Raw genomic sequence first — 56,462 nt, forward strand, 5'->3', positions numbered from 1 at the left:
CGTATTTTCGGCTCAGGCAAGTTCAGGTAAGAAAAGTCGATCATGCGCTCGTTTTCCTTCTCTCAAGCCGAATCAGACACGGTTGCTTTTGGGTAGTCCGTATTACAAGCTTTGATAAATGTTTCAAACCGTCTTAGAATAAAAGTTTGAAGGAATGATCTGGACGATTGGGCTCTTATTTTCTCTCTTATAGGAAGCTCTTCAAGCGACTTGTCTAGCTGTGCACCGTCTACCTCGCATAGTACTGAAATCGTAGGTATAGTGCCTTCGCGTTCAAAGACGGCTTTGATTACTGCAGGATCTTTGGCTCTCTCAGAGAGCCGTTCTATTAATAATTTCAGCTGTACATCTTTTGATTGGTTGATGTCTGCAAGGTGCTTTTTTTCAGCTTCTACTTTGTATTCAACCTGCCTGCACTCTTCCCTTAATCCAAAAATCTCATCATCTAGCTCACGCTTTTTTTGCTCCCGTACCTCAATATCCCATTCACGGTTGATTTTCCGCTCTTCAAGGTCCTTAATTTGGCTTGTCAATGACTTCAACTCTGCTTCAGCTGACACAATCTTTCTCTGTATGGCTTGGAGTTTTTCATCCGTATAGTTGGTCGGATCGATGTTTTCGACTGACTTGAAATAGGTAGTAGGGGTGAGTTTCTTCGCTTTCATTATATTATGAATTTCTAGCAACGATTCAATCTCCTCGGGCTCACGCTCATAGATTTTGGCCAAATCCTGCCTTTTTTGAATATTTAGATAATCTCTTTTAAGACCGCCAACTTCGTCTGCTGACAGACCCAGCTCCCTTGCCGCATCCATGTCAGAGAGGCCTTGATCAAATAATTTGTAGGCGGCAGAGCGCAGTTTCCTGTACTCAGAGTCTCCAGGGCTATTGGGAATTGGCTTTTCGATTTTCTTTACCTGTGCATTGTCGAGCGATTTGTTGCTATTTGCTTGATTGTCCTTGGAAATATTCTCAAGTTGTGGCGCCGATGATTCCGACCGGCTCTTGCGGGGCACGCTGTCAGCTTGCTTCTCGTTAAGCCTTTTGTATTCTGTATGGGCATTGTATACTGTCGATCGGGGAACGTTCAATTCCTTAATCACGTCTCCAGATTTAGCCCCCTTACGAAAGAGTGCGAAGATCTGATCCTTCATGCTATTTGCTTGTGGCATACCGGATTCGTTTCATGACCCGAGAATACTCATTAATATATTCATCGCAAACTGCTGTCCTGCGAGTTTGCAGGTCGTCTATACAGCTGACTTTCAGGATTATAGCCTGCCGAGCGCGGATGATTTGTAAGATCTTAAGGCCCCTAGTTTCCCGGAGCACAGAAGGTATGACTAGAGGGCCTTCTTGGCATTATCAAGCTGGCAGGTAAGTAGGTAGGTAAGTAGATTCGTGGCTCGAAAACAGGATCTACCCAAAGTAGGCTCTACCTACACACGGTATACCATCTTGTTGATAGGCCTTGCTTCATGGTCATAAAATTTGACTGCGCCTATGCCAAGGTCTCAGATTGCCCATTCAGGCATTGCATAGCCATGCAATTCTGATGCTATTAAGGCATCCGACCGCCTAGTGCCCCAGGCCTAGGCCTATATCTCTGTCAGAGGCCTTGACTGAATTAGCCGCTATGACCCACCATACTTGCCAGGCCAGTTTTGCACACAGTTTTGCGGCCTTGACAGCCTGCCATGCGCCAAGCCCATAGCAGTATTACCCGTGGTCCTATCGAAAATACAGCGTGTTCTCTAGCAGAAGAGGGGGTCTGCTACCCTGCTGTATGAGCACGGGGCGGAGGGTAATACGCCGCAAAGCCGCAGTTTGTGTGGAAAACCCTCGGTCTTGGGTGATAGCATCACCCTTTCAATCTCATTGTATCTATACTAGCCATGAAAATCAGGCGAGTCTTTGACCGCTAGGGCCTGTCTGTGGACAAGACTGTAGGGTTGGGTGATACAATCACCCTTTCATTCTTGTATACAATAGCCATGCTAGCAGCTGAAAGTCTAAGGGAGGCCTAGGGCGACGGCAGACTGCAAAGTGCCAGCAAAGTGTCACTTGGCACTTTGGAAGGCCTAGGGCCTCAGGCATAGGGCCATAGCCAGCTCTTCAAGGCCTAGGCCTTATGGTACACTAGCAGGCCTGCCGGCTAAAAGGCAAAGTGGGATCTGATAACCTTCTTCGGGTAAGTAGATTAGGTAAGTAGGTAGATTAGGTAAGTAGGTAGATCTACTCGATCTACAAGGTAAGTAGATTACTTACCTACTTGAAGGTGGTAGAGGACCCTGCAAGCCGCTCTTGCATGTTGCGACGCTGGAAGGTCATCAGTCTTGAAGATTGGAATAATTCCGCAGTGTCAGGTTGTCTGGCCTTCGCCTTCCGCCCACCTCCTATCGTGGGCGGTGATTGTCAAAGGATGCACTAACACTTTAGGCAAATGTGCTGCAGCAATCAATGCATGTTGGGTGGTTCAATGCTGGCCCTAGCATCATATGTTCACGGTGTTACTTCTTTAACTGATTCGCATACTGCTTTGTCAGCTTGCGTATCTTTGGGTCGATTACAAACGCGCAGTACGGCGCTTCTCTGTTCTGGTCGTAATAGTTCTTGTGATAGTCCTCTGCAACGTAGAATTTCTTGAACGGCACTATCTCAGTCACAACCGGATCACTGTACGCGCCGGTTTTCTCAAGCTCCATTTTTGACTTCTCTGCAATTTCTCTCTGCCTTTCGTCGTGGTAAAATATAGCAGACCTGTACTGGGTGCCAACGTCGTTTCCCTGCCGGTTAAGGGTAGTCGGGTCGTGGGTATGCCAGAATACGTCCAGCAGCTTCTCATACGATATCACGTCAGGGTCAAATTCAATCTGCGCTGCCTCGGCGTGCCCTGTGCGCCCGGAGCAAACCTGCTCGTAGGTCGGGTTTTCAACTCGGCCGCCGGAATATCCCGGCAGCACGGACTTGACGCCTTGCAGCCTGCCAAACACTGCCTCTGTGCACCAGAAGCAGCCGCTCGCAAACGTCGCTGTTTCCGTTGTCATGGCTTGTCAGGCACGAACCTTATTGAAAGCGAGTTCACGCACTCGCGGGTGTTCTTGGCTGTGAGCATCTCTCCGACAAACTCGTGGCCGAGGTGGGCGCCGCATTTTGCACACTCGATTTCCGTCCTCTCGCCGTCCGGGTCCGGAAGACGCCTGACTGCGCCGGGAAAGCTGTCATCAAATGCAGGCCAGCCGCAGCCGGCGTCAAACTTGGCCTTTGAGGAAAATAGTGGAGTGTTGCATCTTCTGCAGACGTAGGTCCCCTTTTTATAGAAATTATCGTACTCGCCGGTAAAAGGAGGCTCGGTCCCCTTGTGGACAATGACTCGCTCTTCTTCTGGAGTCAGCTTGTTGTAGCTCATGTGCCTATTTGAGACCATTAGCGCTATATCTATTGCTCTCAGACGGCAAAACCCAATTTCTTTTAATCAACTAAATAACTCGGCAATGATACTGTGAAAAAATGGCGGGTAGCGCCTTTGAGCGCAGAGCGCGCTACGTCTCGTCCAAAGTCTTGGCCCCACTTGGCATGAGCTGGTATCTCCGAATAGGCTTTTTTTCTCCGCTGCCTTGAGGGTGGCTAGTTTGCGCCTGCGTTTTTGCAAAGGCAGCAAGGCGAGCATGAACGCGTGACGGCCTGTCGTCTGGCCTTGTGAGTTCAATCTTTATCCTAGAAGCTGTCTTGCAGACAAAGACCAACCCCTGCGGCGGGTCTACCATAACTCTTGCTGGCGACATTTGATTGGCAGCGCATTCAACGTTTACAGCCGGGGCGCCTCTCTGTGCCTTGCCAGCCTCGGGGTAGTTTACTATGAGTTCTGACCGAGTGTTAACAATTGCATTAAGGATAGAATAGCTCCCTGGGCGAATCACCGTTGCCGAGAAATAATCCCCGCTCTTGAGCTCCTTGCTGTCAAATTCTTTCACAAAACCTTCGCTTTCAAGCCTGCTTACTTCGACTGAATAGTTGCCGGGCCCGGCTGACACGTAAAAGGTGCAGTAGCCACCGGCTTTAACGCTGAATCGCTCCTGCTGCGTGCTCTTTAGATCTATTTTAACGCGGCCGGGCACCTGTGGATTTGCTTGGCTCTCGACCACGGTCAGCGAAAACCGCCCGGTTACATTCTGCCCGCTTGAAATTATCCCGCTGTATTCTCCTGGCTGCGAAAACCTGTGCACGGCTGAAGACAGCAAGTTCAATGCTGCGCTGTCTACATTTATTTGAGCAAACAGATGGCGGTTGATGTTGAACTTCATTTCTAATCTCCAATGTCTCCCTGAATTACCAGCTCGCTACCATTAGAATCAACGTGAATGTCCAGAAACTCGATTGGGAGTCTTACAGGAATCAGCGGTACTGCAGGGTCGCCTGGAAGAATTTCCTTGGGATCCTCCAGCTCAAAAAGCGTGATGGCGATGTACTGGCTTATTGCGTCAATTAGCGCCTGAAATATTCCCAGATTCCCTATCAGGTCAAGGATAAACCCGGCGACGTCGTCTGGAATGTCAAGAACTGTTCGGATTATCCCCTCAACGCCGCCAAGCACGCTGTCGATAAAGTCTACTGCCCAGCCAGGCAGCCCAAGCGCATTTAACAGATTGTCTATTGCGTTTGTTATCAGGTTATGGAACAGATCTCCTACCGTGTCTGCAATGTCTATTATGTCAAGCAGGATAGGCAGCGTCGGCACCAGGGTTATCTGCCATCTGTTTGGCACACCCGAACCCACGCCGTAAAACACCTTGGGGATTGCGCTGAAAGTGACTTCAGACGTTATCAGGCCGCTAAGGTCAAGCGGTACCGAGATGTCCGGGCTTGCACTAAACAGGTCTATAGAGGGCGCCTCGATGATGCAGCCTTCTACGGGAACCCACAGAATGCAGAATCCTCCAATTGTTATTGTCGGGATGTCAATTCCAAGGTCAAGATAGAGTGTGTCCCACTTGACCTCAAGATCGCTTACCCGTATTGAGCCGTTGGTCTCCAGGTCAATGGTTCCTCCCTGCAGGTGAGCAGCCACAGAGTAGCTGGCACTAAAGATGCTGTAGGATCCGCTGTCAGAAGAGCTGAACCTAAAGCCGTCAATCACAGCTCCATAGACCTTCTTGAAAGCTTTTTCTGACATGGCTGCCGTAAGGTCAAAAACTCCTGTCCTTGTGCGCGGGCGAATAGTCCTTGTCACAGTGCCACCACTTCCTCCGCTGCCACCGCCCCCTCCGCCACCAGAACCTGTTGTCACCAAAATGTTCAGGTTCAGCGTGTCAATGTTGACAAAGACCTTCAGCTGATCGTCCTCTATTGCGGGATTGTTGGCAACGGCGGTAGCCGCTGAAAGCTGGATGTTGCCAGAAATCTGAAAGTCGCCTGTTGTGCTTGGGATCTGGAACAACCCAAACGCCAGGCTTGAAATAAATTCGCTGACAGGCGGAAGGATCCCGCTGTCAAGAACCAGCTTTGCATAGCATTCTATTGCATTTTCCAAGCCAACTGGTTTGAGGTCGACTATTTCTATGCCGTCGACGTGCGGTGAAATTTTCTGGTTACCGACTGGGCCGGTAATGCTGCAGCCTGCAGTTGCATACAGGTCGAGGCAAAAGCATTCAAGCCCCGAAGTAGGAAGCGTAATTTCCTGCACCTGAATGGGGTCTCTAATTTTGTCAGGCGGAACCCTTAATCCCGCCACTTGCTCTCGTTGAAACCTCTGTGTCGCTATTGGCGGCCTAATAATGTGCCCGGGGCGTACAATTTCCTTGGGACACCCTATCCCTGCACAAACTTGAAAGTGGACTGCCATGCGCTGGTTTGCAAGTGTCCCAAGTTCTGGAGGCAAGGTAAAGACATTGCCTCTAAAGAAATCGATCTCTCCCTTTGAAAGTTGAGCGCCAAAGTTTAGCGCCAGTCCTGTGGGCCCTATCGACCCTCCCGGAAAGACGTTCATTCCAATCACTGGAAGCGGACCGAGAGTAGTCGCAAGGGGATTAGCGTTTTGTATCACCTCCGGATCTGCGTTGATATGTTTACAAAACAGATCAGGGTTTGAAACAAGAAGCGACGTGCCATAGTTGAAAAGTGACGGCCGCTTTCGCATCAGGTGCTTTATCACTCTGTTAATACCGTTGTCGTGGACTGCAGCGTAAATATCGCAATTGCTGGTAAAAGTCATGCTCCTTTCCTAAAGTGCTTGGTTTTAACCATTATGGGGAGACGTTCTATTCGTTCGGCCAGAGGTAACGTCATCCTAATGAAAGCTTGAACCGGGATTTCCAAAAATCAACAAACGCTGCGAGGCTTTGTGTGGGACCTCATTCTAGCGACACAACAATTCATTAGAATTACACATAGTCGATGTCTAATGCTAGCTGCAATTTTAGTTCGCATTTTTGGGTGTGAACCAAAACTGAAGCCATGAGACGGAGAGAAGGGGAATGTTTAATTTATCCGGAAGAATAGATTGAAAGCGGGGGATTTGGTGGATTTTGTCAACAATAAGTTTCAACGACCATGAAAAGATTTGCAGCAAGATTCTTGACTCGGACAGCCAGGTCAGGTTTGCCGGCATCATGAACGACCGCGGAATACTTGTGTACTATGACTACAATCGCGACATTACTCCATTGATAAACAGCGAAGAACTGAAGTTGTGCGCAATGCAAGCGCTAATCAGATTAGGCACTCGCCAGACATTTGCACACAAGACCGGCAACGTGCAGTACTCTGTCACTGTTTATGAGCGCGTCAAAAGGGCAACGATTCCGCTGAATGACTACTTTACCCTGCTGGTGTCATTTGACATTGATGCAAATCACGAAAGCATCATAGTCGACAAGATACTGCCTGCAATCGACAGGTCCCAGATAGGTTAGCTAGGACAGTTCGCGGATGCCGATTTGACGGCTGACGTGCTCCAGAATTGGCGCGGCTCCGTCGACTCCAAAAAGCATCCTTAATTTTTTTTCAACTTGCTCCCTTGTCATTTGACTGACCGGGCGCGCTGAAACTGCTTTGTTTGAACCGTCAGGCAGGTTTACAACATTAAAGAAATCGTTTTCAACTGCAAGAAACCGCATCACGGCGTTTTTCGTACCGCTTCCTAGCAAATCGTCAAGCGCGCTTTCCAAAGAGTCTGCAAACTCCGCATCGTTAGTTGTCGGGGGAGCCGGTTCTGAGTTTATCGAGCCACTCATGGAAAGCTACAGCTCCGTAAAATGGCATTGAAGCTGCGCATTATCCATAATTTAAGAAATTGAAGACATATTATTAAAGATTCCTCTAGAACAATATACGGTATAATGATTTTCGCATTTTGGCCATCTGGAGACCAGCTAGGAAGCCGATTGTCGTCTGATGTTTGATGCGAAATTCCTTTGCAAGTCTAGGTGCAGCACGGATAGAGCTTTCTCCAGAGCATAAGGAGGAGTGAGGCGCCAAATTGACAGCCGACTCAATCTCTGGCCTCGGTGCTGACCCTGAGCTATGGGCCAGATATGGAGTTGAGCTGTAAATGTCCGACGAGCAGGATTTCATTTGCAGGACTTGCGGAAAAGGTGCGAAGGTGGCGGAAGCGGCCTGCTAGAGTGCACCGATGTTATGCTGGAATGAGGCTGCCAGAGCACCATGGGCATTTGGTCTGTATGGCAGTCGCAAACACGCCATTTGGCTCAGATGTGTTGGTCAAAACGACCGACCTAGTTTCATGCTCGGGCCGTCTATACCATGACTGAGATTAGTATTGGACGGAATAAAGGGGAATAACCCGCAGCCTCTGAGGAAATTGTCGGAAGTTGACAAGAAGCTTTTGAAGGTTCTACTTAGTCCCGGTGCTAGAATGTCATCGCATGCCTTGGCAAAAATCATAGGTCTTCCTAGAACAACTGTACAACGGCGGCGAGTTTATTTGGAAAAACATTTCTTAGAATATAGATATTCACTCAGGTTGAACGATTTGGGTTACAGACGTGTGGATTTGCTAATCTATACTGGGGGTGGAGAGACTGTCGCCATCGCAGAAAAATTGCTGGAGCGCGATGAAGTAGTCTACGTTGGGAGAAGCATCGGAGAACGATAGACCTGCGCGCCGAGGTGATCATTAAGGATAATTCACAGCTCCTGGATTTACTTGAAGAAGTAAAAGCCATGCATAGTGTAAAGGACGTGATATGGAGCGAAATTGTAAAGATTCTAGGAAACAAAAGGTCCGTACCGGCTTCAATTATTGACATGCTGTAGTGGTTAGATTTTCAGCTATATCAGCTACGTTGGTGCATTCTAGAGCACCTGAAAAGCGCTTGATTTTATGCTGCGAATAGCTAGGGGTGGCCTGTGCGTCCAAGCCAACATTACTTGCAAGATCCCATTTCGTAAAACAAGAGACATTTGTCAGACTTCGTAGGCTTGTGGATGCGCAAAAAAGATAGTGATATCTATTTGGCATTCGTGGACACAAGGGGTGCACTGCCTTGCGACCTTCAGATGCTCAGGAACGCAAGGCCAAGGCAGGCTACAGAATCTGCCAAAAACTTACTGCCGAGGATAAAAGGGAGTAGCACCGTAGTAATACACGCGCACGTACATCATGGCGCGACTTAAAGACTCTGTTCACAAAGGCGGGTGACGGTTGTTTGTCTTGGTAACTTGCCATAAGAAGTCCGACTTCTGTAATTCAGGACCACGTGCCCGCCTTTTCTATTAAAAGCAGGGGTACAGTCCAAAGGTTTGAGCTCAATTGAACCAGTACCCCTGCCTGCACGAATTGACGCGCGAATTAGTTACTCTCGGCTCTCCTGGTCTTTTGCAGATTGGAATGATCAATCACTTTTTGACGGTTTGGTTCAAACTTGCCTGAAGAACAGCGTGGCATTTGAGTGAGGCATCATTCACATACCTGCTCAAACGCTTAAGCCAAATACCGTATATAGTAAAGCATGCTAAGGGCGAAATTCTTTGCTTCCGACACAGCCGAGGCAGGTTCATTTGAAGCGCAAATCAACGATTTTCTGGAGAAGCATCCAAACATCGACATTGTAGAGCTCAACTACAACAGCAATCTTGTCAGTACCGATAGAGGTGATGGCTATAGAGGCAAATACTCTGCTCTGCTAATTTACCGGATACATCCAAGCGAGCCAAAACCTCCAGCTACTCAGTAGTCAAGGGCACTATTAATGCGGGATTTTCATGCAGCCAAGCTTGTGGCAACATAAGCGCGTCTATCGCACTTTAGCATAGTGCTGGTTGCATCAGGAAACCCAGAAGCCCTATCACGGATGATAAGTAGAATCTCGATTGAGGCTTTTCCGACAATCACTCATTCTTATCGAGTAGATAATCATGACTTTAAGCAATAGATACTATTTCCAAGTGTGCCCAAACGCAGGACGACGCAACCAAAAAAGTCGGCTGATCACTTGATGGACAAAGCCCGAGCAGAAACCAGTACCAAGCCGGTCATACTCATTGCAGATACGTCGCCTTACATCCTTGACTTGCTCGCAGGCACGTTTCAGCTCAATAACTTTACTGTCTATACCGCAACGTCAGCCGAAGAATGCCTGTCACTCTACAGTGGCCTTAAGGACGCAATTGACGTTGTTTTAATGGATGGGGCAATAGCTGGAGACCAAGGAGTGGACGTGATTCTGAATATCAGGAGGCTCAAGCGCGACCAAAAGATAATGGTAGTTGTGGAAGAAGAGAATATCAAAGCAATGGCAATGAGAGTTGGCGCAGACGTTGCTGTAATGAAGCCAATTTCAGCGGACGTTGTATTGCACCATGTCAATGATATGCTGCTCAAGACTGAATCATTCATGGACAGAAAGAAGGCAAAGTTTCATCGCCGCAATCACTGACCTCAAACAAGACTGTCAAGCCACAGCAATCCTTTGGCAGTAGTCTTGTAGATTGCTCCACCTCTCCTGCATTCCAAAAGGCCGTCTAGTACAAGTGACTGGATGTATTCTGCCGTGCGAGCATATGAAAGAGTAACTGCGTGCATAAGCTCGAGCCTGCCCACCTCTTTGACAGCGGCATTTAGAATGTCCTTGATTATTTTATTGCTGTCTCTTTCCTCAGGCGTTGACAAATCTTGACCAAGCACGCAGCTATTGAATAAAACACTTCTGGACGCAGTTTTCAATTATGGACAGCTTTCACGGCAGGAAAAAAGCCGACGATTACCCCGCAATACTTGGCAAGAGTTGATACCATGGCATCAATCTCTTGATCCGAGAGCTCCACAGTGGGCGCTCTAGAGAGTAATCTTTAGGCATTGCGCATTGGCCAGTGACGAGACATCATCCTAACAAATAATCAGGGGAAAGTACAACAAGCTAGGATATATTCGTCTTAAAGCAAATGATTTTTCTAACTCGTGTGAAGAGCAGGCACTTAATGCTATCACGCGAAAATTAAGTCAAGTCTGAATCATCCTGTGGAATCGACGCACAAACTTAGACAAACAGCACATTAGTATCTGCGAATGAACCACTATCCATACTTTAGTGCAATGTCTTCAAAAATGTCTGCGACGTCCGCACATCTGTCATGTGCGCCCTCAAGAATTTCATAAATCTCCTTCAGCTTTATTATTTGAATTGCATCATTTGTGCGAAAGAGATAGCCAATCGCAGTTCTGTAAATCACGTCTGCCTGGTGTTCATAATCGCTGATGTTGCGGCAATGAATAAGGATGTCGTCTGCCTTTTTGAAGCCATGCAGCTTCTTTGTAAGGTAGAATATTTCTTGTGACGACGACAATAGCATTTTGGCAAGTTCTGTCATGTACTCGGTTGGCCTGTTGATATCAAAAAGAACGATGCTACCAGTAAGCCTATCAACATAATCTATGACTTGGTCTATCTGGCCGGTGAGCGCAGAGATGTCTTCCTTGTCGAGTGGCGTCACAAAGCTCTTGTTCATTATGGTGTGAAGGTTGTGAGTTATTCTGTCACCCTCATGTTCCAGGTTTTCGATTTCAGCTCGGTATTGGTCGATTTTGTTAAAATCCGTCATTATCTCAACTAGAGCGTTTACAGACTTTATCAGAATCTCGCCTTGCCTTTCGATAGAGGCGATTATTTCATTGTCGTTGGAGCGAAGCCATGAGAGAAAGCCGCCTTGCTTCATGAACTATAGCAATTGCACTAGAAATTACCAGATATATGAAGCCGCGCTGCAATTGCCTTCTGGCAAGTATATAGACTATAGGGACTATATACTAATCCTTTGTATCCCCTAGCAGCTGATGGGTATTATGGCAGCAGAATCCATGCAAGCTTCTGACTTTGTACATTCGCTTACTCCTTCTGAAGTAAAGAAGATTCCCGATATTATTCGAAGTCTTGCAATAGTAATATGTGATAACTGCAAGAAGGAAAAAGCATCTTTCGATGCTTATATCGACAGCGACATGGATAACGTCAAATTCCTCAAACGGTTATGCAATAATTGCTTGAAATTAACTAGCGTGAGTGACTCGGAGCACCTGCAATAAGATTTACCAGTAAGGAAATGCCTGCTGCTATTGCAGCGCTTGCAGGTATAGTAATAATCCAAGCATAAATGATCCTTCTTCCCAGACCCCACCTTACAGCAGACAATCTCTTTGTGGATCCTACGCCCATAATGGCGCCAGAAATAGCATGAGTCGTGCTTACGGGGATGCCAAGCCACGCCATAGATGTTAGTATGGCACCTCCGCCAGTCTCGGCACAAAATCCCTGAAAGGGCTGCAGGTTAGTGAGACGAAATGCCATGGTCTTTACAATCCGCCACCCTCCAAAGAAAGTCCCAAATGCCATGGCGACCGCAGAACCGATTATGACAAGTATTGGTACATGAAATGACTTGCCATCCAGCATGCCTCCTGCTATGAGGAGAGCAGTAATCACGCCCATAGTTTTCTGACCATCATTTGCCCCATGTGTCAGTGAGAAAAACGAGGATGAGAAGACTTGAAGCCTGCCAAAGATTCTGTTAACCTTTGAAGAGCTTGACCGTTTGAAGGCAAGCATGACAACGATGCCAAATGCCGCGGCAATTGCAAACCCCATTGCGGGGGATATAACCATGAATGTTAGTGTCTTTTGAATGCCATCACTTACGATTGCATGGATGCCACCCGCAAGTAAGGCCGAGCCAACAAGACCTCCAATTAGAGCATGGCTGCTAGAGGCAGGCAATCCCACCCACCAGGTTATCAGGTCCCATGCTATTGCACCCGATAAACCTGTTACGATTACCTCAACTGTTGAAAACTCGGGCTGGATTATTCCCTTTCCGACAGTTGCAGCCACTGCGGTACCGAAGACAAATGGGCCTGCAAAGTTTGCAACTGCTGCAATTGAAACGGCATGCAACGGCCTCAAAACACGTGTGCCAACGACGGTGGCAATTGAATTAGCTGCATCATGGAAGCCATTCACAAAGTCGAAAAACAGAGCTGCCGCAATAGCGCCAAAAACCACAAGCGAGCCTGCATCACCGGCACCTATCAATTGCCGCTGATAAACTTCTAAATAGCTTGAATAAAGGCGTTGTGAATAAATAACATTAGCGTGAATTATGTGCTATCTCAGAGGCCATAGAATAGCATCTTGGAAACAAACATCGATTTTTTGACAAGGCACACAAAAAGTATGATTGAACTTTACTTAAAAGGCGAACGTGACTTGATACAGACAGTCGCCGAGCTTCAGGACAACCATGAGCTTGGAATGTCTGATAAGACTTTACATTCTATACTAAATGAGGCAATACGTGCATGCATAAAAAGTAACGATAGAAATGGTCATGAAAGACTTGTGCGTTTGCAGTCACTTGTCAAGCTAAAGACCACTAGTTAGTTTCAAGACGCAGATTGCCCGATCCGACCATACCTACCCAACTGAGGAGTTTTGAAATTTGCGAACGAACGCAATTCTTATGAAACAGGCTGATTAGTAACCATTGGCCGTCATTTCGGCTCCGGCGCGGACTTAGGAAGGTGGTACTCCCTAACCGCACTGGCGCTTTTCGTCCGCATGCGGCAAAATCTTTGGTAAATCTAGTTGCACGAGAATTGAAACTGACGTAATTTTCTGTAGTAAAGCGCGCGGCATAAACCCCTCGGCTACTTCCTCATTTTCTCCGGCTTTGGACTCCGCTGAGCTCTACCCGAGTAACCCTTCAGCGTTTACGGCCTCTTGCGGACCTTTATTCCGAGCCATTGACATGCGCTGCCAGAAAGGCGGACAGTGATAGGCTTTCACTATCTCCCAGGCGGGCAAGCCATTGCAATACACTCTGCCGGTGGCTCCCCTCATACTAGGACGATCTGCGTTGCTCGAATGAAGGTCGTGACGGCTTGAGCATTATTCCGGTCTGACATGCTTGGGCTGATAGAGGCCGATCTCGATTCCGCTTGGCAGCTGAATCTTTGCAACGGTTCCCCATCGTGCGTTTATTGGCTTGCTGCATTTAGTGCCCTTGCTTCGTAGGTTTGCCATTTCTTTCTTAAGGTCATTACACATTAGGAAAATCCCGTTTCGTGATTTGTCATCGCTGCTGCTATCAACTGGATGGAATGCTGCTTCAGCAGGAGGCAGTCTGAAGATAAGAAATCCATTTCCCGCGTCAACGTGCTTTAAGGCCATTGTATCTCGGAAAAAGGCTGCGTCCGCATCTGGATTCTCGCTCTCAATGATCAAATGCACGCCACTTATGGTTGACACAGAAATTACACCTCAGCGGATAGCTCATAAACTTTGCATGGCCTCAAAAGCCATCTGGAAACAACAGAAAAAGAAGATTCAGTTCACTCCTAACTTTGATTTAACCGTCAGCACCAAGTCTTTCATGGACACCGGCTTTTGCAAGAAGCATTTTGAGTCATGATGAATGGATTTTTTTGCAAAATCCGGATCGTGCAAGGCATCAAACCCAGTCAAAAAACATGCCTTTGGCTTGTTATCGATTTGGTAAATCCGATCATACAGTGTAAGACCGTCCATTTGCGGCATCTTTACGTCCAACAATAGAAAATCGTATACCCCTTGCCTGAAATTGGCAAGCGCTTGAAGCGGATCGGTAAATGAAGTTACATCAAATCCTGCTTTGGTCAATCCCCTCTTCATTATCATAGCAATGTCAGGCTCATCGTCAACAAGCAATATGTGTGCCAAGTCTATCGCAGAATCCTGCTTCATGGCTGAAATGCAGATCTTGTTTTAATGTGTTTTCCAATCAATGCTAAGGGTTGAATGGTTAGCTTTTTGCAAAGTCAGTTTAACTGCCAAAATCAAAAAGCAACCAATGCCTTTTATCTCTCTCAATGACAAAGCTGGGTCGCTTTCTCAATGTCTCGCAGAGAGCCGCAAACACTCTTGCTTGAATCTTCCCTAGACAGCCCTATTTCAATGCCTTCAATTGGTATGACTCAGATTGCCACCATTAACCTAGGTTCAACTTTAAGCAGACTATTGCTAGCAGTTGGAGGTATTAAACGCGACAATTATACCGCAAATCGCTCAGAGAATTCGAGACCGCGCATAATGATAGTAGACGACGAAAAAGACATTGCCTGGCTATTTGCCCGAGGACTACAAAAGCGCGGCTTTGAAGTCGAACTTTACAATGACCCAGCTATTGCCCTTTCCAAGTTCAAGCCAAACCACTATGCCATGCTCGTGCTTGACGTAAAGATGCCAGGGATGTCCGGCTTTGAACTGCTCTCAAAGATAAAAGAAAAAGACCCCCAGCAAAAGGCATGCTTTGCTTCTGGCTATGAAGTTCATGACGAGGTCCAAATGGATCTATTGCCTGACCTTGACCCAGACTCGATAATGAAAAAGCCGGTGACAATTGCAGAGCTCGAACAGCGGATTAGACAAGAATTAGAATAATGCCCTAGACAAGATGGTCAAAGTTTGATGCATCGATATCTCTGTAGCTGTACGCGGTCTTGTAGTCCTGATAATACGTCTCCTTGACATTTTCCGTCAGGGCTTCTAATTCCTGTGAGTCATTAAGCTCGTTCGTACGCTTTGGAGATATTCCTAACGACTCGAGCTCGCCTCGAAGGTTTTGAATGTACTCTTTTCTGTTCATAAAACCGCCTTTCCAGTCCTCATCACATTAAGCCATTTAACGCTGTCAGAAGTTATCTCGGCTCTACATCATGAGCTAACTGCTTTATGAAAAATTTACAAACTATCTTTGAGGCTATTCTAAGACCTATAGCAAACGTGCCGGGCTTGACTGGCTCAAGATTACGGTATACTATAAGGCTTCCAGAACTGACGTTCTAGCATTTTGCGACACATGTTAAGTCGACTCCGGATTATTGCGTATTTCAAATCAGCAAGAATATCCTGCTGCAGCCGCGGGGTTCCTTGGTGGCAAAAGCCTTCGCGGCTTTACAGCAGGGCAGCTTGGAACTCTACCTTACAGCGCTGCAAGGTTTCAAATCATGCTATTTACGGACTGCTTCACATTTCTCGGATGTTAAACTACCATTGCTATATGCAACCTCACTCTGTAGCCGCTTGCGCTTTAGAGTGCACAAGGCAGGGCTTGCCGGAATCGGTAGCCATACTCTTGCCTGCAGGCCCATTCAGAATAAGCCTGACGCCGACTCGATAAGTGATTATTCTGCCTTTTCCATTTCTTCAGGATTGTCTATCTTGACACCGGTATTGGTCCTTGGAACCTCTTCAACTGGCGTGTCATTTTCGCTTTTGGCTATACGGTCTGCGTCGTGAGTCTTGCGATTTAATTCCATATTCCGTTAGTGAACATTATAGATAATAACGGATAAACAACGACGTAGTTTTTGCCGAACTCAATGCAACTGAAGCATGGAAAGCATAGATTGTCAATACAAGCAGCCGCATGTCGGACTCCAACACCTACGGAGCTGAAACGAATACTGCAAAATTTGTAGGATGGGCGTTACTCTTCAAAATCAGACTGAACCACTTTTCATTTTCTCTTCCTCAATTGCCAATATGCAATCAGACTAGCCAATGCTGCGCCTATGCCGATGTATGGTACAAACGCCGACGGCGACCTTGACCACACTTCTGGTCTTACTAGTGGCATAATTGAACCGTAGATTCTATCACTTGTACAATCTGATTGCTTTACTCCCTGTATGTCGCATATCTGCAGTTGATCTGCTGTCAGGCCCACATTGAAGACGTAGGGACCCTGAGTTCGAATTTGAGCAACAGTACTCCCATTGGGGAGGCTGACACTATACTGAATTCCAGGCAGTAGCGTGTAATTGCCTGGCCTGAGCGGCTGCATCTTAATTGAAAGTGTACTATTTCCACCGTCGGATATTGTGGTCTGGTTTTTTGCCCCGCCTGAAAAAGATGTGTTTGTAACCTGCCAGTCAGTCGTATTGGCTTGAATTTGAGACAGCATTTTTGGGGTGATATCAATGCAGTCAAGTTCTTTGCCGGGGTTTTGTTTTCGCACTTTCTCAACATCTATTGGCGGTTCTATGACCTTGACTGACATTTGCCCTTTTGCAAGGCTTTGTACTGTTCCCGTCTCATTGATTATTTGCCCCACTGTAGCATTAAACGAGGAAAAACTGACATCGTCCAGCCTGGCGAATCGAGACGAAAGCATTCCGCATCTGGAAACATGCAGTGTTGCAGATTCGCTATCTGAAACTGGACTTATGGTCAAGGGTGTCTTGCTATCCATTACGGTGCCATTGAACCCCGCAGAAGTCTCAATTGTATAGTTGCCGGCAGATACTTTCGGCCTGACGATGTCTGGATAAAATTGGTTGATGTCGCTGGCTAGTTCCTGATTCCAATAAAACGGCCGGGCCAGCAAGATGCTCGAGTGCGCAGGTACCTTTATTCGGTAATCCGGTAAAGACATCACATCGATGTTTACAAGATTGTGAAGTTCGGTGGTGCTTTCCAGAGAGTTGTGAAGCACAGTTGCATTTCCTATTTCGATTATCATTCTTGGATTTTGCAAGACAACACTGTCATTGCCATTGTTTTGTACAAGCAACCTTATGCCAATGGTTTCTCCAATGTTGTAGACTGGCTTTTCTATTACTGTTTTCAAATCAAGCACGTCAGGCGACTTGTCTCCTCCCATGCCAGCAAAACCTGAAAACATCCGTATTTCCCAGCTGGAGTTTCCAATCTGAATTCCCGGACAGACATAGCCGGTATAGTCGCCACACGATCGCACCCAAGAGTGAGCGTTGTCGTATCCCCCTATGAATAGCCCATAGATGCCATCGTTGGCGTTTTTCGTGGCCGTCACCAATACCGTGCCGTTTGCAGTACTTCTTTCAGGAATCAGAAAGTGGTCTGACGGCAGTATTTTAAAGTCAATGCCAGAGTCCGGCGCATTGGCAGTGGTATAAACGGAAACATTGGTCGGCCTTCCATAAGTGGCAAAAGTTCTGATTGTAAACGGCAGCGTGATCGATTGACCCTCTGTCAAATGTATGGGGCCAGTGTTTCTGTAGCTGAACAGAGTAGTGTTTGCAAACTCGAACCTGGCCTGTACTGGCTGTTCTGAGTCAGATGAATGCAGCTCAAAAAGATAGTACTTTCCGTCAATGTTCAGTACAGAGCTCCCATTGTCAAGCGGAAAATGGGTTTCCACATCCAGAGCCTCCGTTTTTGAAATGCTCTCGGAGTAAAGTCTATCGTCGCCGGGCGAAGAAAATCCAGAGGATAAGCCGCAGGTTTCGAGGCCGCGCTTGCAGCTATCACTACCGTTTATCGCACTTTGTATAAAGTCAAATCTGGTAAGATTTTCCTTTGACAATTCAAGACATGGATATGAAGGAAGAGGGTTGATTCCAGATGTATTTTCTCCAAGCTCAACTAGTCTTTTGAGCATGTAGTCAAGGCTTGTGACTGAAATCCATGTGTAATTTTCCAAGTTTAGTGCGTGAGTGGGATGCGGGTACAACCTTAGTGGACTGCAACCATCATAGCCTGAACTAACGCTCGATTGTGCAAAAGTATTATCAAGGCCACACGTTGGGATTACAAGTACTAGCGCAGCTACCGAAATGGTAAGCCGGGTTTTGTGCAATCCGATGAGAGATAATGATTTTGCTTGTTTATTAGCATAAAGAGTGCGTAAATAATCTCTGAACTTGTACAGGAGCCGCAGTACGATCTGACAAGGAGACGGCGAGTTGAGATAAAGAAAAAAGGAGCGAGGAGGCGCCCGCGCTAGGGCGATTGTACGCATGTCCCATTACGCTTGTACCTGCGCTCCCTGTGATGTCTACTGAGTACATCCAGTCGATATTGCCATTCTCCCAGTGGTTGAGTGACACGCTGCCATAGTCTGCAGCGGCTACTTGGTACTGCTGGTTGTTGTTTAAGGTGAACGCTGTTGGTGAGAAACCGCTTGCAATGCTGTCGCAGGTAGGTGCTGTCAAATCTGCGGCGGATTACATTATTGGGATTCGCGCTGTCTGCCGCTTGTTTGACAGCTCCGAAATCCCACTTTCAATCAGCGAATATTCAGTCTGGCACTAAGGAGCTGCAAACTTTTGAAGATAAATCGCGCCGCCGTTTCCTTCCCAAACCAAGAACAGTGATGCGTATGTGCTTCCTTGTGGATAGAATACTGCTGTGGAGACCAACTGCGAATCTAGCGGCTGAATTATTGAACTTGGCCCCTCAAATGAATGCCCTCCGTCAGTGCTTGACCAAACAAGGGTCTTTGATTCACGGTTGTTGAAGCTGGATCCACCGCTTCCATTATAGTAGGACGTTTCTTTTACTATAAAGGCACCCTGGCTTCCAGCATGAAGTAATTGAAAAGTGCCACCACCAAAGTCCCAGGATAATGAAAGTGAAGGGTTCTTGCTATCCTTTAGTCGAATTTGGCCCTGAAGTGTTGTGCCATTATTAGATACGGTACTTACCAAGATGGATCCTGCAGTACTATTGGCACTACTTGTTGTTCCTCCTGAAAACGGCGTAAGGAATGGATAGCCTTGCAATGCGGAGCTCACATTTCCTGTGTCAATTCTGGCAATATACACGTGCGAGCCATCAGATGACAAATCGATAATAGGGAATCCCTGCCCAAGGGTCCCGTTTGAAACTTCCAATGGCTTTGAAAAAGTCGTGCCTCCATCGGGGCTATGTAAAAGTATACTGTGGAGTTGCAGCTGCGAATTAAGTGGTGATGGGAAGGCAAGGATTGGAAGATTGTTTGAGGTAGACGGGCCTTTGCTAGTATTTTCAGAAATCATTGCATCGATGTAAAGTGATTTGCTTTCATTGCCTCTTGCGCCTGCGGCAGCGTAAGGAATAGCTACAGTCGTGCCTTCATTTGTATTATTGTAACCAGGAATAACTATAAGTGATTTTTCAAATGTCTTTCCGCCATCCTCGCTCCTTGTGAGAACAATCTTAGAATCGTGCAGCTTTGCGCCAAATTGAGTTGAAACGATGTATACATTGCTTCCCGATGCGGCCAGTCTTGGAGGATTCGGGGTCAGAAATGATGTTCCATTTGAACTTGAAGATTGGTTCAAAATACTCACTTTGGGAGAAAATGTCTTGCCTGCGTCAGAACTTGAAATAAAATAAGTTTGGATTAAAGTTTGGTAAGACGGTGGCGCATTTTGAATCTGCGGGTTCACAGAACTTTGTAGCTGCTGCATAGATCCATTGCGAATGACTGTGCCGGAAAAACTGGGAGGTGAAACTGGGTTGGCTGCAGGAATTGTTTCGTTTGAATAAGCGATTTTTGTGGTTTCATCACTCCATAAGAGAAACACATGGTTGTGAGAAGTCGCAATTATCTGTGGCTCAACTATCCCTGATTCGACAGACGAATTATTTCCAATATGAGTGGCCATGGTAAAGTGGTCGGTGGCCAAGATGATCGGACGCTCAAACTTTGAGCCATCGGCTGGCGTCCGGGCAAAATATAGATTATAATCATTGTCAGTGGAATTAGCGGCCCACACAGCATATGCATTGGTGCCATTTTCTTCAGATGCAGTGATTGGACCCATAACCTGCGATTGAGAGAAATTACCAAGCGAAACTGTTCTGCCAAACATCTTGCCATTATCTTCAGTCACACGGTAGTAAATGTTAGACGTATGGTTTTCCTTAGCAGAGCCCTGAGCGTTTGGACTGCTCAGGATTTGCGTTGTCGACTTGATTTCGTTCCAAATTACAAATGCATGATTTGTATTGTCAGAGAATGCGAGCTGAGGACTTGTATAGACGCCAACAGATACCGAGGAATTTTTTGAATCAATATTAGAAGCGGCAATCCGAGTCTGCCCTGACATTTGAGCAGAGGCCGATTCAAAATCGGAAATAGAACAGGCGGCCAGGATAATTGCAAATGCGACAACTGTTGGTATGAGAGATGCCTTTAATTTATCAAGATTCTTGATTTTATCCAACAGGTGTCTGAAATGTACGCCCCATTATCGCATATAGACAAGATATAAGATTATTCAGTCAAGACTGCTAATTCATCCGGTAATTGAGCTAGACCAGAGAGTAGGTCTCATCTTGGCCACGACTGATTTTACGTCGATAAGGTTCTAACACCAGCTTGGCGCTTTCCATTAATGGGATCTGGAAATCCTAGGTTCTTCCTGCCAGACTATCCTTCAATCCGCGCGTCCATTATATGTGAAAGATTGATGCGATATGGTAGTAGAAATGACTCTTTAGACGCTACCGCTCCACCTTGCGCCCAAATTCAAAATGTGAGCACCCCTTATGTAACACCGCCAAAAGAACAGAAATGACCACTTTCAGGTCCCCGCATGCCTTACTGCATATCTGCTAATTGGCATGGCATGGTAGGAATTGTTGCAGGTTAGAATGACCAATTCAGCGGTCTGGTTTTGCCCGGGGTTCGTGGAATGTCGTATGCTCCACAGGTCGCACCAAAGCAGCCTACGCCCTGGCTAGGGCTGTCTGAGCGCATCGCCCAGTACGTTGATTCGCTATGGATAGCAGTATTTGCCGTCGTGCTCCTGCGCCGAGAAAACGCGCCGGTTCAAAAACCCGAACGAATTGACTCCGCCGCGCGCAAAGTCGCGGGGGAAAGAGAGAATGAGAAAGTCGGTCCAAGGGACTCTATCTAGATAAGAGCTGCTTCAGCTCCTGAGATTAAAGCCACGTCCGAGCATCAGGGCTGCTTACAGTAATGTTTTCTGTAACTCCTGCGCAATAACCTTATTTACTTTATCGCAAGGATCGTGCCGAAAGACTTTTTGTCGCAGCTAAAGGCAATCGCGCGGGGGAGCCACATACTTGGCATTTATTCCAGCCCCACAGACCGCATAGAGGAGTGCTTTTCGTTCCTCAAGGCAGGCTTTGACAATGGCGAAGCCGTTTGGGTTATGTTTGACGAGCGCCAAATATCCAGAGAAGAAATCCGGTCCAGGATAAAGAGCGAATGGAAGGTGGGCGACCTTGCCAGGCGTGAGGCAAACGGCGAAATCATTATCACCACCTCACAGGACTGGTTCAGCCCTGGCGGGAAATTTGATTCGGAGCGCATTCGCTCAAAGTGGCAGCAGGCAACCAATAGGGCCCTGGCTTTGGGAAAGACGGGCTTTAGGGCATTTGGCGCGCCCGACGAACTGGTCAACAGCGCGACGGCAGATTTTATCGATTACGAGCACTCTGTCGGCACGAGTTTTGACATCCCGTTTACCGGCTTTTGCGCCTACATGGCATCCGACATTGCAAGCGCAATGACTTCCGAGCAGCTGTCCCGCCTTTATGTTTCTCACGGCTGGCACCGCATTTCCGGCTATGACGTGCTAGAACACCCGATGGCAGGCCAGCACGTTGCAATGACCTATGAAAACACGGCCCAGCGGGAGGCGGCGATTACAAAATACATCAACGCCGGCCTGAAGAAGAACCAGCTGTGCGTCTATGCGTCAATTTATTTGCGCAACAGCTCGCACAGGGAGAGAATGATGGGGCTTTTCGACAATTCCCAGGAGAACATGGACAGGGGCAACCTGGTATTCATTGACCTTGCGCCCCACTATATTGCCAGCCTGACAAGTGATATAAGGCCGTTTGAGTCAGATATGGCGCGCTTGAGGGACAGGGTTTCAGGCAGGCAGGACAAGCATATCAGGTTTGTAGGCGACTGCGATTCGTTCCTGTTCCAGAACAGGCACTTTGACGAATGCATGGCCATTGAAAACTGGTTGTCTGACAGGCCGCTTGAAGATTCTTCATGCCTTTGCCCGTATCCGCTTCAGCTGCTCAACAAGTTTCCCTATGACATTCACAAGGTCAGGATGTTTGTCAGTCATGACGTTATAGCCGACCACACCGGCAGGATAACCACTGCGTATCTCAGGAGCGACGGGAGGCATCAACATTGACCCACCAGCACGGAAGCAGGCCGCGCATACTGGTCGCGGAGCCGGAGCCAGACATACAGTTCCTTTACAAGTCATTCCTGCACGACTGGGATCTGGAAATCGTGGAAAGCGGGGCAAGGTGCATCCAGGCCGCAACCAAGGAGGGCAGGGCCTCCGACGAGTATCATGATTTGATAGTCATCGACAGCCACGTCAAGGACGGAATGATTGAAACGCTGCGCAGGCTGAGAGAACTGCTGCCGTACCAGCACATTGTCGTGACGAGCACGACGGACCCGGACGTGCTCAGGCGGCAGTTAACCGGGGCAGGCATGTCGAACCAGGCAAACCTTGGCTTTATCCAAAAGCCCTTCATGTTCTCGGACCTTCTATCCCTGTTGAGAGTCAGAAAGCCGCGGGTCAGCAGCGCGCAGTTGACCGACCACATCCTGGCAATCTACGAGGACCAGGAACAGGAGCTGGCCGAGGCGATCTCGTTTGTAAAGCGCGCTGTTCCGAACAACGAGGCGGCGCTGTTTATCCTCAGAGAGGACATCAACCTCGAAGCTGTCAAGGAAAGAATAGCCAGGTGCGGGCTGGACGTCGATTCTCTTGTCCGCGATGGCTCACTGATGTTCACGAAAAACGTGGACTGGTACCTGCCCGACGGGCGCATTGACAAGCAAAGGCTCCTTGTGCAGTGGAATCGCCTCGTCGAAACCTGCGTGAGGTCGGGCAAGAAGGGAGTGCGCGCGTTCTGCATGATGGACTGCATGTTTGAGCACAATTTCCAGAACGAGAGCGTCGACTATGAGGTTGACTATCCTCCGAAACTGGACATCGCCCTTGTGCCGATATGCGCGTACAGAAAACAGGACATTGACAGGCTGAGCGACGACCAGAAGAGAAGGCTGCTGACCTGCCACAGCAAGGTCTGGACGTAGCCGAAGATTAATTTGCTTTACATTATGAAATAGTCCCGATTGCTGCGGTCGGCAAAACTCAGCGCCCAGGAAATTGAAAGACTCAGGGAAACACTTGAGGAACGCGGCATAGCGGCTTCTGCCCCAACCAACAAGTACGAAACGCTGAGAGTGCAGTTTGAAAATATTTTTCTGATTGCATACAGTTCGGGCAAGCTGGTTTACGAGGACAACCCGCAGACCCTCAAAATCATAAGCGGGGTGATGCAGAGTGCCCGGTCAGAATACGAATACGAGCTCGGTTCCGACGAGGCAGGCAAGGGCGAATGGTACGGTCCCCTGGTCGTCGCCTGCGTGGCAGTCAGGCCATTCGACATTGGCGAGCTGCGAAGGGCAGGTGTCAAGGACAGCAAGACGCTTTCCGCCGGCACCATCAAGATAATTGCAAATGAAATCAGGCAGAACAAAAAGCTGGCATGGAGCCATGTCGTGCTGTCGCCGCCGGATTACAATGAGCAATTTGCCAGACTGAAAAAAGAGGGCAAGAACCTGAATGACATGCTGGCTCGTGCACATGCTCGAGTTATAGGAGAGACGCTTGAAAAGCTAGGAAATCTGGATGACGCAAAGATACTCGTAACGATTGACGAATTTGACAAAAAGAAAATGGGTGACGGTCTCAAGGGCCTTGAGAAAGCAAAGGGAGTTGCAATCGTGCAAAAGACAGGGGGCGAAGAGGAGATGCCTGTCGCGGCTGCAAGCATTCTTGCCAAGAGCTTTTTCGAGCAGGAGGTCGACAGACTATCAAGCGAATTTAAAGTCGAGCTGAAAACTGCATCTCCCCAAGACATCCCGAAGAAAGATCTGCACCGCGTTGCAAAGACGCACTTTCGGAACGTTTCGGGACTGCTTTGAGCTTCCAGTCCCCCACTGGTCGAGGAGCAGGGCGCCATGAAAGGCTAGGATTGCGGAATTTTCTTCAGCGCGCTTGAGGCGCCCAGCAGCACCAGGATTGGGCCGACAATGGCGACATAGGGAATTATCATGAGAATCCCGCCGACTTTTATCAGGGTCTCGTCATAGCGGTTTCCTGCGCGCCAAAGGCCAATGATTATGCCAATGATTCCAACGAGAAGTGCAACCGCAGCCAGGCCGAATACGGCAAAGGCGGCGCCAAATGCTGGAGAGAATCTCGGGGCGCTTCCGTTCGGCATGAAAGGGTTTGTACCTGCCGAGAATGTCGCGGCTGCAATAAGCCCAATTGCCACAATGTAAAGGATAAGCCCGGCGAGCAGGCCCCAGAGCATTTTGAGTGGCAGGCTGAATTCGCGCCTGTCTTCGCGCAAAAGTATGCGAAACGCCGTGATGACCATAAATAGCGCGATAATGCCGATCACAATTCCGGCGATTCCGACGGCTGCGAATGTCGCGACCGCGCCCGCGGCTATTTCCGGCCTCGCCATCATACCGCCCGGTGTGAACACTGAGCCCAGCGTCATAAAAGGGACTATCATGCCCATCGCTTCCGCTATTACCCCGAGAATGCCGAACCACTTTAACTTCTCAAGCACCTGCCTGTCGAGCTGCGTAAGAGCAACCCGCGACCCACCATACGGCGACCCCATTCCCGGAGGAGGCGTCGATGGGCTGTTGGTGTGCGGCGCACCACATTTTGAGCAAAAAGCGGCACTGTCATCGTCGCCGTTGCCGCACTGTATACAGTATTTTGTCATTGGTATGTTGTCGCTTGCGGCTGCAAGGGCAATTATTTAAGCAATCTGAAATTCATCTAGATAGAGTGCTTCTCTCCCGACCGCCTGCGCTGTACAATTGCAAAGACCCCTATCGCCCCGGCAAAAATAATCCCAACCGCTGCTAATGGGAACTCGGGCACCGTTGGCGCCTGGATAGTGTTGGCGATTTTCAGCGTATTTACCGAGCCATCAAAAGCGGGCATGTACTTGGCAGAGCCGTCCGAAGACGACGACATGAACGAGATAGAGTAGAGCTTGTCCTGGGTCTGGAACGCGTATGTCTTTGTAGAGAATGAAAAGTTTGGCGAAGTGCACTGGTTAGTGGTCATGATGCCATTCATACCGTTTATTGTTGCCGGCTCAGGGCTGCCAGGAGTGCATGTGAGGTTGCCGCGGTTCTGGAAGGTCCCGCCCTGTCCAAACTGGAAGGGACGAGATGAGTTGGATCCGCCCGACAGCATGCTCTTTGGAACTATGCGGATTGTCATGGAATCTGCGGCGCGAAAGCCCTGACCTGCCTGCTGCTGGAGCTCGTTTGGCACCGCCCTTATCGTCGTGACGGTGGCGTTCTGGTTCTGAAACACCGAGCCCGTCCAGTTTGAGGGAAGCACTATCTGCAGGCTGGAGTCAGGGCTCGTGTAGTTGCCGGTCACAGTCGCAATTGGCTGGCCCCCAAAGCCGCGCCCGCCCCCGAACTGAGCGTTAACCTGGGGTGCCAGAGAAGAATACGATGCAAATGCAAGCGTGACGCCAAGTGCCACCAGCGCTACTATTCCGCAAAACCTTGTTGTCTTGTTTTCATTATTTTCTGGCTTCATCAAGTCCTCCTCCCGGAAAACAAATCCGACACTGACTGCCGGCGCTCGTTAGAGCCAACGCACTTCAATTTGGTTTTCTCAGATTATAAAGCATTGATTACCAAAGTTATCCAACGGCAGGACGCGCAGCACAGTATTTCGGAATGGTTAATAACAAGAGTGCGAACTTTTGCAGTGAAACTTTCCGGTAAATAGCGCGTGGCAACACCCAACAAGAGGTTTTCTTCTGAATATACGATGCTCTCCATACTTGAATACCTCTTTATCCACACCAGGGCCACCCCGGTAAGCAAGTATCACATCTCAGTCAAGATTCCCGGCATCAAGCTCCAGCGCCGCGACAGGATTTCGGCCATGATGGACACGCTTGAGAAAAAGAGGCTCGTAAGGTCCATCCATACTACAAGCACGGTCTTTTACCAGATAACCGATGAGGGCGTTGAAGCGTACCTAAAGTGGGTCAAGCCGTTCCTGGATTTTGCCCGGGAGCAGGAAAAGGGGCTTTCCTGATTGAGCCTAGTGCACAGGGCTTACGGAAGGTTTTTCAATTAAGAGAATAATGGCATCGCCCATTGACTTTTTCCCGGCAAACGTTTGCGCATTATTGCCGATGTCGTCCGCAATGAAGATGGCAAGCCCTATTCTGTGGCCAGTGTCTGCCGAGTATCTTGCAAGCGAGGCAAGAAACGAGTCGACGCTTTTCTCGTCGCCGGAGGACGCTGTCTTTATTATTATTGACCCGTAGCTGGAAATCTCGTCTCTCAGTTTCTGCCCCTGCTGGCCGACCGATTCCTGGTCAATTACCGCGTCAAAGGCATAGTCGCGCGTCGCCTCGTTATCGAGCAGGTTTGAAATTCCCGCCGCAGAGATGTATTCCTGCAGGTCCTCTCCCACTTCTTCAACGCACTCCCCAAGTGCACGCACCGCGTGATCTGCAGAGGCTCCGGTAAGGCAGAGCTCAAAGCTTGAGCGCAGCGAGTTTTCCTCAAACAACCTCTCCCACTTTTGCAGAAGCCTCCGTGATTTCAGGACGGAAAAAAACAGCGGTATGGTGATAATAACGGCAGCGGCCGCAAGTATCGCTATTATCGAGTCAACCAGGTTGTCCATTTGCAGGTGCAGCGCCTTTAGCACGCCCAGGGAGTCAAGGAGCGAAAGGGCGGTAAGGCATCCAACAACAACAAGTATCAAGACAAGATTCTTTTCGATGCCGCGGAGCATCCTTGCAGAATTCCTGCCATACTTTGTCGTCGAAATTATCGACGACGATAACTCGCTGTTCTGGGGGGAATCTGCCAAAGTCAGTGCTTAGCTTGCGGCACGGCTATTTAATAGCCCTGTTAACAGAGTTGACAGCCCCGGCACAATAGTTGCTCGGCAGTTAAAATACTGCCAGTCCAACAGCGCAACTGTGAAAAAGTCAGTAAAAATCGGACTGGTTTCTGTTGCTGCCATTGTCGCGGTGGTCTCTTCGCTGGCATTGTTTACGCATGCGAGGGAATCTGCCGCCGACTCGAGGCTTGGAAATGTGAAGGAAAACGAATCAGCAATGCAGGCGTTCAGCGAGAACTTTCAGCAATCCGGCGCCGCGAATTCGGCCGGAAAAGGCGAATCAGCCGCATCGGAGGCAGGCGAGGCGCCAGGCAGATAGCCGGGCTGCTCAGGAGTCGATCTAGACAGCAGAATACAATGGAGCACCTGATTGGTCCAAATGCCTAGGTTAGCCTTTGCACTATTTTTGACACTTGCCCTTGCGCTGGGGTGTGGCTTTGCAGCAACCATACATCCAGCAGCGGCGCAGCTGGGCGAGGAGGGCAGCCGCGGCTTTGGCGGCGAAGGCAGCCTCTACTTTGGGGGCGTCAGCCTTCCGGCAATCATACTGTACAGCGTAATAGCAGCAATGGTCGCTGCGGTGATCTACACCGTGGCTGTTATCGGAAGAAATGAGGTTAAAAGACGCGCTGGTACGGCCAGGCGTGCGGGTAACAGGGCGCAGCCGGGCAAAAGATAGAGGAGGGCGGGAGCAAATTTTTAGCAATTCTAGCCTGATAATGACAGTAGGGCTGGTTCTTGCAGGTGCTTTTGTCGCCGCCGTCTTGCTCGTGCCGGTAGCCGCGCACGCACAGGAGCGCGGAGGCTTTAACAGGCTTTCAAGTCCGCGAGGCGCGGAGAGGATGCTGGGCTGGGTAGCTATAGGCGCAGGAACCGTGGGGACAGGCTCGTTCATGGTATACTCGATGGCCCTGCGCAGGCGCGTCATGCCGCCCCTGACAACAGACGGCAAGCTCTCTTCGACGGCAGCAAACGGGTCGGCGTCAAGATGGATTGCCACTATCAGAAAGCCGCTTCTCAACTTTCACGTATCTATCAACCTGATTGGGTTTTTTGCAGGCATGGCCCATGGCTTTTTCTTTGTCCGCGGGCTTGACATCATTTCGCTCACCCTTGCAATTTCAATGGCTGTTGCGGTCGGAAGCGGGCTTTTGCTAAAGTTCGGGTCGCGTCGGATAAAGTTTTACAACTTTCAGCTGCACGGCAACATCTCACTTGTCCTGCTTGTCGTCCTGCTGACCGGCATGCACGTTCTTTCGGTTCGAGGCGGCGACTAGAATTGGCCGGCGCAGAAGCAGTCCAGAGTGAAAAGCAACGTCCTGCCCTGCAGAGCGCCCACTTTCTTTTGTGCAGTAACTGCCTCTGGGTCGCTACAATCCGCTCCGAGCGGCGTCAACAGATCACAACCTGTCCCTGCTGCGGGGAAGTGCTTGCCTGCCTTCCGGTCGAGCGCGAGATTACCCGTCATGCAACGGACGGATTGTCTCGCAGGCTTGTGTCTGCTCCGGCTAGTTAGGTGGATGCTCCCGGCAAAAACTCAACCCATAAACTCTGTCAGGCTCGACTGCTCCTTCTTTGGTTCGCGGAAGAGGAGCTTGAGCTCCATTGACAGCGTCTGCACCCTGCAGCGCAAATAGTCATTTATCGCATACTGCTGGCACATGTCGGTGGCTATCCCGAGATATTTTTCCACCGCGCCCCTTGTCACCGTCTGCAAAAGTTCGTGGCTGCACTCGATGCACTTGCCCATCAGCGGCATCCTTCGATATTTCTTGCCGCAGTTTGTGCATCGAAAAGTCTGCGAGCTGTACGAGCGCATGTTTCCCATTATGTCAGGCAGTATGTGCGTGGTAAGCACCATCGCGGCGACCTCGTTTGCGTCAACCGCGTTTATCAGTTTCGCGGTGTCAAACTGCATTTTGAGCTTCTCGTCCATGGTGTTGAGAGTCGAGTACGCGCTCCTCTGCTCCTTGGTAGTAAGCGAGCTTGTCAGATGCGTAAAGCCGTAGCCGAAGAACTGCGAGTCCTGGCCTATGCGGGCCTTGAGCGTCTCTATGTCGCTTGCATGGTCGGCCGCCTTGGCGTTCTTTTTCCACGTTCCCTCATAGAATGAGAGCGGATAGGAGGACGCGACGTCGACATTGTGGGCCTGCCTCTGGACCTCGTGGGGAAGCACTATCGGCTGAATCAGCAACGGCGCGTCCATCAGCCCGCCTATCTTGTCCGGCAGGAAGTCAAAAGAGAAATTCAAAAATGCGTCCATCAGAAGCATCACCGAGTCGGCGTCGCCGTCGCAGTCGCGCCTCTTTGCCGAGTGCCACACCGGCGACGCGAGGCAGACTTGCGAGTCGGTAAAGCCGATTATCCTGCCCATTATTCCGACTGAAGTGTGGGGCGCAAGCCCGACTACCAGGTGGCCGACAAGGTCGTCGACGGAATTGACCCTGTAGAACGGCTCGAGCTCGTAAATTCTTTCAAGCTCGTCGTCGACAAACTTGGCCGTGTTGACAAGGTGCACTGCAGAGTCTCGGGGGATAAGCACGTCCTGCATGAGAAGCTCCACCGTCTGGTCCGTCGCGACCAGCTCGTTTCCCGCGTAGTCACTGGTATAGCCAAGCTCTTTCAGTTGATCTATCGAGACGCCAATCCACTCGGGCTTGAAGTGCGTCAGCGGCTCGTTTGTCGCGTCAAACCTGATGGTGCCGTCCTTGAACGCATGAAGGCCGTGCTTTTGGCGCAGTATGCCTTTCTCAAGGGGTTCTGCAGAGCGGTGCCTGCTCATGAGCGACTTGACGCCCTTCAGCGGCTCTTCTGCCCTCTTGCCGACGCGCTTTTGGGCGGTCTCTAGCGCCTGCTTGAGCGGGTAGCTCACCGGCGCAAAAGTCCTGCCGTCCCTGTCGCAGCGCGGGCACTTTTCTCCCTCCTCTATCTCGTCATGGCACACAAAGCATGTGCAGCGAAGCGGCGTCGCGGAGCCGCAGGCCCGGCAGTGGGTGCCGGTCGAGGGCATCTTGCATGCGCTGCAGAATCTGTCTGCAATCTCGGCAAAGAAGGGCTCTTCCTTGCAGGCCTTTAGGATGTCACGCGTCGCGCCTCCCTTGGCGCCAATCGGAAACAGCACGTGCACAGGGGGCTTCATCTTGCGCTCCGCTGCCTTTTCCGGCCTGCCAACTCTGACGCCGATGGACGACGCGAACTTGGGCATCACTTCGATGCTGGACATTTGCTTTACAAGCTCGTTTGCATCGCGGGGCTGCGGCAGCGCGGCGCTTGCAAAGGAGGAGAACGGCGAGTTTAGCAGCCTGTTTATCGTGAACAGTTGATCAGAGTCGTCAATGACAATGTGCGCGGGCATGCCGGAGGCATCGTGCTCCACATGATGAGCCACGCCAAGCCGCTCAAGGATTTCCTTCAGCCGCTCGTCTGCCGGCAGTCGCCCCAGCTCTGCAAAGCACTCCACCAGGATCTTGCTCCTTACGTACTGCACGTCTTCGAGCGAAAGGCTGTCCCAGTACAGCAGGTAACGGGGATGCAGCGGGAGGCCGAGTTTTTCGCTAATTAGAAATGCCTCATCGCGCGTCGGCGCGTTTGAGAGCCAGTCTCGCGCAAGCTCGGCGAGCCGGAGCCTTTCTATGGCAACAGGGAGAACGTCAGCCGAGGCGACAAGTTTTTCGCGCAGCTGGAGCGCCCAGATCTCCTCCACATAGCTGGCAGGAGGAAGCTGGGCGTTGTTCTCAAGAAAGTCGCCGTAGCTTATCAGCATGTCACCAAGGTACAGTATCTTGCTCACCTTGCGCCGGATTTTTTCTGCGAGCTCGACCGTCGGCACGGGCATGACCCTGCCGTCTTCCAGCCGAACCACTGGCGGCTCGATGGTGTCGACAAGCGCAAGCGTCGATGCCTTGCCCGGAATGTCCATCTTGATCTGGGTGCCTGCGACGATCGCATAGTTCAGGAGCACCGGCACTGCAGGGTGCACGCCCACCGTTGCAAAGCCAGTGTTAACAGACCGGCCATAGCGCAGCCTAAAGCCCCCAATCCTTTTTGTCATTGAAAGGACCGGCCTGCCCGTAATTACCTCCGTCATCCTGTGGTGGGCCGCATCGTCGTCATTTCCCGTCTGAATCGCGCCCTTTAGTTCCTTGAGCCATTCCCAGCCCTCGAGTTTCAGAGTCTCGACGAGCTTTAGCAGCTTTCTGCTCCTCCCGATGAGCCCGTCGTTCATTACCCTGAGCGCGCCTCCCCTCACCCTGTCGGTTGCAATCCTGCGCATCCCCTTGTGCCCCACCACCTCGACGGGGTCTGTGTCAACGCCGTCAAGCTCGACCGGGAGGCTGGCGATGCACTTGACCACGTCGTCGTCAAGCACCTTGAACTGAAAGCCCATCACCTCGCGCTCGTAGATGCGCAGTTCCTCGACGAACCTTCCGGTCTCGTCGTCATGAAACGAGTTTGCGACGTATTTCTTCAGGCCGGCCACCCGGCGCGCATGATCGGCTATCAGCATGGTAAGTGCCGCCTCTGTTCCTCCGGCTGACCTTATTGGCCCGGCAAATGAAACGGAAAGGTACTCGCTCCCGTCGCTGTTCTTTTTTATCAGGACGTCCGCAATGCCCTGGAGAGGCGCAACTGTGACGCCTTCGGTGACTACTGCAAGCGAGACCCTCACCGCGCTGTCAAGCCGGCTTCGCATGTCGCCTCCGCCGTAATCGCCCCTTGCTATCTCTTCGGCTATCTTGAGCGCAGCCTTTTCCTTTGTCGTCGCTGCAAGAAGAGTTCTCAGCCTGTCGCTGATGTCGATGTCGTGCATCTTGGCTACGCGGTCTGAAAGGTCGTATGCTATCTTGGGCTCGACAATATCGGCCGCATCGTAGCCCTTCCTGCGGGCCTTTGCAGCATGCTGGTAATTCTGAAAAACGCTCTCGAGAATCTTTCTGTGGTACTCCCGGTAGTAGGCAGGCATTGCCACGTCCTTTAGGCGTGAGTCGGCCTCTTCCAGCCTCATGAACGGATGGCCTTGATTATCGACGAGAACTTGTTCTCCCAGTTGCCGTCCTTCTCAATCATTGTACCTATCACTATAATGTCAGCGCCGGCATTGGCTATCTGGCTCGCAGTCTCGGCGTTGCGTATGCCTCCTCCCACAATGAGGACGCCCTGGTACGCCTTTCTCACGGCCGCGACCATTTCGGGCGTGACATTCTGGGTGGCGCCGGAGCCGGCCTCAAGATAGACAAATCTCATGCCCATGTACTGCGCCGCCAGCGCGTACATCGCAGCCAGGTTCGGCTTGTGGAACGGTATTCCCCTCGCGTGGCCTACAAACCAGGCCGCCGTGCCCTCGCCTATGATGATGTACGCGGTGGGCAGCGGCTCTATCGAGTACTTTTTCACTGCCAGCGCGCCAAGCGCCTGGGCTTCTGTGATAAAGTAAGGGTTCTCGGAGTTCAAAAGCGAGCTGAACAGAATCGCGTCTGCCTTTGGCGACACACCGGTCACGTTTCCGGGGAACAGTATTACCGGAATCTTTTTGAGCTGCGACTTGATCTCTGAAACAACCTGTGCGAGCTCTATCTGGTCAATTGCCGAAGAGCCTCCGACCAGGATTGCAGACGCACCAAAGTCCTCCAGCTTTGATGCCAGGACTGCCGCGTCGCGGGCGTTCTCAGAGTCGATAAGCGGAAGGCAGACCGTGCCGTGTTTCTTTATCTCGCTCAACAGATGCTGCTCGGTCTTGCCAAGAATTATAGAAGGTACGCCCACTTCGAATGGAAGCACAACGCCGGTCATTTTAAAGTTTGACGAAGGCTTCACGGGCAGTCGCCGGCGCAAATCTTTAATTGCAGTATGGTATACAAATCTGTATAGCTGCAAGCGACACACCCGGATCTAATTCTGATGCACTATTACACGCCATTATTGCAAAATCTACATTTACGCCCAAGCAAATCGCCATAATCTCCAAACGTCTGTCCGGTGGCGGCCGGATGCCCCGCATGACTTCGGGCGCATATTACAGGCAGGTCGGCCAGTGCAGGGAAAAGACAATTGCCGTAATGTACAGCCTTGTCCTGCTCGAGCTAATGGGAGCAGTCGATCAGGGAACGGCCGAGGCGCTGTCACGCATTGGTGACCAGTTGCGCGTGATATTTGCCCCGGAAAACCGTGATGTTGTGATGCAATCACGCGCTGAGGATGTGATATCCGCGATAGACCGCGTGATACAAAGAGTATGCAAGGTGTGAACAACGTTGCAGCAGTATCAATATATCACGGTTTTTGAGGGAAATACCGTGATGTTCTGTGATTGATGTGACATCTGTTGTGACGTTTGTGACGAGTGATACCGTGATGTCCTGCATACTTGCCTTCCTGGCGGGCCTTGGCAGCGTGATGCTCTACAATAAAGTCACGGCATCACGCGCGTCACGCGTGGAGCCGGTGAACCAGGAGCCGGATATCACGCCTCCCGAGCCCATGCCGCGTGAGCATCACGCGGGTGACGCCGTGATAGAGGCCGTGGTGGCCGAATACACTCGGCGATTGCAGGAGTATGACAAGGTAATAGCTGACCTGCGTGTCAGGCTTGACATTATGGAAGTCCAAGCATCACGCGTTCGGCCGCAACATCACAGGGTTGTCGAGGAAAACGAGCAAATGTCACAGGCAATAATCACGCCGCGTGATATATCACAGCCACATCACGCGCCATCACGGCAAGTCGCGCCTCACGCGTCACGCGTGACAGAGCCTGTCGCCGTCACGCAGCACGCTAGTGTGATTTCCGCAAATGACGATGCTGTTGAGAACCGCAACGGCACTACCGACTATATCCTAAAGCTCCTCGCCGAACGAAAGAGGTCGTCTAGGGAAGTGCAGCAGGCCATCGGCAGAAGCCGCGAGCATACCTCAAGGCTTATGAAAAGGCTCAATGACGCCGGCCTAGTTGTCCGGGACAACTCGTCCAAGCCGTTCAGTTACGCAATAACTGCTCTGGGCCAGGCTAGACTTCGGGAGAAAGGCGCGGCTGTACCTGCTGGGCAGGAGAGCCCACCCGATAGGTCCATTCCTTTCCCTGGCGGACCCTAGCAAGCCTGCCGCGTTCTGAGTATCGAGAGAGGTACGTGGAGATGATGCTGAGCTTGATGGGCTCGTTATAGTGATCTTCGTACATTTCAAGCACGTCGCTTGAGGTAAACTTTGCAAAGGGGAACTTGGTCTGCACGATGTTCCATATTCTGTCCCCTACCGAGGCTGCAGGTCGCTGCTCGCTTGCGTCAGCCAAACCTGCGTGCACACGCGGAGAATCGTCTGACTCGATGTTGAGAAGGTCCATGAACTCTATTATCTTGACAATCTTGTCCTTGGAGACGTTTCCCTCAAGGGACAGGTTGTACTTGCTGCCTTCTGCATCCTCGAGTTCTATCTTTATCCTTCTCTTACCAGCGCTCGTTTGCTACCCCACCCCGGAACGTATCCTAGGCTGTTAACATGATAACACTTAACAGAGCTGCTGCAAAACCCGATAACACTATGCTCAGCTTGTGTTAACAATGCTTGAGAGGATAGCTTTTGTCTACGATGTTTGTTGATTGTTAACTAGTATCTTTGTAGAATCGCGGCCAGAAGACGCCTCCAGTGGAAATGGAGGGGTTGCCGGCTGGCCATTAACACTGTTAACGGTGATCTTCACGCTCCACTGGAAATAAAGGGGTCCTTTTCAGGCAGTTTGACGGACCAACGATCGCGCCCTGTTAACATCACCCAGACTGGCTTGGCCGCCACCCCTAGCTTTCCTCTGCAATAGTCCTCCTCAAGAACCCCCTTTAGAATATAGAATAGAATAGAGTTACCGGTGAGTACTAGTTGATTAGGGGGTTTAAATGGGCCGTGTTAACATGGGCGTGGAGATACGTTAACAAACTCGTGTTCTCGAAAGGAAAGCAAGGGGTGTGGGCATGGACTCTGATATTGACAACATCTTTACCAAGGCGGCCAGCGGCAGGTCCCTTGTAAAGAACCGGCAGACGCTTACGATCGATTATGTACCGGAGAACCTACCTTTCCGCGACGAGGAAAGCAGGACCCTTGCGCAGGTCCTATCCAGCCTGTTCAAAGGGGCCAGGCCTTCAAACCTCCTGCTCTTTGGTAAGCCGGGGACAGGTAAGACCGCGGTCGTAAAGAATGTCATTGACAGGCTCCAGAAAAAGGCCCGCGAGCTTGGCGTTCATGTGACCGTAGCGGTTGTTAATGCCAAACTTGCCAACAGCGCTTACAAGGTCCTCTTTGAAATAGCGGAGGAAATCGGCATCAATAGCGAAGCCAGCAGGGACAAGAAAATCGTGCATTTCACCGGCCTGTCGATGGGCGAGGCGACCGACAGGATACTCCAGTTCATACAAAAGAAAAAACTGCACCTGATACTTGTAATTGACGAAATCGACTCGCTTGTCGACAAGAACGGCGACGATATCCTATACAGCCTGACGCGGGCAAACCAGCAAATGATGTCCTCTGGCGGCGCTTTTGTAACGCTCGTCGGAATTTCAAACAGCCTTGACTTCAAGGACAAACTGGACCCTCGCGTCAGGAGCAGCCTGAGCGAGGAGGAGACCGTTTTCAACCCGTATACCGTGCAGCAGCTCCGCGAAATACTGCACGAGCGCGCAAAACTGGCCTTCAACGAAGGCGGCGTTTCAGAAGGAGCAATAAACCTGTGCGCCGCCGTGGCAGGCAGGGAGCATGGCGATGCGCGAAAGGCGATTGACCTTCTGCGGGTCGCCTCGGAGCTGGCCGAGCGAGAGGGGGCAGGCAAGGTGGACGAGCATCACGTAAGGCAGGCCCAAGAAAAGATAGAGAAGGACACGAGCTATGAAATCTTGAAAAACGCAACAACGCACACCAAGTATGTAGTCGTTGCAATCACAAAGTCAAAGAACGGAAACACGGGCGACGTTTATGAGATCTATTCTTCAATCTGCAGGCAGGTGGAGCAGGAGCCGCTGACGCAGCGCCGGCTTACGCAAATAATAAGCGAGCTTGACCAGCTCGGGCTTGTGGCGACAGACATTGTTAGCCAGGGCAGGTACGGCCGGTCGCAAAAGATCAAGGTGACGATACCGCTTTCGACAATACGCGAAGCGATAGCGGACGATGCCGCGCTCCTGTCAATCTTGAATTCGGATTCAAAAAACAGCTAGGACCGCTTTTCCGGCTTTGACCATTTCCTCATCCACTCCAGCAATCCTACAAGAGACTCTACCAGTTCCTGGCCCTTGGGAGTAAGGTTATACTCCACGCGCGGTGGAATCTCGCTGTAAGCCTTTCTTTCAAGAACACCGCCCCTTTCAAGTTCCTTGAGCCTTACGGCAAGCGTCTTGCTGCTAATGCCCCTCAGTGCCTGCCGAAACTGCTTGTACCTGACGGGATGCGTGGTACAGCACAGAGGAATGAGTATCTCTAGAGTTCCGCGGCTTGTCATTAATTTTCTCAGCCGCGCGGTTTCACTCATAAGCGCGGCAGGGCTGTAACCCTCAAAGTCGCATCCCTGGTGCATTGGCAGTCCGTCTTTCTTGGTTTCCATAACTACACCAACTGTAGGCGAGTCGCCCTGACAACTTAAATAGTTTCCCTAGTAAACTGCTTTGTGGAAGAGTCAATCAAAAGCGAGGTAAAGAAGCATTATGCCAGGATCGCTTTAACAGGCAATTCCGATTGTTGCTGCATGCCCTGTGACTGTGACCCGTCCACCTCGGTGATGGGTGCTGCCGAAAAGATCGGCTACGATTCCGCCGATTTAAAATCGATACCCGAGGGCTCGGTACTTGGCGTTGGATGCGGAGCGCCTCTGAAATTTGCAGAGATTGAGAAAGGCGAGACAGTCGTTGACCTGGGCTCCGGTGCAGGGATCGATGTTTTCTTGTCGGCAAACGAGGTGGGAGAAAATGGAAAGGTAATTGGAATAGACATGACTGAGGAAATGCTTGATAGGGCCAGAAGGAACGCGCTGGAGAACAATTATTCAAACGTGGAATTTAGAAAAGGGGAAATAGAGTCTGACATCCCGGTTGAAAGCAGCACGGTCGATCTGGTTATCAGCAACTGTGTTATCAACCTGACAACCGACAAGGCTGCAGCGTTCAAACACGTTCACAGGATTCTGAAGCCCGGAGGCAGAATGATAATTTCCGACCTTGTAACCGACCGAGAGGTAAGTTCCGCATCAGTCAGTGAATCGAGATGGTGCGGTTGCATCGACGGCGCACTGACTAGAGAAAACTATCTTGAGAGCATCCGGAAAGCAGGATTTGGCATTGTTGAGGTGCTTGAAGAGAGACCGTATGTCAGTGAACAGAGCGACGGTAGAAACATGACAAGCGTAATAGTCAAAGCTGTAAAATCATGAAGCCTGAAACGAGTCCGCCACAGACTGAGCGAACAATTCTATTCGTGTGCGTTGAAAATGCCGGAAGGAGCCAGATGGCTGAAGGCTTTTTCAATGCCAGGTATGCCCCGAAAGGGTACAGGGCAATAAGCGCAGGGACAAGGCCCGCGTCACAGATTAACCCCGCTGCGATTCAGGCAATGAAGGAAGTCGGCATCGACATCAGCAGGCAAAAATCAAAGACTATTTCTGGCGAGATGATTAACAAATCCTCAAAGGCAGTCAACATGGGATGCATGGACAAAGACGAGTGCCCGATGCTTTTTGTCAGCAACATTGTCGACTGGCAAATTGAGGACCCAAAGGGTAAGCCCATCGAAAAGGTCCGTGAGATAAGAGACGAGATAGAAAAAAGAGTAAGGGAAATTGCAGAAAGCCTCGCCAGCTAGATTTTCAATCGCGCAAAAAAGGTTCATTGCCGAAGTCATTGGCACTTTTATCGTAGTGGTGCTTGCGACCGGCTCAGTGGTCCTGGATGCAAAGGCAGGCGGCACGCTGGGCCTTCCTTTCGTAGCGATTGCCCCGCTTGTCGGCGTTGCAGTCGGAGTCTACCTGTTTGGAAAAATTTCAATGGCGCACTTTAACCCTGCAGTATCGCTTGCGTTTTTGATAAGCAGGCACATTACAAAGCGGCAGCTCGTCTATTATCTTGCCGCGGAAATCATTGGCGCCCTGCTGGCAAGCCTGTTTGTCAAGTCAGTAATCGGAACGGAGGCAGACCTCGGAGCAAACGCTCCCAACTATTCGTTTCCGCTGCCGGTGATTTTCGGGATCGAGGTGCTGGCTTCAGCGTTTCTCATGACCATGATATTCATTGTTGTATATACAAAGGGCCTGAGGGGATTCGGAGGGATTGCGATCGGATGCGTTGTCGCGCTGGACATCTTTTTCCTTGCCTTTATTTCAGGCGCCTCGATGAACCCGGCGAGATCGCTTGCCCCGGCGCTTCTTTCAGGAGCCCTATCAAACCTGTGGCTCTACTGGACTGCAACTTTTGTCGGCATGTCAATCGTTGCATTTGCGTTCAGGAAGAAATTTGTCTGAAATGATGCAGCGGCTCACTTGGCTTGCGCGCCGGCATTGAACGCTATTGATTCTCTGTCCGCGACAAAGTCCTGCATGGTGGGCTGCAGCGTCGCAAGGTTGACCATTATTGCAATGCCAGGCGTGGGCATTATTCCCATCGTCTGCTGGAACTTTGTCTGGCTCTGCCATGCGCCCGAGTTGACTACCAGCGTGCCCTTGTAGTTCTGGATGTCAGTCACGTGCACGTGGCCCGAGTGGAATATGTCCGGCACCTCGCTTATCACCATCATGTCTTCGGATTCTGGCGCAATCGGGGTCCTGCCGCCGTACATTGGTGCCAGGTGCCTTGCCTTGAGAAGCACCTTCATCGCCTCCGCAGGCCTGCTGTAACTCAGCCCCGGGGTTGTTGCAATAACGTCGTCAAGGCTCTGGCCGTGGTACATCAGTATCTTTACCCCGTCAAGCTGCACAAATGCCGGGTTGCCGAGCATCACGCAGTTCTCGAGCCTCCGCAGGCCTTCAGCCTCGATTCCCGGGAGCGCGGGCTGGGGAAGCGCTCTCCTGCCGGGATCGTGGTTGCCGGGGATAACGAGCATCTTGATGTGCTTTGGCACCTTTGATAGGACCTCTGCTGCATGCGCCATTTGTTTGGCTGTATCAAGCTCCAGAAGCTCCTTGTCCTGGTTTGGAAATATCCCGATGCCGTCGATCAGGTCCCCGCCGACGCACAGGTACCGTATCTTGCGGATGATATCGTCATCCGTTGACGAGAGCCACTCAAGGAACTTTAGAAACTCGGCGCGCATGAAGAACTTGCTCCCGACATGCAGGTCAGAGATGAGAACGGCGTACGACTCGGACCTGCTCCTGTTTGGCAGGTGGTCCGGTATGTCCGGAGAAACTGCGCTCCTGATTGCAAGCCCCGGAACGCCCTTTGCGTTTTCCAGCTCGAGCATTACCAGCTGGTCCATTGAAAGCGACGACACCTGGCGCTTTGCCTCGTCGCTGATAGCGCTTGCAGTCAGCACTCCGGTATAGTCGTCAATTTCCAGATCTACTGCGCCATTTTTCTTGGCGCGGCGGAACATCACGAGGCCGGCGACAATTATCGACCCGCCAGATAAATTGTTCCCGTTAGGATGCTCTCCTCTTGGGTTTTCATTCCCTAACTGCAGCTTGCCGTTTCTCATTGTCTGCTTGACAGACGCAACCTTGACAATGCGCCTGCTGTCCGGCCGCTGCGATAGAATTTTCATTGATTTTTCAAACCTGCTGCGGAAAAGCGCCGTATAGCCCGGCACTCCCTCCCCAGTATTCACCTTGGGAGTTGGATCAAGCAAAACAGTACAGGCAAGCGAGTCCTGCTCGGCAGATCCGAACACCTGCGGTGCGTGGATCTCGACAGCGGCCTCCTGCGCCTTTGGGGTGAGGGCGCCCTTGATGTCCTCGATAAAAATCACGCCGTCCTTTTTCCTGCTCTTGGACTTGATTATCTCCTGGATCATTTTGAGGACGTCGGCGTCAAGGCCTTTGAGCATTGCAAAAGCGTCAGGGTGAATCCTGTAACCCTTGCTCGCAGCGTACGACAATGCGTTAAAGATTTCACTTTGAAGAGCCAACAGGAAAGGACACACTTGACACGCGAGGCGTCTTTATCTAGATTTCCCTTTCAGAAAATTCTTTATCATGCTGCAGAACGCTCTGCCACCTTTTGCCAAGAAATAAATACTAACGAGCGCCCTTGAGAGGCTGTGGGGACAGCCGCTTCAGTGCGGAGGTACGCCATGTGTTTTGCAGTCATGCTTTTGGTTATTGCTGGGGCATACGAACTTTACCCCCGGCGCGCATATGCTGATGGAATCACGGTAGAACAAATCCAGGCCTCTATCGGCAACAGAGCCGCAACCTTGTTTATCAAAATAAACCCGCCGGTGCTGGTCGCAGGCACCGACCAGGATGCCTACCTGCAGCTGCGGCTTTTTGACGCAAAGACAAACAACACCATCACCGGCACTACGTTTGAGCTCACCGTCACAAAAGGAGTCGCCAATGATGCCAAGCGTCTTTTGCAGGACACATTTGCAACGGACAGCGGCCTTTTGACGCTTCACATTGCGCCCATGCCCGGTGAAGTTCAGATAAATGGCAACGACGACCCATTCATGCCGGGATATATGGCCGATCCCGGCGGCAACGTAAAGATCAGCGGCCCGCTTTTGCTTGACGGCGGCATTTACCACCTTCACATAAAAATAGTGACTGTGGACGACATACGCACGCTTCTTGACGACGCCACCGCGCCGCAATTCGACTCTTACCTCAGCATCGGGGATATCGCAAGCACTGCTGTAGCTGTTGGAAGCCAGCAGGCCAATTCAACGCTGGTTTCATATTATGACAAGACGAGCGGATTCTCGTTAAACCCCGAGAACCGGACATTTACATGGCGGATGCCATTTGACTGGAATGCTTCAAGGATCGCAAAGGCGGCCTCATTTATCGTGCACGAGGAAGTCAGGATTCCTGCAAACCTCACTTCGCAATGGCACGCGAACGCCTTCAACGCCACACTGAACGGCCATCAGTCGGTTGGAAAAATTATCGTGGACCCGTTTACTTACAAGACGGCCATTGTAGTGCACTACTTTCTTTGGAAACCTGACGTTGTAAACCTGCTTGCAAATGACAAAAGCCTCTCCAGCGCGAAGCAAATGCAGTTTACGCTGTTTCCCCAGGGATTTCAGGCCGACAATGAAACGTCCGGCATCTGGCAAGGAGAATCCAGAGCCGCCATTGTGACCTGGTCGCCGGGCCAGCTCTCTTCAGGCACAACCGAGCAGGCAAAAATCCAGTTCATTGACTCGGAGGGCAAGAAGATAGCCGCGGACGTAAGCTATGCTCTCACGGTAAAGGATTTGCAGGGCAACACGGTCATATCAAAGACGGGTCTCGTTGCAGTCAACGGTACTGACACGCAGAATCTCAGCTTCCCGTCGAACCAGATATACAGAATCGAGGCCAGCATCAGCGCTGTAAATTACCCCAACAGTGCGCCTGACCTCCGCAAGGACTTTGCCAGGGGCGTGGTAGTCGTCCCCGAATTTCCCGCCGGCTCGATTATCGCGATCAGCGGCATAATCGGCTTTGCAGTCATCCTTCAGAGGCTTGCGAACAGGAGATAGTGTCACTCTTTTATTTCAGAAACGGCAATCTAGTGGCATGAAAAAGTTCTGCGGCAGGTGCAAAAAGGAGCTGCCGGCCGACTCGAGATACCTGCTGTGCGAGGAGTGCCACATGAAGGTAATCCACTCAGAAGAGGACAGGGAGTTTTACGAAAACTCGCGTGTCCACTACTAGGGCACTTCTGCAGTGCGCCTTGAAACGTCCTTATCAGCAGTTTCGCCGGAGATATCTGGCAGCGCAGGGGTTTTCCTTTCTGTGATGCCCCGCCGCGTCTTTTTGCCTTTGTTCATGTCGTCCGGTGAGGCGACAGGCAGCGGCACCGCATCCTTTAGCCTGGCCGCCATTGCGCGCCGGGCAACGACAAGGTCCCGCTGGTAGTCCATTAGCTTGAGAAAACCGCTGTATATCAGCTCCTGCTCTGCATACGACCTTGTCTTTATCTCTGCAAGTATCTCGTCAAACGTTTCCGCATAGCGCGGCGCGAGCCCGCCCATCCTTCCTATCATTCTTGCGTCGTACTCTGCCTTTTTGGCATCAGACTTTCTCTTTGCCTTCTTTGCCCTGACCTTTGCCACCCTAGCGCCCGAGTAAAGCAGGTCGCGCAGCTCAGAAGCAGCCGATTTTGCCTTCTTTGAAATTTCCGACTCGTCGTCGACATAGTTTGCCGGCTGCGAAACCGTAGTCGTTTCGGGGTACGGGTGGGCTGCAAGATATGCTCTCTCGCGAAGGACCATGTCGGCCCTGGTCTTTTGCCTCTGCTCCTCCTGGCGCTTTATCTCGATTTGCTCCTGCTCGCTTGCAGCGCGCCGGATTTCCTCTGCCGATGGCCTCAGGCTCCTTGCGACAGGCAGCGGCGCGTCCTTATCAGCGGAGTAAGAGGCAACGTCAATGCCGTTATTGAGGAGGACATAGCCTCCGGAAATTGTAATATCGGATTTGGGAATGTCGAACCTCTTGCCCGTGTCGCTAAATACCACTATTGCATCCTTCCCTTCCATCTGCACGCGGCCTACATAGTTTGTATCGCCGCCCACTGCCGGCACTATAACGGACTTATTGAACAGGTCGCCAGGATACTTGCCCTCGAAGCTTGCGAGGTCGACATCGGTGCTGTCATTCGCACCCTGCAACGGCCTTCCTTGATTGTCCTGCACAACAAAGGCAGCTTTTGCTTGCATAAAACGGCTGTGAGAAAATTTCGCATAACATTCCCAACGTTAATAATTAGTAAATGGCGAGTCGTTTTTCGTGGCTGTACAGCAGGCATTCAGCCCCTCCATCGGAACGGGCCTTGCCTTTTCGTCGCTTGCGCTGCTCTATTCCCTCATGCTTATCGGCGTGTATGTGACTTCTTCGCATCTGGGCCTCACCTGCCCGGACTGGCCGCTGTGCCCAAACGGCTTTGGCTGGCCGGCGGACAGATTCTTTTTTGAGCAGCTGCACCGGCTGGTGGCCGCAATCACTGCAGGTTTTATCATTTCGACGGCGGTTTATTTCAGGCACGCGCCGCCGGCGCGCAAGACGGCTGCCATTGCCGCGGTACTCGTCTGTGTCCAGATAGGCTTTGGCGCGGTCGTGGTGTATTCGAAGCTAAACCCGTTTCTAGTCGCGGCCCACCTGTCGACTGGTATCGCACTCTTTGCGATGGCGCTGATGACCTTTCTTGCGTCCTACAGGATGTACAGGGGCGCCGGCACAAAATTGTTATAGCGATCCGGGCGGCTGTCTGCTGTAGTGGCCTCGGGCCTTGCATCATCAAGAGTCATTCTGGACGAGTCGTGGGCATTCAAGGATGCCACAAGGCAGGACACGTCATACCTCACCCACGGCTACCATCGATATCCCGCAAAATTCATCCCGCAGCTGGCGCGCCGGGTTATCAGCGAAAACACACGACCCGGCGACCTTGTCTGCGACCCGTTCATGGGTTCTGGCACAACGCTTGTAGAGGCGCTGCTTGCAGGAAGAAACGCCCATGGCTCGGACATAAACCCGGTGGCCGTGCTCATTGCAAAGGCAAAGACCACGCCAATCGAGCCGTCCAGACTGCGTTCGGTTGCCGAGCCGCTGCTAAGGTCCATTGAAGGCAATCTGCCGCGCGCAGATTTGCCTCCGCTCTCGGAGTACAGCCGCGAGCGCATCGGCTACTGGTTTGCAGAAAAACAGAGAGGCGACCTCGCAGCAATCCTCGCGGCGATAAAGGAGATAAGCGACAGCGACGTGCAGACGCTTCTGCTCTGCTCTTTTTCAAACATCCTGAAGTCGTGCTCGAGGTGGCTTATGAAGTCGGTCAAGCCGACGGTGGACAAGGACAAGCATCCCGCCGATGCAAGGCGCGCCTTTGTCCTGAACACGCGCCGCCTCCTGAAGAAAAACGAGGAATTTTACAGCGCGTCGGCGCATTTTAGGAGCGCAAGGTGCACGACAGAGGCTTGCGACGCGCGCAGGCTGTCGCTTTCCAGCGGCAGCGCCATGCTTGTTGTGACGAGTCCGCCTTACGTCACCTCGTACGAGTATGCCGACCTGCACCAGCTCAGCGCGCTTTGGCTGGGCTACGCCGGCAGCCTCAGGGACTTTCGCGGCAGGTTCATAGGATCGGTGCAGAAAAGGCAGGGCGAACCCCAGCAAGTCTACAGCAGCCTGGCCCGCGAGACGGTTGCAAAACTGCAGCAGCGCGACGCCCGGGGGGCTGCAGGCGCGCAGCGGTACTTTTTTGAAATGCAGCAGGCCTTTGAGGAGATGCACCGGATGCTTGCGCGAAAAGGCAGGGCAGCCGTGGTGATAGGGAACACTGACCTCCGGCGGGTGGAGATTAAAAATGCCGAGATCTTTGCACAGACCATGCAAGAAATCGGTTTTGCCGTTCACAAAATAATAAAGCGGCCGGTCCCCGGCAAGATCCTTCCGCTTACGCGTGACGAAAAGACAGGCAAGTTTACCAGGTCCGCCGCGGCAGACAGGCTGGCATACCCGGTCGAGTTTATCGTGATAATGGAAAAAAGGTAAATGCAATAGAAGGAAAGACTTTCTCTGCAAAAAGGTGCCAGTTTCAATGTTATCTTGTCTTTATCGCCTGCCATGTTTTTCCGGTGACACCTATAACAATTAACCTTCCCGGTTAATACAAAAAAAGCGCGATTGAGGTAAATAAGGAAATGCAGAACACGGGTTTTCCTCCGGCGGCCGGCAGCATACTGCTTGTCGACCAGCAGCAAAACACCGCGGAGCTTCTAAAAACATACCTGCGCGCCGATGGGTTTAGCGTGGACCACGCGGCTGCGCCGGACGTGGCCCTGGAGTATGCTAACCAGTCGCGCTACGGCATGGTTATCACCGACCTTGTCATGAACGGCATGACCGGCATCGACCTTTACCGCGAGATAAAGGCAAGGGCCGACGAGACGCGGTTTATGTTCCTCCTGCGATTATCTGCCGAGTCCATTAGACTGATGGGCACGCTTGAAAGAAAAGACGTGATAAAGAAGGAGCCCCTCTCTATTAACGAGGTTATCGGGAAGGTAAGGGCTGCGTTTTACTACGAATAGTCGCTGAGAATTCCTGCTATCTGCGAGGCGAGCTCGTCCCGCAGCTCTATCACCCTTGTGCGCTTGGCGCCGTCAAGGTCGGTCATGAGAAGAGCGTCCAGTCCCTCAATGAGGTACTTGATGTTCTGGATGTTCAGAATGTATCTCGGTTCTTCCTGATTCGCTGCCGTGACCACGCATGTATATTGGCGCGCCTATTATTATAATATCGCGCAAAATGTACCCTGACAGGGAAACGCCTCAGTGAACGGCACGCCATGAAGGCATGCGGTTTGGGGCAAGACTAGAAAGATAAACTATATATCAGAAAAATTGTAATAATTGCATAATTCTATGCGTCCAGTTGATTATGAGGATTCTTTTGTCAAGATTGCCGGTCTGATAGGCGGCGAAGAGTACGTCAAGGTCGCTCGGGCGCTCTTGAACACGGAGGACGTGACGGACGAGGAGATTGCCAGCGCCACGGGCCTCAAGATAAACATCGTCAGAAAGGTGCTCTACGACATGTTCGGCAAGGCGCTTATCTCCGGAATCAGGGTCAAGGACGAAAAAAAGGGCTGGTTCGTATACCGCTGGCGCGCCAAGCAGGACCACGTTGACAACTTTATAGAAAATCAAAAGAAAAAGATTCTCGACCGGCTCCACAAGAGGCTGGAACACGAAGTCTCGACGGAGTTTTACCACTGCGGGAACAAGGACTGCCCGAGGGTCAAGTTCGACGCTGCAGTAGAACTGTTTTTCAAGTGCCCAAACTGCAAGGGCTCTCTCAACATGGTTGACAACACGCGGGTCAAGGAAGCGCTCCACTACAAGATAGACCAGATAACGACTGACATGACCGCGGCAAGAAATTCCAAGTGAGGGCACGCATCCCCATCCAGAGACCACAGCCATGTGTGTGAAACTTGGACACAACGCTACTGAAATTGATGCATGCACTTACCCGTCTGTTAAGCAATGCAGGTGGCGGACCTCGTGACCACGCTCAAGCTCTCGAAGCTATTTGACCGCAAGCAATGCAGGTCATGCGGCAGCAAGATCACGGTCAAGAAGTTGTGCCTCACCTGCAACGAGCCTAGTTCAGTTTGGTGCGAGAACTGCTTCACTATCGAGGAGTACGGTCACGTTGGCCACTTGGAAATCCACCTGCTCTAGGCGGCACCCCTTATCTAGTTTGAAATAGTACAACAGACGTTGACGCTCAACAACGAGCCGATTATCGAGATGTATGACAAGCCCATCACGCGCAAGCAAACCTACACTTCGCTGCCAAGACCGATACCCTGCGGCCGCTGCAACGAGGTGGCATACTGCAAGGTGATGCACGACCTGGGCGAAGTTATCAAGGTTGAATACCTCTGCAGGTCCTGCTGCGGCGAGATCCGGGCCGCGGACGCCTGATTTTTTTCCCTTCTAGTACGTGCCCGCCGGATTGCAGGCATGCAAGAAATCTCCACTGGAAATATGCATAGCATGAGAAGCGCCTAATCGCCTTCAACCAGCCTGCGCGCCAGCCGGAACACCGCAAGCCACATCTCCCAGGTCAGCTTGCCGGTGTTCGTGTTTTGCCTGCTTGGATGGTACGACGCGACAAGGGTCTTTTGCGGCGACAGGTCATACCTTGCGCCATGGGAAAATTTCAGCCCTTTCATGCCGGCGGCCTTGCAGTATGAGTCGAACGCGATTTTGCCAAGCGCCATCACGACCCGGGGCCTTAGCACCGCAAGCTCTGCGGAAAGGTACTGGGCACACGAGGCCATCTCGTGCGGCAATGGCTTGTTGCCCGGAGGCGCGCACCTCACCGCAGCCGTGATGTACGCGCCGCGGAGCTCCAGTCCGTCGTCTATTGAGGTGCTTGTAGGAATACTGGCAAAGCCGGTGCGATAGAGCACCTTTGCCACCCAGTCGCCCGAACCGTCGCCTGTAAACATCCTGCCGGTCCGGTTGCCGCCATGGGCGGCAGGCGCAAGGCCGACCAGCAAGAGTTTTGCCCGCGGGTCGCCAAAACTTGGCAGCGGCCGGGCCCAGTAGGTCTCTGCGGCGTGCCTCCTCACCTTTTCCCTTCCAACCCGGGCAATGTAGTCCGACAGGCGCGGGCAGAGCCTGCACGACACAACCCTGGCGTTGATCTCCCGCAGCTTTTCGCCGTCCTGCGCGGGGTCCGGAAAAACGATAGTCACTACAGTTCTTCCTCCCGGCACCGGAATAATCTTTTTATCACCCAAACAGGCGTTCGACACTGTTTGTCCGATAATAGTGAAAACGCATCTCCAAATTCCAATCTTTTGAATAAAAACGACGAGCTGACAATGATGGCCGGCTCCATTGTGCTGAGCGAGAACCCCCCGCAGCAATTAAAGTTCTGGCGAAAAAAGTTTGGCGTCAAGCAGGCCGACCTCGCAAAAAAGATGGACATCACGCCGTCGGTGCTAAGCGACTACGAGAAGGGCCGCAGGCCGTCGCCGGGCGTCGTTTTTATCAGGCGCTACCTCCTTGCGCTCTACGAGCTCGCCAAGACCCCCACCCCCCAGAGCGACGCGCCGCAGGGCGAAGGCAAGTTCGGGTTCACCGAGCCGATTGCTGCGCCGGAAGCTACGCAGGCGCCGGACAGCGCCGTACAACACATAAATCAGTCGTGACAGTTCCGGCAGTAGAATGCCTCTTGTCAAAATAGCGCTTTACCCCGGAAGGACAAAGGAGCAGAAGGAAAAGTACGCCAAGGCCGTGACTGACTCGGCCGTCGAGATACTAAAGACAAAGCCCGAGCACGTCATCGTCATTTTTGAAGAAATTCCAAAAGAGCACTGGTTCAAATCCGGCGAGCCTCTGTAGGCGTTTATTGTTTGCCGGCCGCCGCGCTTGTGCAGATGAAGTCTTCCGAGGACAAGCAGGAAAACCTGAAAAAATCAATCGAGTGGATCTCGGAGGCCTCGGAAGAAAAAGCCTCGCTGGTCTGCTTTCCCGAGTTTCAGATGGCCTACTCGCCCTCCGGACAGAGCCCGGCTGCACTTGCGGCCAATGCAGAGACCGTGCGGGGCGAATTTGTCAGCGCGCTCGCGCGGGCCGCGAGAAAGCACCGCATCGCGGCGGTCGTGACGATTTATGAGAAAAGCGGCAGGCCCGACAGGGTGTATGACACGGCACTTGAAATCTCGGCAAGGGGGCAAATCGTGCGCGTCTACCGCAAGCTCCACCTTTACGATGCGCTCGGCTTCAAGGAGTCAAAAAAACTCGCCCCCGGACGCGCTATCATGCCGCCTGCCCGCACGGCTGCCGGAAGAGTCGGGCTCATGATATGCTACGACCTGCGCTTTCCCGAGCTTGCGAGGCTCCTGGCGGTGGCCGGAGCCGACGTTCTCGCCGTCCCGTCGGCGTGGGTCCAGGGCGAAATGAAGCAGGAGCACTGGAGGACGATGGTAAAGGCCCGAGCAATAGAAAACGGCTCGTACGTCATCGCGCCGGACCAGGTGGGCAACATTTACTGCGGCTCGAGCATGGCAGTCGACCCCTTCGGGGTGGTGGTTGCCGAAATAGAGGGCGAGCGCGAAGGCCTCGCCACTTTTGAAATAGACAAAAGAAGATTAAGCCATGTGAGGTCGTCGCTTCCGCTCCTCAAGAACCGGAGGACCGACATTTACAAGCTATCCCGACTCTAGCGCGCCCTTGAGGGGCAGGCTGTGTTGGGGCATATCGTCCATGGCTTTGCCCTGCGCGAAAAAATCACCTGCACCATGGGCCAGCTGCAGTCCTTGCAGCTTTTGCCCGGCAGCCGGAGAGCGCCTCTCTGCGGCAGCGGCGCGCTTGTTCTGCAGCCGGCGCCATAGTTTGAGCAGCCGATAAAACGTTTTTTTGTCGTGCGGGATTTTATCACCCGCAGCGTGCCGGACTTGCAGACGGGACACTGGCCGAGAGCCGCTGCGGCTGCCGTGTCGGCAGCCGTCGCCTGGCCTATTTCGCCCCCTATGGTCGTTGTCTGCGAACGAAACTCGGCAAGCGACTCGACCAGCATGTCAACGGCGCGCTCTATTACCTGCAATCCGGTCGCCTCGCCGGCCTCGACCTTTTCCAGCTGCTCTTCCATGGACTTTGTCAGAGAGGCCGAGACTATTTGCGGGACGTACCTCCTCATGGATTCAACCACTGCGAGGCCCAGCCCGGTCACCTTTATGCCGCCGGCCGGCCCGCGCACCGAGTCCAGGTAGCCGCGCTTGAATAGGGTCGAGATAATGTCGGCCCGCGTGGCCTTGGTGCCAACTCCTTCCTGCTCCATTTTTGACAGCAGGCTCGACTGGCTGTAGCGGAAGGGCGGCTGCGTAAACTTTTCCTGCATTTCTATGGTCACGGTGCGAAGGGGCTGGCCGGAAGCGAGGCCGGCGGGCAATGGATGGGACTCGTGCGGCTGGACATAGGGCCTGTAAAACACCATCCAGCCGTCGTAGGTGATTGTCCTTCCCTCCGCCATGAAGAGATGGCGCGACGTGCCACCGGCGGAGATCATGACCTGCGTCTTTGAGCCTGCCGCCGGGTCCCCGAATGTGGCCAGGAAGCGTCTGACTATCAGGTCATAGACCTTGAACTCCAGGCCGCCAAGCCTGCTCTTTGGAGCAACGCCTGTCGGGTAGATGGCAGGGTGTGCAGGGTCGGTCTTGGGTCCCTCGTTTGGGGCAAGCCTGCCCCTTCTTGAGAGGAGCAAGGAAGCGAGCTGCCCGTACCCCCCGGTCTGTGCAATTTGCGAAATTATCTTTTCGTACCCTATTGCGGCCGGCAGCTTTTGGCTCGAAGTGCGCGGGTAGGAAATGAGGGCCGAAAGGTACAGCTTTTCCGCTATCGCCAGGGTGTAGCCCGGCGACACGCGAAACAGCCTGTATGCCTCCTTTTGCAGGTCGCCGATGTTAAAGGGAGTGGGGGGCCGGACTGAAACGCCTTTGCGCTCGACGCTCTCAACCACGGCCGGCCCGCCGGCCGGGCAGTCCGCGAGTAGTGCCTGCGCCTCTGCAAGTTTGCCAATCTGCGGCCTTTCATGCCCTGCCCTGACCCTGGAACCGTCGCCGGTTTCAAACTCGCCGGAAACAGTCCAGTAGGGGTCCGGCACGTGCAGGTTTATCTCAAACTCGCGTTCTGCGGCAAAGGCAAGGGTCGGCCCCTGCACCCGGCCTATCGACAGGTTCCTGTACCCGCTGCCGCCTGCACGAAAAGAAGCGGCAAGCGCGCGTGAAAGGTTCACGCCGTAGATAAAGTCGAGCATGTGCCGCGACATCCCTGCCTCGGCCAGGCCGCCGTTTGTAGGCTCCAGCGAGGCAAACGACTGCCTTATCTCCTCGTCGGTGAGAGTCGAGAATTTCGCACGCAGCGCCCCGGCGTACTTGTTCCTGCAGGCGTACTGGAGGATGCTGTAGCCGATGACCTCACCTTCCTGGTCATAGTCACACGCGTGGATAAACGACGACGCGCCCCTCGCAAGTTCTGCTATAGTCCTGATTATCCGGAGCGCCCGGGGGTTTTTTCCGGCCGGCGCCCATTCAAGGTCAAGCGCCGGAAATACGCCCCTGTTCGCGCCAGCGTCGCGCAGCCCGTAAAGGTGGCCGGAGGCGGCGCACACCACATAATTCTGATCGCCGGCAACCCTGAAGACCGACCTTGCAGCAGGGTCCTCCCGCGCCGGACCCAGCGCATGCGCAATCCTCCTTGCAGCGTCGGGCTTTTCGCAGACGACAAGTGTAAAGGATCCTGCAGACGGCACGCGGCACGCCGGATTGCGCTATGGGGATATTAACCCACACGCGCGGCTACACAGAGGCAGTGAATGTTCCCTATTGAGGATGTCTAAGCTATTTATACTTCGGACGGGGTCTAGTTTTATCTTGACAAACAAGGTATGCATTCTTGGTGCGGGCAGCACAAAGTATGGCAAATTAAACGAAGGCATTGTGGAAATCGCGCTGCAGTCGGCCAAGGAGGCGATCGAGTCGGCCGGCATTACCCCAAAGCAGATTGAGGCCGGATACATTTCTAACGTTTTTGGCGTTGCGGACAGGCAGGTGCACATGGCGCCCGTGATCATGAGCAACCTTGGCATCCCCTATGTTCCGGGGCTCACGATAGAGTCGGCCTGCGGCTCCGGCTCCGTGATGTTTCGGGAGGCATTTGCTAATGTGGCCGCCGGCTTTTACGACTGCGTGCTTGGCCTTGGCGTTGAAAAGGTGACGCACACCGGCACCGCCCACAGCACGACTCTTTTCTCGTATTGCTCTGACTTTTTCTACGAGGGCGGAAACGGCGCCTCTTTTCCAGGCCTCTTTGCCTCGATGGCGCGTGCCTATATGAGCACCCACCACGCGACGGAGGAAGACCTGGCGCACGTGGCGGTAAAGAACCATGAAAACGGCCTGCTCAACCCGAAGGCGCACGTGCAAAAAAAGATAACAGTCGAGGATGTCATGAAGTCGCCGGTAGTCGCCTCCCCGCTCAAGCTGCTTGACTGCTGCCCGTTCTCCGACGGCGCGTCGTCCGTCATTCTCTGCAGCGAAGAGTTTGCAAAAAAGAGTGGAAGGCCGTACGTGGAGATTATCGGGTCCGGCCGCGGCGCGTCTCCGGCGGCTGTGCAGGGAAGGGAGGACATCACCACCATCCCAAGTACCGTTGCGGCAGCGCAGCAGGCCTACAAGATGGCCAAGGTCAACCCGAAGGACATCGACTTTGCAGAGGTTCATGACTGCTTTACCATCGCCGAGATAATCGACATCGAGGATCTCGGGTTCTTTCCAAAGGGCAAGGCAGCCCACGCGGTGAGGGACGGCGCGACGAGGAGGAACGGCGAGATACCGATAAACCCGTCCGGCGGCCTCAAGTCAAAGGGCCACCCGATCGGCGCGACCGGCATCGGCCAGGTAGTCGAGGTCTTTGAGCAGTTTTCCGGCAAGGCTGGCCAGAGGACCGTGCAGGACGCCGAAGTGGCGCTGACGCACAACTTTGGCGCGACCGGGGCAAGCGCGGCGGTTCACATCTTCCGCAAGGTAGACCGGAAATAGGGGATAGCAGTTGTCAAAGCAGCAGAACACGCCAAGAGAGAAATTCATTGACGCGGCGAACAGGAAAAAGATCCTTGCCCACAGGTGCAAGAGCTGCGGCCACGCAGAGCTTGAAACGGTGCTTTTCTGCGAAAAATGCTCGGGGAGCAAGTTTGAGGACATCGAGGTCGACGGGAACGGCACAGTCGTCACTTATACCATCCAGGCAGTAGCGCCGGAGGGCTTTGAGGATGCGGGCTCGTACGCCTGGGTCGTGTTCAAGGTCGACGGCCAGCCTTTCCGGGCTTCAGGGTTTCTCGCCGGGATAAAGTCGCCGGCGGACCTGCCGCTGGGAACCAAGGTCACCGTGGCCGGCTTTGACCAGAAGCACGGGCTCATACTGCAGATGGCCAAGTAAAGCTGCCTGATAGCCGCGCTTAAATCGGCGTGCAGCCATTATACAGCTGAAAATGCCGGACCAAAAGCGCGGCGACGTAACGTCAGATTTTGTCTGCTCTGTGTGCGGCGCGTACTTTATGACGGACGAGGACAGAAGGGACCACCTTGAAAAGGAGGCCCACGGCCAGGAGCACGAGGGGACGACCACGGAGGAAATGAGGCAGGCCGCAGAGCAGGAACGTCGTGAAGAGGAAAAGCACCACAGCATCTAGTATTGATGAAGAGCTACGCGTTTTGTTAAAAAGTGTGAAGGACTCTTTTCTTATTTCGGCTGTTGCAGCCTGCTTCAGTCTTTGCTATCCGGCGACGTAGTGTGCGGCAAGTGCGGCTCCATAGTCTACAACATGCGAATGCTAAAGTCGATAAAGGACGCGCTGCGCACGACGAACAGCCGCTGCCCCACGTGCGGCTCGGCGCTTAACCCGGCAGACTTTACAGTCTCTGCCACCAAGCGCTAGTTTGCGGCAGTCGTCTCGCCTTTCTTCTCCCTTCCTTCCGACCTGTCGCCCTGCCGCGGGGAGGCCTTTCGGAAGCCGCCATAGTACGCGGCTGCGGCAATTGCGATCGCAATGAGGTACCAGACGGGGATCACAAACGGCCCCACGTTGATTGCCCCAAGGTGCATCGAGGTCCAGTCAGTGCTCTGCATCAGGTGCCCTGCCTTGGGGTCGTCCTGCAGCGGCGCTATGTACCTGTTGGCAAACCAAGCAAAGTCCTCGACCACTATCGCAGTCACGAGGTTTGCCACGCCTATCATGGCTGCCTTTATCCTGCTGTGCCGGCCAAACAGCTTGAAGGTCATGTCGTCCCAGAGCGCCGCAAAACTGATCAGGAAAAATATGAAGAGCATGGGAAAGAGGTGGTACTGGTACATGTTGCCGACAATCGGCTTTGTCTCCCTGCTCCTGTCGTACGTCGGATAGCTTGCCTGTACCTTGCCGTTTGATATCTGGAGCGCGGGGTCCTTGATGTAGTAATACTCCAGGTGGGCAAAGCTGAATGCAAATATCACGGCCACCACGGCCGACGAGAGGTACTCCATGTTGCGGGCGCCGACGTGCGCAAGGAGGTGTTCCCTCCTGTTCAGCTTGGAATGGTCAATCGGATGCTTGCCCACGGACTTATTTTTGCGTCAAATGAGGATATAACACCAGCTGCAAATCCCTAGCAAACATTCTACAACAAGCGCCGGCGTAAGCTAGCTTGCGGCAAAGCTTTTGGTGCAGGTATGTTAACTTTGGCGCTTAACCTGAAAGCATCTTAGGTTAGCGGTGCTGGTAGATGGTGGAAAAGCGGCAGCAGTTCATCTCTAACATGGCGACCGCAACTAACGTGGTATATAACCAGCTGGGAAAATTGCAGATGCTAGACAGGAAGTTCGGCTCGATGGAGTCGTACTACCTTGAGCAGATATGCGCGAACATAAAGACGGGCAACAACGCAAAGGCGAAGATATTGGCTACCGAACTGTCAAACGTAAGGCGCGTCCGCCGCACTACTCAACACACCGGGCTGGCGCTGGAGGCGCTGGTCATACGCTTCAGCACGATCAATGAATTTGCCACGATCCTCGACACCATCGATCCGACTGTCGAGATGATAAAGGGCATCCACTCGGAGCTGTCAAAGGCAATGCCTCAGGCAGGCAACGTACTTGCAGAAGTATCAAGCGTGACGTCCGAAGTGCTGCTAAATTCCAACATACAGGCCGAGGCAGGAAGGATATCGACTCCGGTGGATGCAGAGGCGCTGTCAATACTGAACGAGATCGAAGGCAGGCTCGAGGACGAGGCAAAGTCAAAGTTTCCTGAAGTGCCGACGGACATCGCTTCCTCTGCTGCATCCGGACAGCGGCAGCAAGAACAGGTAATGGTTGAGACGTAAGCAGCGATTGTTGACCAAAAGGTCAACTTACCCGCGTAGGGTTTGATAGGTGTTTAGTTAAACATATTTTACAAAGTAGTTTTAATTAATTTCTCAATATGGGGGATGGCATGGAGCAAGTGGCTTATGATTATTCTTCGCAGCAGCAGGGCGCGCCGTCAGGCTTTCCGCAGCCGAGGGACGGAGAGGCACCTACTGCGCCGCCGTCACGGGGCCGGGGCGGAAGCGTCCTTGAATCAGCGTCAAAGCGCGTCCGCATGATCTTTTCCGTGATGGCAAGCCCTAACAGGATTGACATTCTTCGGATTCTAAACACCAAGGGCCCGCTTACGTACTCTGAGCTCAAGGCCCTTGCGGGCTTTAAGTCAAAAAAAGAGTCCGGCAAGTTTGCATATCACCTGAGAAAACTTTTGCGGCAGATGCTGATCGGGCTGAACAAGGCCGAGCGGCGCTACACGATAACAAACCTGGGCAAGCTCGTGCTGAGCCTTGCCCGCCAGATAGAGGAGCGCTCGATAATCGAGGGCGGCAAGATGTACGTCCGCACCAGCCGCCATTCGATTGAGGAATTCAACTCCCACAAGATAGTCCAGTCGCTTGTCCGGGAGGCAAACCTTCCCCTTGAGCAGGCGCAAAAGATAACCGAGGAGGTCGAGAACAAGATCTACAAGTTCCAGACAAGCTACCTTACTTCCTCGCTTATCCGCGAGACGGTAAACTCGGTGCTGATAGAGCACGGCCACGAGGAATACCGCAACAAGCTGGCGCGCCTGGGTCTCCCGCCATCTGAAATCGTCGATATGCTGTCCGGCGACTCGGCGAGGAATGGCATTGACGGGCTCTACGCAAGGGCAGCCGGCTCTGTCTTTTCAGAGTATCTCGTGTTTGACACCCTGCCAAAGGACATTGCCGACCTCCACCTTGGAGGCGACATCAACATCTCGTCTCCCGGCACATGGAGTCTTGTACCGGACACGGTGTTTCTTGACATATCCGATTTTGAGGACGGACTTGACCTGAAGGGCAAGTTCCTTGGCATATCGCGGCTGCCGGCTTTCAAAACATCAGACGACATCCTGGCCGCCCTGCCGGTGCTTGCGATGCTGTTGAGCAGGGAGGCATCCAGCGAGGTCGTGCTGTCCGGCGTGCTCTCGCTTGTGCTAAAGAACACTCGCGATGCTGACGAAATAGCAAGCAGGTTTGCCCGCGCGCTTGTCGCATGCTCGGCCTCTCCGTCCTGGCAGGGCGCGGCCCCGCTGTTTACCATAGCCGCGTCGCTAGAAGACCATGACGCCAAACACATCAATGCCATACTTGACGGGTACCGCAAGTACGCCGACTCGACTCCCGTCCCCCGCATCTGCCTTTCGCTTTCGCACAAGGGCAAGCTGAAGGACAGCGTGGAGCATCTAGCATCGGCTGTCCGGAGCGGCGGCCTGGTGTCATTTTCATACGGCGACGGCGCGCCAAGGTCAAGCACCGGCACAAAGCTAATCGGCAAGCGGCCGCCGGCGCTTTCGCTGCACGGCCTCTCGCTGAACCTGCCCCGGCTCGCATACGATTCGAACAGGGACGAGACATACTTTAGGGCAAGGCTCGCACTCGCCATCAAGCCCGCGATTTCCGCGCTTGCAATGAGGAGCAAGGGCATAGCGGGCCATGTGAAAAAGAGCCTGCTTCCGACC

The 56,462-nt window shown here is 52.1% G+C and carries 66 protein-coding genes (2 of these 66 running past the window's edge); 38 read left to right on the forward strand and 28 right to left on the reverse strand.

Going from position 1 to position 56,462, the window contains the following annotated elements:
- Positions 1-30 carry the end of a DUF6293 family protein gene (locus ABI361_08640; GenBank protein ID MEO9320724.1) on the forward strand. The gene continues 708 nt to the left of window position 1, outside the view, so the window shows 30 of its 738 coding nt (coding positions 709-738); its start codon lies off the left edge, out of view; its stop codon occupies positions 28-30.
- A 32-nt stretch (positions 31-62) separates the two neighbouring features.
- On the opposite strand, the gene ABI361_08645 is transcribed toward ABI361_08640, so the two are convergent.
- The 5 genes from ABI361_08645 to ABI361_08665 form a co-directional block, all read right to left on the reverse strand.
- Entirely contained in the window at positions 63-1,154 is a 1,092-nt protein-coding gene (locus ABI361_08645) for a hypothetical protein (protein ID MEO9320725.1), read from the reverse strand.
- 1,356 nt (positions 1,155-2,510) lie between these two features.
- Complete coding sequence (gene msrA / locus ABI361_08650; GenBank protein ID MEO9320726.1) at positions 2,511-3,047, reverse strand: peptide-methionine (S)-S-oxide reductase MsrA; 537 nt, start codon at positions 3,045-3,047, stop codon at positions 2,511-2,513.
- Positions 3,044-3,427 carry a methionine-R-sulfoxide reductase gene (locus ABI361_08655; GenBank protein MEO9320727.1) on the reverse strand — a complete coding sequence of 128 codons (384 nt, stop codon included), beginning with the start codon at positions 3,425-3,427 and terminating at the stop codon, positions 3,044-3,046. The genes msrA and ABI361_08655 overlap by 4 nt, the downstream gene beginning before the upstream one ends.
- A gap of 115 nt (positions 3,428-3,542) precedes the next feature.
- Positions 3,543-4,304 carry a hypothetical protein gene (locus ABI361_08660; GenBank protein ID MEO9320728.1) on the reverse strand — a complete coding sequence of 254 codons (762 nt, stop codon included), beginning with the start codon at positions 4,302-4,304 and terminating at the stop codon, positions 3,543-3,545.
- A gap of 2 nt (positions 4,305-4,306) precedes the next feature.
- Positions 4,307-6,211, reverse strand: coding sequence for a hypothetical protein (locus ABI361_08665; protein MEO9320729.1), 1,905 nt, complete (start codon positions 6,209-6,211; stop codon positions 4,307-4,309).
- A 313-nt stretch (positions 6,212-6,524) separates the two neighbouring features.
- On the opposite strand from ABI361_08665, the gene ABI361_08670 reads away from it, so the two are divergent.
- On the forward strand, positions 6,525-6,911 hold the full coding sequence (locus ABI361_08670) for a hypothetical protein (protein MEO9320730.1): 387 nt from the start codon (positions 6,525-6,527) through the stop codon (positions 6,909-6,911).
- Here ABI361_08670 and ABI361_08675 read toward each other — a convergent pair whose 3' ends face one another.
- Positions 6,912-7,232 (reverse strand): hypothetical protein, encoded by a 321-nt coding sequence (locus tag ABI361_08675; protein MEO9320731.1) that lies wholly within the window; start codon positions 7,230-7,232, stop codon positions 6,912-6,914.
- Between the two features lie 758 nt (positions 7,233-7,990).
- Between ABI361_08675 and ABI361_08680 the strand changes: the two genes are divergently transcribed.
- From ABI361_08680 to ABI361_08690, 3 genes are all read left to right on the forward strand, one after another.
- Positions 7,991-8,113: a hypothetical protein gene (locus tag ABI361_08680; GenBank protein ID MEO9320732.1), complete on the forward strand. Its 123-nt coding sequence runs from the start codon at positions 7,991-7,993 to the stop codon at positions 8,111-8,113.
- Positions 8,114-8,969: 856 nt separating this feature from the next.
- Positions 8,970-9,194 (forward strand): hypothetical protein, encoded by a 225-nt coding sequence (locus ABI361_08685; GenBank protein ID MEO9320733.1) that lies wholly within the window; start codon positions 8,970-8,972, stop codon positions 9,192-9,194.
- A 213-nt stretch (positions 9,195-9,407) separates the two neighbouring features.
- A complete protein-coding gene (locus ABI361_08690; protein ID MEO9320734.1) occupies positions 9,408-9,896 on the forward strand; it encodes a response regulator in 489 nt (162 codons plus the stop codon).
- 2 nt (positions 9,897-9,898) lie between these two features.
- Here ABI361_08690 and ABI361_08695 read toward each other — a convergent pair whose 3' ends face one another.
- The 5 genes from ABI361_08695 to ABI361_08715 all read right to left on the reverse strand — a co-directional run bounded on the left by ABI361_08695 (position 9,899) and on the right by ABI361_08715 (position 14,231).
- The gene (locus ABI361_08695) at positions 9,899-10,129 is read right to left on the reverse strand and encodes a winged helix-turn-helix domain-containing protein (protein MEO9320735.1); all 231 of its coding nucleotides are present in this window, start codon (positions 10,127-10,129) and stop codon (positions 9,899-9,901) included.
- 404 nt (positions 10,130-10,533) lie between these two features.
- Positions 10,534-11,172 (reverse strand): DUF47 family protein, encoded by a 639-nt coding sequence (locus tag ABI361_08700; protein MEO9320736.1) that lies wholly within the window; start codon positions 11,170-11,172, stop codon positions 10,534-10,536.
- 335 nt (positions 11,173-11,507) lie between these two features.
- Positions 11,508-12,542 carry an inorganic phosphate transporter gene (locus ABI361_08705; protein ID MEO9320737.1) on the reverse strand — a complete coding sequence of 345 codons (1,035 nt, stop codon included), beginning with the start codon at positions 12,540-12,542 and terminating at the stop codon, positions 11,508-11,510.
- A gap of 855 nt (positions 12,543-13,397) precedes the next feature.
- Complete coding sequence (locus ABI361_08710; GenBank protein MEO9320738.1) at positions 13,398-13,757, reverse strand: extradiol dioxygenase; 360 nt, start codon at positions 13,755-13,757, stop codon at positions 13,398-13,400.
- A gap of 78 nt (positions 13,758-13,835) precedes the next feature.
- The gene (locus tag ABI361_08715) at positions 13,836-14,231 is read right to left on the reverse strand and encodes a response regulator (GenBank protein MEO9320739.1); all 396 of its coding nucleotides are present in this window, start codon (positions 14,229-14,231) and stop codon (positions 13,836-13,838) included.
- Positions 14,232-14,576: 345 nt separating this feature from the next.
- Between ABI361_08715 and ABI361_08720 the strand changes: the two genes are divergently transcribed.
- The gene (locus ABI361_08720) at positions 14,577-14,927 is read left to right on the forward strand and encodes a response regulator (protein MEO9320740.1); all 351 of its coding nucleotides are present in this window, start codon (positions 14,577-14,579) and stop codon (positions 14,925-14,927) included.
- Between the two features lie 4 nt (positions 14,928-14,931).
- Here the strand turns inward: ABI361_08720 and ABI361_08725 are convergent, their stop codons facing one another.
- The 4 genes from ABI361_08725 to ABI361_08740 all read right to left on the reverse strand — a co-directional run bounded on the left by ABI361_08725 (position 14,932) and on the right by ABI361_08740 (position 20,344).
- A complete protein-coding gene (locus ABI361_08725) occupies positions 14,932-15,132 on the reverse strand; it encodes a hypothetical protein (protein MEO9320741.1) in 201 nt (66 codons plus the stop codon).
- A gap of 538 nt (positions 15,133-15,670) precedes the next feature.
- Positions 15,671-15,805 carry a hypothetical protein gene (locus tag ABI361_08730; protein MEO9320742.1) on the reverse strand — a complete coding sequence of 45 codons (135 nt, stop codon included), beginning with the start codon at positions 15,803-15,805 and terminating at the stop codon, positions 15,671-15,673.
- Positions 15,806-16,005: 200 nt separating this feature from the next.
- Positions 16,006-18,108 (reverse strand): hypothetical protein, encoded by a 2,103-nt coding sequence (locus ABI361_08735; GenBank protein ID MEO9320743.1) that lies wholly within the window; start codon positions 18,106-18,108, stop codon positions 16,006-16,008.
- A 451-nt stretch (positions 18,109-18,559) separates the two neighbouring features.
- Positions 18,560-20,344: a sialidase family protein gene (locus ABI361_08740; protein ID MEO9320744.1), complete on the reverse strand. Its 1,785-nt coding sequence runs from the start codon at positions 20,342-20,344 to the stop codon at positions 18,560-18,562.
- Between the two features lie 570 nt (positions 20,345-20,914).
- Between ABI361_08740 and ABI361_08745 the strand changes: the two genes are divergently transcribed.
- From ABI361_08745 to ABI361_08760, 4 genes are all read left to right on the forward strand, one after another.
- Complete coding sequence (locus ABI361_08745; GenBank protein MEO9320745.1) at positions 20,915-21,157, forward strand: hypothetical protein; 243 nt, start codon at positions 20,915-20,917, stop codon at positions 21,155-21,157.
- A gap of 129 nt (positions 21,158-21,286) precedes the next feature.
- Positions 21,287-22,423, forward strand: coding sequence for an MEDS domain-containing protein (locus ABI361_08750; GenBank protein ID MEO9320746.1), 1,137 nt, complete (start codon positions 21,287-21,289; stop codon positions 22,421-22,423).
- The gene (locus ABI361_08755; GenBank protein ID MEO9320747.1) at positions 22,420-23,346 is read left to right on the forward strand and encodes an MEDS domain-containing protein; all 927 of its coding nucleotides are present in this window, start codon (positions 22,420-22,422) and stop codon (positions 23,344-23,346) included. Before ABI361_08750 ends, ABI361_08755 begins: the two co-directional genes overlap by 4 nt.
- A 39-nt stretch (positions 23,347-23,385) precedes the next feature.
- Complete coding sequence (locus tag ABI361_08760) at positions 23,386-24,240, forward strand: ribonuclease HIII (protein ID MEO9320748.1); 855 nt, start codon at positions 23,386-23,388, stop codon at positions 24,238-24,240.
- 44 nt (positions 24,241-24,284) lie between these two features.
- On the opposite strand, the gene ABI361_08765 is transcribed toward ABI361_08760, so the two are convergent.
- Together ABI361_08765 and ABI361_08770 are read right to left on the reverse strand one after the other, a co-directional pair.
- Entirely contained in the window at positions 24,285-25,058 is a 774-nt protein-coding gene (locus ABI361_08765; GenBank protein ID MEO9320749.1) for a DUF973 family protein, read from the reverse strand.
- Positions 25,059-25,114: 56 nt separating this feature from the next.
- The gene (locus ABI361_08770) at positions 25,115-25,897 is read right to left on the reverse strand and encodes a hypothetical protein (protein MEO9320750.1); all 783 of its coding nucleotides are present in this window, start codon (positions 25,895-25,897) and stop codon (positions 25,115-25,117) included.
- Positions 25,898-26,095: 198 nt separating this feature from the next.
- On the opposite strand from ABI361_08770, the gene ABI361_08775 reads away from it, so the two are divergent.
- Positions 26,096-26,407, forward strand: coding sequence for a hypothetical protein (locus tag ABI361_08775; protein MEO9320751.1), 312 nt, complete (start codon positions 26,096-26,098; stop codon positions 26,405-26,407).
- 6 nt (positions 26,408-26,413) lie between these two features.
- On the opposite strand, the gene ABI361_08780 is transcribed toward ABI361_08775, so the two are convergent.
- On the reverse strand, positions 26,414-27,196 hold the full coding sequence (locus tag ABI361_08780; GenBank protein ID MEO9320752.1) for a hypothetical protein: 783 nt from the start codon (positions 27,194-27,196) through the stop codon (positions 26,414-26,416).
- A 112-nt stretch (positions 27,197-27,308) separates the two neighbouring features.
- Here ABI361_08780 and ABI361_08785 point away from each other — a divergent pair, with 112 nt between their 5' ends.
- From ABI361_08785 to ABI361_08800, 4 genes are all read left to right on the forward strand, one after another.
- Complete coding sequence (locus ABI361_08785) at positions 27,309-27,548, forward strand: hypothetical protein (protein ID MEO9320753.1); 240 nt, start codon at positions 27,309-27,311, stop codon at positions 27,546-27,548.
- 87 nt (positions 27,549-27,635) lie between these two features.
- Entirely contained in the window at positions 27,636-27,908 is a 273-nt protein-coding gene (locus tag ABI361_08790) for a hypothetical protein (protein ID MEO9320754.1), read from the forward strand.
- A 40-nt stretch (positions 27,909-27,948) separates the two neighbouring features.
- Positions 27,949-28,506: a hypothetical protein gene (locus tag ABI361_08795; GenBank protein MEO9320755.1), complete on the forward strand. Its 558-nt coding sequence runs from the start codon at positions 27,949-27,951 to the stop codon at positions 28,504-28,506.
- A gap of 2 nt (positions 28,507-28,508) precedes the next feature.
- Entirely contained in the window at positions 28,509-28,745 is a 237-nt protein-coding gene (locus ABI361_08800) for a hypothetical protein (protein MEO9320756.1), read from the forward strand.
- A gap of 21 nt (positions 28,746-28,766) precedes the next feature.
- Here ABI361_08800 and ABI361_08805 read toward each other — a convergent pair whose 3' ends face one another.
- The gene (locus tag ABI361_08805; GenBank protein ID MEO9320757.1) at positions 28,767-32,234 is read right to left on the reverse strand and encodes a DNA polymerase II large subunit; all 3,468 of its coding nucleotides are present in this window, start codon (positions 32,232-32,234) and stop codon (positions 28,767-28,769) included.
- On the reverse strand, positions 32,231-32,992 hold the full coding sequence (locus tag ABI361_08810; GenBank protein MEO9320758.1) for a geranylgeranylglyceryl/heptaprenylglyceryl phosphate synthase: 762 nt from the start codon (positions 32,990-32,992) through the stop codon (positions 32,231-32,233). The genes ABI361_08805 and ABI361_08810 overlap by 4 nt, the downstream gene beginning before the upstream one ends.
- A 224-nt stretch (positions 32,993-33,216) precedes the next feature.
- On the opposite strand from ABI361_08810, the gene ABI361_08815 reads away from it, so the two are divergent.
- Positions 33,217-33,474 carry a hypothetical protein gene (locus ABI361_08815; protein MEO9320759.1) on the forward strand — a complete coding sequence of 86 codons (258 nt, stop codon included), beginning with the start codon at positions 33,217-33,219 and terminating at the stop codon, positions 33,472-33,474.
- A gap of 58 nt (positions 33,475-33,532) precedes the next feature.
- Positions 33,533-34,318: a helix-turn-helix domain-containing protein gene (locus ABI361_08820; protein MEO9320760.1), complete on the forward strand. Its 786-nt coding sequence runs from the start codon at positions 33,533-33,535 to the stop codon at positions 34,316-34,318.
- Here the strand turns inward: ABI361_08820 and ABI361_08825 are convergent.
- Positions 34,233-34,565: a hypothetical protein gene (locus ABI361_08825; protein ID MEO9320761.1), complete on the reverse strand. Its 333-nt coding sequence runs from the start codon at positions 34,563-34,565 to the stop codon at positions 34,233-34,235. The genes ABI361_08820 and ABI361_08825 overlap by 86 nt on opposite strands.
- 622 nt (positions 34,566-35,187) lie before the next feature.
- On the opposite strand from ABI361_08825, the gene ABI361_08830 reads away from it, so the two are divergent.
- Entirely contained in the window at positions 35,188-36,429 is a 1,242-nt protein-coding gene (locus tag ABI361_08830) for an orc1/cdc6 family replication initiation protein (GenBank protein MEO9320762.1), read from the forward strand.
- Here the strand turns inward: ABI361_08830 and ABI361_08835 are convergent.
- Complete coding sequence (locus ABI361_08835) at positions 36,426-36,812, reverse strand: helix-turn-helix domain-containing protein (GenBank protein MEO9320763.1); 387 nt, start codon at positions 36,810-36,812, stop codon at positions 36,426-36,428. The genes ABI361_08830 and ABI361_08835 overlap by 4 nt on opposite strands.
- 63 nt (positions 36,813-36,875) lie before the next feature.
- Here ABI361_08835 and arsM point away from each other — a divergent pair, with 63 nt between their 5' ends.
- Genes arsM through ABI361_08850 form a run of 3 tightly spaced genes read left to right on the forward strand, consistent with a single transcriptional unit; the run spans position 36,876 to position 38,717 of the window.
- A complete protein-coding gene (gene arsM / locus ABI361_08840) occupies positions 36,876-37,634 on the forward strand; it encodes an arsenite methyltransferase (protein ID MEO9320764.1) in 759 nt (252 codons plus the stop codon).
- Positions 37,631-38,062: an arsenate reductase ArsC gene (locus tag ABI361_08845; GenBank protein MEO9320765.1), complete on the forward strand. Its 432-nt coding sequence runs from the start codon at positions 37,631-37,633 to the stop codon at positions 38,060-38,062. The genes arsM and ABI361_08845 overlap by 4 nt, the downstream gene beginning before the upstream one ends.
- Complete coding sequence (locus ABI361_08850; GenBank protein ID MEO9320766.1) at positions 38,040-38,717, forward strand: aquaporin; 678 nt, start codon at positions 38,040-38,042, stop codon at positions 38,715-38,717. Before ABI361_08845 ends, ABI361_08850 begins: the two co-directional genes overlap by 23 nt.
- Before the next feature lie 14 nt (positions 38,718-38,731).
- Here the strand turns inward: ABI361_08850 and ABI361_08855 are convergent, their stop codons facing one another.
- On the reverse strand, positions 38,732-40,318 hold the full coding sequence (locus ABI361_08855) for a DNA-directed DNA polymerase II small subunit (protein MEO9320767.1): 1,587 nt from the start codon (positions 40,316-40,318) through the stop codon (positions 38,732-38,734).
- A 132-nt stretch (positions 40,319-40,450) separates the two neighbouring features.
- Between ABI361_08855 and ABI361_08860 the strand changes: the two genes are divergently transcribed.
- Both ABI361_08860 and ABI361_08865 read left to right on the forward strand, forming a co-directional pair.
- Positions 40,451-41,881 (forward strand): hypothetical protein, encoded by a 1,431-nt coding sequence (locus ABI361_08860; protein ID MEO9320768.1) that lies wholly within the window; start codon positions 40,451-40,453, stop codon positions 41,879-41,881.
- A gap of 37 nt (positions 41,882-41,918) precedes the next feature.
- Positions 41,919-42,056 (forward strand): hypothetical protein, encoded by a 138-nt coding sequence (locus ABI361_08865; GenBank protein ID MEO9320769.1) that lies wholly within the window; start codon positions 41,919-41,921, stop codon positions 42,054-42,056.
- Here ABI361_08865 and ABI361_08870 read toward each other — a convergent pair.
- On the reverse strand, positions 42,053-43,036 hold the full coding sequence (locus tag ABI361_08870) for a hypothetical protein (protein MEO9320770.1): 984 nt from the start codon (positions 43,034-43,036) through the stop codon (positions 42,053-42,055). The genes ABI361_08865 and ABI361_08870 overlap by 4 nt on opposite strands.
- Positions 43,037-43,130: 94 nt before the next feature.
- On the opposite strand from ABI361_08870, the gene ABI361_08875 reads away from it, so the two are divergent.
- The 3 genes from ABI361_08875 (at position 43,131) to ABI361_08885 (ending at position 45,427) form a co-directional block, all read left to right on the forward strand.
- Complete coding sequence (locus tag ABI361_08875) at positions 43,131-43,592, forward strand: COX15/CtaA family protein (protein MEO9320771.1); 462 nt, start codon at positions 43,131-43,133, stop codon at positions 43,590-43,592.
- 24 nt (positions 43,593-43,616) lie between these two features.
- Positions 43,617-44,888 carry a DNA methyltransferase gene (locus ABI361_08880; GenBank protein ID MEO9320772.1) on the forward strand — a complete coding sequence of 424 codons (1,272 nt, stop codon included), beginning with the start codon at positions 43,617-43,619 and terminating at the stop codon, positions 44,886-44,888.
- Between the two features lie 149 nt (positions 44,889-45,037).
- A complete protein-coding gene (locus tag ABI361_08885) occupies positions 45,038-45,427 on the forward strand; it encodes a response regulator (GenBank protein MEO9320773.1) in 390 nt (129 codons plus the stop codon).
- On the opposite strand, the gene ABI361_08890 is transcribed toward ABI361_08885, so the two are convergent.
- Entirely contained in the window at positions 45,418-45,603 is a 186-nt protein-coding gene (locus tag ABI361_08890) for a hypothetical protein (protein MEO9320774.1), read from the reverse strand. The two genes, ABI361_08885 and ABI361_08890, sit on opposite strands and share 10 nt — an antisense overlap.
- Positions 45,604-45,760: 157 nt before the next feature.
- Here ABI361_08890 and ABI361_08895 point away from each other — a divergent pair, with 157 nt between their 5' ends.
- The 3 genes from ABI361_08895 to ABI361_08905 all read left to right on the forward strand — a co-directional run bounded on the left by ABI361_08895 (position 45,761) and on the right by ABI361_08905 (position 46,828).
- On the forward strand, positions 45,761-46,288 hold the full coding sequence (locus ABI361_08895; protein MEO9320775.1) for a transcription factor: 528 nt from the start codon (positions 45,761-45,763) through the stop codon (positions 46,286-46,288).
- Between the two features lie 96 nt (positions 46,289-46,384).
- Positions 46,385-46,582 (forward strand): hypothetical protein, encoded by a 198-nt coding sequence (locus tag ABI361_08900; protein MEO9320776.1) that lies wholly within the window; start codon positions 46,385-46,387, stop codon positions 46,580-46,582.
- Between the two features lie 39 nt (positions 46,583-46,621).
- Positions 46,622-46,828, forward strand: a complete 207-nt coding sequence (locus tag ABI361_08905) for a hypothetical protein (protein MEO9320777.1) — start codon at positions 46,622-46,624, stop codon at positions 46,826-46,828.
- 83 nt (positions 46,829-46,911) lie between these two features.
- On the opposite strand, the gene ABI361_08910 is transcribed toward ABI361_08905, so the two are convergent.
- Complete coding sequence (locus ABI361_08910; protein ID MEO9320778.1) at positions 46,912-47,652, reverse strand: uracil-DNA glycosylase; 741 nt, start codon at positions 47,650-47,652, stop codon at positions 46,912-46,914.
- 18 nt (positions 47,653-47,670) lie between these two features.
- Between ABI361_08910 and ABI361_08915 the strand changes: the two genes are divergently transcribed.
- The 3 genes from ABI361_08915 to ABI361_08925 are packed head-to-tail and all read left to right on the forward strand — an operon-like array spanning position 47,671 to position 49,083.
- Positions 47,671-48,066, forward strand: a complete 396-nt coding sequence (locus ABI361_08915; GenBank protein MEO9320779.1) for a helix-turn-helix domain-containing protein — start codon at positions 47,671-47,673, stop codon at positions 48,064-48,066.
- 16 nt (positions 48,067-48,082) lie between these two features.
- Positions 48,083-48,259: a tautomerase family protein gene (locus ABI361_08920; GenBank protein ID MEO9320780.1), complete on the forward strand. Its 177-nt coding sequence runs from the start codon at positions 48,083-48,085 to the stop codon at positions 48,257-48,259.
- A 29-nt stretch (positions 48,260-48,288) separates the two neighbouring features.
- A complete protein-coding gene (locus ABI361_08925; GenBank protein ID MEO9320781.1) occupies positions 48,289-49,083 on the forward strand; it encodes a carbon-nitrogen hydrolase family protein in 795 nt (264 codons plus the stop codon).
- Here ABI361_08925 and topA read toward each other — a convergent pair.
- Positions 49,080-51,167 carry a DNA topoisomerase I gene (gene topA / locus ABI361_08930; GenBank protein ID MEO9320782.1) on the reverse strand — a complete coding sequence of 696 codons (2,088 nt, stop codon included), beginning with the start codon at positions 51,165-51,167 and terminating at the stop codon, positions 49,080-49,082. The genes ABI361_08925 and topA overlap by 4 nt on opposite strands.
- Positions 51,168-51,246: 79 nt before the next feature.
- Here topA and ABI361_08935 point away from each other — a divergent pair, with 79 nt between their 5' ends.
- The 4 genes from ABI361_08935 to ABI361_08950 all read left to right on the forward strand — a co-directional run bounded on the left by ABI361_08935 (position 51,247) and on the right by ABI361_08950 (position 53,351).
- Complete coding sequence (locus ABI361_08935) at positions 51,247-52,455, forward strand: thiolase domain-containing protein (GenBank protein ID MEO9320783.1); 1,209 nt, start codon at positions 51,247-51,249, stop codon at positions 52,453-52,455.
- 10 nt (positions 52,456-52,465) lie between these two features.
- Positions 52,466-52,852 carry an OB-fold domain-containing protein gene (locus ABI361_08940; protein MEO9320784.1) on the forward strand — a complete coding sequence of 129 codons (387 nt, stop codon included), beginning with the start codon at positions 52,466-52,468 and terminating at the stop codon, positions 52,850-52,852.
- A gap of 52 nt (positions 52,853-52,904) precedes the next feature.
- Positions 52,905-53,105 (forward strand): hypothetical protein, encoded by a 201-nt coding sequence (locus ABI361_08945; GenBank protein ID MEO9320785.1) that lies wholly within the window; start codon positions 52,905-52,907, stop codon positions 53,103-53,105.
- 81 nt (positions 53,106-53,186) lie between these two features.
- Positions 53,187-53,351 (forward strand): hypothetical protein, encoded by a 165-nt coding sequence (locus tag ABI361_08950; GenBank protein MEO9320786.1) that lies wholly within the window; start codon positions 53,187-53,189, stop codon positions 53,349-53,351.
- Here the strand turns inward: ABI361_08950 and ABI361_08955 are convergent.
- The gene (locus ABI361_08955) at positions 53,348-54,010 is read right to left on the reverse strand and encodes a hypothetical protein (protein MEO9320787.1); all 663 of its coding nucleotides are present in this window, start codon (positions 54,008-54,010) and stop codon (positions 53,348-53,350) included. The genes ABI361_08950 and ABI361_08955 overlap by 4 nt on opposite strands.
- Positions 54,011-54,174: 164 nt before the next feature.
- Here ABI361_08955 and ABI361_08960 point away from each other — a divergent pair, with 164 nt between their 5' ends.
- Together ABI361_08960 and nrdD are read left to right on the forward strand one after the other, a co-directional pair.
- Positions 54,175-54,777 (forward strand): hypothetical protein, encoded by a 603-nt coding sequence (locus ABI361_08960; protein MEO9320788.1) that lies wholly within the window; start codon positions 54,175-54,177, stop codon positions 54,775-54,777.
- Between the two features lie 110 nt (positions 54,778-54,887).
- On the forward strand, positions 54,888-56,462 hold the 5' portion of the coding sequence (gene nrdD, locus ABI361_08965; GenBank protein MEO9320789.1) for an anaerobic ribonucleoside-triphosphate reductase. It continues 591 nt past the right edge of the window; 1,575 of the gene's 2,166 nt are visible here — the first part of the coding sequence; its start codon is at positions 54,888-54,890; its stop codon lies beyond the right edge, outside the window.

Source organism: Nitrososphaera sp., assembly GCA_039938515.1.
Classification (GTDB): Archaea; Thermoproteota; Nitrososphaeria; order Nitrososphaerales; family Nitrososphaeraceae; genus Nitrososphaera.

What these genes read in the sequence shown, in the direction of transcription:
- ABI361_08885 (MEO9320773.1), top strand. Translation starts at nt 45,038, where the DNA reads ATGCAGAACACGGGTTTTCCTCCGGCGGCCGGCAGCATACTGCTTGTC.
- ABI361_08845 (MEO9320765.1), top strand. Translation starts at nt 37,631, where the DNA reads ATGAAGCCTGAAACGAGTCCGCCACAGACTGAGCGAACAATTCTATTC.
- ABI361_08920 (MEO9320780.1), top strand. Translation starts at nt 48,083, where the DNA reads ATGCCTCTTGTCAAAATAGCGCTTTACCCCGGAAGGACAAAGGAGCAG.
- ABI361_08645 (MEO9320725.1), bottom strand. Translation starts at nt 1,154, where the DNA reads ATGAAGGATCAGATCTTCGCACTCTTTCGTAAGGGGGCTAAATCTGGA.
- ABI361_08945 (MEO9320785.1), top strand. Translation starts at nt 52,905, where the DNA reads ATGCCGGACCAAAAGCGCGGCGACGTAACGTCAGATTTTGTCTGCTCT.
- ABI361_08740 (MEO9320744.1), bottom strand. Translation starts at nt 20,344, where the DNA reads ATGTCAGGGCAGACTCGGATTGCCGCTTCTAATATTGATTCAAAAAAT.
- ABI361_08765 (MEO9320749.1), bottom strand. Translation starts at nt 25,058, where the DNA reads ATGACAAAATACTGTATACAGTGCGGCAACGGCGACGATGACAGTGCC.
- msrA (MEO9320726.1), bottom strand. Translation starts at nt 3,047, where the DNA reads ATGACAACGGAAACAGCGACGTTTGCGAGCGGCTGCTTCTGGTGCACA.
- ABI361_08805 (MEO9320757.1), bottom strand. Translation starts at nt 32,234, where the DNA reads ATGAGGCTGGAAGAGGCCGACTCACGCCTAAAGGACGTGGCAATGCCT.
- ABI361_08895 (MEO9320775.1), top strand. Translation starts at nt 45,761, where the DNA reads ATGCGTCCAGTTGATTATGAGGATTCTTTTGTCAAGATTGCCGGTCTG.
- ABI361_08835 (MEO9320763.1), bottom strand. Translation starts at nt 36,812, where the DNA reads ATGGAAACCAAGAAAGACGGACTGCCAATGCACCAGGGATGCGACTTT.
- ABI361_08865 (MEO9320769.1), top strand. Translation starts at nt 41,919, where the DNA reads ATGAAAAAGTTCTGCGGCAGGTGCAAAAAGGAGCTGCCGGCCGACTCG.
- ABI361_08700 (MEO9320736.1), bottom strand. Translation starts at nt 11,172, where the DNA reads ATGAAGCAAGGCGGCTTTCTCTCATGGCTTCGCTCCAACGACAATGAA.
- ABI361_08960 (MEO9320788.1), top strand. Translation starts at nt 54,175, where the DNA reads ATGGTGGAAAAGCGGCAGCAGTTCATCTCTAACATGGCGACCGCAACT.
- ABI361_08815 (MEO9320759.1), top strand. Translation starts at nt 33,217, where the DNA reads ATGCCCCGCATGACTTCGGGCGCATATTACAGGCAGGTCGGCCAGTGC.
- ABI361_08660 (MEO9320728.1), bottom strand. Translation starts at nt 4,304, where the DNA reads ATGAAGTTCAACATCAACCGCCATCTGTTTGCTCAAATAAATGTAGAC.
- ABI361_08900 (MEO9320776.1), top strand. Translation starts at nt 46,385, where the DNA reads ATGCAGGTGGCGGACCTCGTGACCACGCTCAAGCTCTCGAAGCTATTT.
- ABI361_08715 (MEO9320739.1), bottom strand. Translation starts at nt 14,231, where the DNA reads ATGAAGCAGGATTCTGCGATAGACTTGGCACACATATTGCTTGTTGAC.
- ABI361_08770 (MEO9320750.1), bottom strand. Translation starts at nt 25,897, where the DNA reads ATGAAGCCAGAAAATAATGAAAACAAGACAACAAGGTTTTGCGGAATA.
- ABI361_08720 (MEO9320740.1), top strand. Translation starts at nt 14,577, where the DNA reads ATGATAGTAGACGACGAAAAAGACATTGCCTGGCTATTTGCCCGAGGA.
- ABI361_08795 (MEO9320755.1), top strand. Translation starts at nt 27,949, where the DNA reads ATGACAGTAGGGCTGGTTCTTGCAGGTGCTTTTGTCGCCGCCGTCTTG.
- ABI361_08725 (MEO9320741.1), bottom strand. Translation starts at nt 15,132, where the DNA reads ATGAACAGAAAAGAGTACATTCAAAACCTTCGAGGCGAGCTCGAGTCG.
- ABI361_08730 (MEO9320742.1), bottom strand. Translation starts at nt 15,805, where the DNA reads ATGGAATTAAATCGCAAGACTCACGACGCAGACCGTATAGCCAAAAGC.
- ABI361_08825 (MEO9320761.1), bottom strand. Translation starts at nt 34,565, where the DNA reads ATGGACCTTCTCAACATCGAGTCAGACGATTCTCCGCGTGTGCACGCA.
- ABI361_08935 (MEO9320783.1), top strand. Translation starts at nt 51,247, where the DNA reads ATGTCTAAGCTATTTATACTTCGGACGGGGTCTAGTTTTATCTTGACA.
- ABI361_08665 (MEO9320729.1), bottom strand. Translation starts at nt 6,211, where the DNA reads ATGACTTTTACCAGCAATTGCGATATTTACGCTGCAGTCCACGACAAC.
- ABI361_08675 (MEO9320731.1), bottom strand. Translation starts at nt 7,232, where the DNA reads ATGAGTGGCTCGATAAACTCAGAACCGGCTCCCCCGACAACTAACGAT.
- ABI361_08830 (MEO9320762.1), top strand. Translation starts at nt 35,188, where the DNA reads ATGGACTCTGATATTGACAACATCTTTACCAAGGCGGCCAGCGGCAGG.
- ABI361_08655 (MEO9320727.1), bottom strand. Translation starts at nt 3,427, where the DNA reads ATGGTCTCAAATAGGCACATGAGCTACAACAAGCTGACTCCAGAAGAA.
- ABI361_08685 (MEO9320733.1), top strand. Translation starts at nt 8,970, where the DNA reads ATGCTAAGGGCGAAATTCTTTGCTTCCGACACAGCCGAGGCAGGTTCA.